This is a genomic window from Streptomyces sp. NRRL F-5650, assembly GCF_000721365.1.
Taxonomy (GTDB): domain Bacteria; phylum Actinomycetota; class Actinomycetes; order Streptomycetales; family Streptomycetaceae; genus Streptomyces; species Streptomyces ardesiacus.
Genome location: NZ_JOGV01000019.1, coordinates 1 through 55,406 on the forward strand (window position 1 = coordinate 1; position 55,406 = coordinate 55,406).

The following is a 55,406-nucleotide window of genomic DNA, read 5'->3' on the forward strand; positions in this document are numbered from 1 at the left end:
AACTCGCGGGTGTGGTCGCGTCCTGCCTGGACAAGGACCACGAGGGCCGCCCGACCGCCGCCGAACTGCTGGACGCCGCCGAGCGGCACGGCCCGTACGAGTCCCCGCTGTGGCCGGACGGCATCACCGAGCGGCTCGCCGAACGCGCCGCCTTCGCGGCACGCACCCCCGATCCCGTGGACCTGCCGCCACCGGCACCCACGACGGCACCGGGCCCGAAGCCCGGTCCCGAGCCGCTGCCCGAGCCCGAGCCCGTGGTGGCGCGGCGCCCCGAGCCCGCCGCCGGGGACAGGCCCGGCAGGCCCGGCAAACCCCGCAAGGAGCGCAAGGAGCGCCGCCGCAACCGCGTCCTGCCCGTCTTCGTCCCCGTCGTGGTCGTCGTCGCGGGCGGAACCCTCGCCTTCCAGCTCCTGCCCCACGTCACCGACGCCGACGACGCCGCAGGCCCCGGACCCTCCGCCTCCGTCACGGTCTCCGCACCCGCGACCCCCACGGGAACCGCCACGGGCTCCGCCAAGCCGTCGCCGTCCGCCGACGCGTCCTCGTCGAAGGACCCGGAGACAGAGAAGAAGGAGTCGGCGCCCGCCTCCGGGGCGGCGGACGCCGGCTCCGGCGACGGCGGGACGCGGGGGAAGGGCGACGGCGGACGGGACACCGGCACCGGCGCGGGCGGCGGCGCGGGCGAGGGCGGGGGGAGCGGTTCGCCGGACGCAACGGACACCGTGGTGAAACCACCCCCGGCGGGCGGCTTCACCCTGCGCAACGCGTCGACCGGCCAGTGCCTCAACGGCGTGGGCAGCAGCCCCTACTACGCCAACGTCGGCCTGGGCTCCTGCAGCAGTGCGAACGCCACCTGGAGCCTGCGGGGCACCCGCCTCGCCCACCGCGAACTGGGCAACTGCCTGAGCACTTACGGGGCGCTCCACTTGGAGACCTGCGGGGGAGACCGCCAGAACTGGCGCCTCGGTCCGCGGGGCGCCGTGGTCAACACGGACTCCGGGGCGTGCCTGCAGGCCGCCCGCTACGGCCCGCTCACGATGCAGACCTGCACGGGCTCGGCGGCCCAGCGCTGGACCAGGTCCTAGCCCTGGCCGGGCCCTGATCCAGCCCTAGTCCTTGTCCTTGTCCCCGTCCTTCTCGTCGTCCTTCTCCAGGGACTTCAGGAACTCGGGGTTGTCGTCCGGCGCCACCCACTGGCGCCGCCCGCCGCCGCCCTGCCAGGAGGAGGAGCCGGCGGGCTGCCGCTTCTTGCCGGCGATGATCCAGGAGATCGAGCCGACCAGCGGGAAGAGCAGCACGAGGATCGCCCACAGCGGCTTGGGCATGTGGCGGATGTCGGCGTCCTTCGTGCTGATGCAGTCGATGAACGCGTAGACGCTCAGGGCCAGTGGCACGAGGAACATCAGCACCCGGAGCATGGGGCCTCTCCAGCGGGAAGCGAGGGGTAGGGGACGCGTCACGGCCCCCAGGTACAGGGCCAGGGTAGCCGCTCGGGGATACTGGACGGCATGGCTTACGACGATCTTCGTTCCCTGCTCAGGGCACTGGAGCGCGAGGGCGACCTCAAGCGCATCAAGGCCGAGGTGGACCCGTACCTGGAGATCGGGGAGATCGTCGACCGGGTCAACAAGGCCGGCGGCCCGGCGCTGCTCTTCGAGAACGTGAAGGGCTCCGACCTGCCCCTCGCGATGAACGTCTTCGGTACCGACCGCCGCCTGCTCAAGGCCCTCGGCCTCAAGTCGTACTCCGAGATCTCGGACAAGATCGGCGGTCTGCTCCGCCCCGAGCTGCCCCAGGGCTTCGTCGGCGTGCGCGAGGCATTCGGCAAGCTCGGCTCGATGACGCACGTGCCGCCGAAGAAGGTGAAGCCGGGCAGCGCGCCCGTCCAGGAGGTCGTCCTCACCGGGGACGACGTGGACCTGGAGCGCCTGCCGGCCCTCTTCACCTGGCCGGACGACGGCGGCTCCTTCTTCAACCTGGGCCTGACCCACACCAAGGACCCCGAGACGGGCATCCGCAACCTCGGCCTCTACCGCCTCCAGCGCCACGACAAGCGCACCATCGGCATGCACTGGCAGATCCACAAGGACAGCCGCAACCACTACCAGGTCGCCGCCCGCCGCGGTGAGCGCCTGCCCGTCGCGATCGCCTTCGGCTGCCCGCCCGCCGTGACCTACGCCTCCACCGCCCCGCTCCCCGGCGACATCGACGAGTACCTGTTCGCCGGGTTCCTGCAGGGCAAGCGCATCGAGATGGTCGACTGCAAGACGGTCCCGCTCCAGGTCCCCGCGCAGGCCGAGGTGGTCGTCGAGGGCTGGCTGGAGCCGGGCGAGATGCTCCCCGAGGGCCCCTTCGGCGACCACACCGGCTTCTACACCCCGCAGGAGCCCTTCCCCGCCCTGAAGATCGACTGCGTGACGATGCGGAAGCGTCCGCTGCTCCAGTCGATCGTGGTCGGGCGGCCCCCGACGGAGGACGGTCCCCTCGGCCGGGCCACGGAGCGCTTCTTCCTCCCGCTCCTCAAGATCATCGTCCCGGACATCGTGGACTACCACCTGCCCGAGGCCGGCGGCTTCCACAACTGCGCGATCGTCTCGATCGACAAGAAGTACCCCAAGCACGCCCAGAAGGTGATGCACGCCATCTGGGGCGCGCACATGATGTCCCTGACCAAGCTGATCGTGGTCGTCGACTCCGACTGCGACGTCCACGACCTGCACGAGGTCGCCTGGCGGGCGCTCGGCAACACCGACTACGCCCGCGACCTCACCGTCGTGGAAGGGCCGGTCGACCACCTCGACCACGCCTCCTACCAGCAGTTCTGGGGCGGCAAGGCGGGCATCGACGCGACGAAGAAACTGCCCGAGGAGGGGTACACCCGCGACGGGGGCTGGCCGGACATGGTGCTGTCCGACCCGGAGACACACGATCGGGTGACGCGACGCTGGAAGGAGTACGGGCTGTGAGCAGCGAAGCCGTCCTGGGTGAGGGCAGCGCGAACCATGCTCCCCGCAAACGCGGGGGTGTTCCGGCGTTCCTGCGTCTGGTGATGATCGAACACTCGGTGTTCGCGCTGCCCTTCGCCTACATCGCCGCGCTGACCGCGATGTACCGGTGGGACGAGAACATCCACTGGGGCCGGCTGCTCCTGGTCACGATCGCCATGGTGGGCCTGCGTACCTTTGCCATGGCGGTCAACCGGATCATCGACCGCGAGATCGACGCCCGCAACCCCCGCACCGCCCACCGCGAACTGGTCACCGGCGCCATGTCGGTCAGGCACGCCTGGACCGGCGCGCTGGTCGCCCTCGTCGTCTTCCTCGGCGCCGCGGCCCTGCTCAACCCCCTCTGCCTGGCCCTCGCCCCGGTGGCCGTCGTGCCGATGGTGGTCTACCCGTACGGCAAGCGGTTCACCAACTTCCCGCAGGCCATCCTCGGTCTCGCGCAGGCCATGGGGCCCGTCGGCGGCTGGCTCGCGATCACGGGCGAGTGGTCCTGGGAGGCCGTGATCCTCGGCCTCGCGGTCGGCGTCTGGATCGGCGGCTTCGACCTGATCTACGCCTGCCAGGACGTCGAGACCGACCGGCAGGTGGGCGTGAAGTCCGTCCCGGCCCGCTTCGGCGTCCCCGCCGCGATCCGGGGCGCCCGCGCCTGCCACACCCTCACCACGGCCCTGTTCGTCTGGTACGCCCTCGCCACCGACGCCGGCGCCTTCTTCTGGCTCGGCCTGGTGATCGTCGCGGGTGCCTTCGTCTACGAGCACACCATCGTCCGCCCCACCGACCTGACCCGCCTCAACAGGGCGTTCTTCTCGGTCAACGGCTTCATCGGGATCGCGTTGTTCGTGTGCGCGCTGCTGGATCTGCTGGTCCGGGGCCTCACGGTCTGAAAACCCGGAGCCTGCGACTAGGCTCGGCATCATGAAGCCAGGACAGACGGAGCGCGTGCCTTGGATCGTGGGGGTGTCCGGGGCGTCCGGCACCCCGTACGCCGCCGCCGTGCTCCGTGCGCTGCTCGCCGCCGGCGAGAGCGTCGACCTGGTGGTCAGCCGGGCCTCGCGGCTCACCCTGCTCGACGAGACCGGCATCTCCTTCCGCGACGCCCACTGGCAGCAGGACCTGCGCGAGTGGCTGGCCCGCGGAGCCGACGGCAAGCCGGACACCTTCGTCGACGCGGACGTCCGCGGCGTACGGCACTGGAGCGCGGGCGACCTCGCGGCCGGGCCGTCCTCGGGGTCGTACCCGACGAAGGGCATGATCATCGTGCCCGCGTCGACGGCCTGCGTCGCGGGCGTCGCCCTCGGGCTGTCCAAGGACCTGCTCCAGCGCACCGCGAGCGTGACGCTCAAGGAACGCCGCAGGCTCGTCGTGGCCGTACGGGAGACCCCGCTGGACGGCCGGACGCTGCGGCACCTGGTGACCCTGGACGACGCCGGCGCGCGCGTCGTGCCCGCCTCCCCCGCCTTCTACGCGGGGGCGACGCACATCCAGGACCTGGTGGACTTCGTCGCCGGACGCGTCCTGGACGCGGCGGGCGTCGGGCACGGCCTCTACCGCCGCTGGCGCGGCGACCTCGGCGGGGCCCGCCCCACCGGCTGAGCGCCGCCCCAGCACCACTTCCCCCACATGCTCGTGACTCACCCGTTTGTTACCCACATCTTCAGAACTCTTCAGTGGAAGGCTTCGATCGCATGGACGCGGTGGACAGGCAGCTCATCCAGGCCCTCAGGGAGAACGGCCGGGCCTCCTACGCGGAGCTGGGGCGCCTGGTCGGGCTCTCGGGACCCAGCGTCACCGACCGCATCAACCGGCTGGAGGCGGCCGGTGTCATCACCGGCTACCGGGCCACCGTCGACGCCGCCTCGCTCGGCCTCGGCGTCACCGCCCTCATCGGCGTCTCGCTCTCCGACGCCGCCGACCACGAGGACGTGGCCCAGCGCCTCAAGGAGCTGCGGGAGATCGAGGACTGCTGGTTCATCGCCGGCGACGACTCCTACATGCTCAAGGTGCGTGCCGCCGACGTGGACGGGCTGGAGAGCATCATCCGGCGGCTGTCGGGCACGAAGGGCGTGTCCCGGACCCGTACCACCATCGTGCTCTCCACCAAGTGGGAGAACCGGGTGGGCGAGCTGCCCGAAGAGGTCTAGTCACGGAGGCGTACGGTTGATCCGTCTGTCTCAGAAAGAGGTATCGCATGGACGCCGGGCTCAAGCGCGAGCTGGAGCAGAAGGTCCGCTCCGGTGAGCGGCTGACCCGCGAGGACGGCATCGCGCTGTACGAGTCGGACGATCTCGCCTGGCTCGGCGGCCTCGCGCACGAGGTGCGGACGCGGAAGAACGGCGACGTCGTCCACTTCAACGTCAACCGCCACCTCAACATGACCAACGTGTGCACCGCCTCCTGCGCGTACTGCTCCTTCCAGCGCAAGCCGGGGGAGAAGGACGCGTACACGATGCGCATCGAGGAGGCGGTGAAGCTCGCCAAGGAGATGGAGGGCGAGAACCTCACCGAGCTGCACATCGTCAACGGCCTGCACCCCAACCTGCCGTGGCGCTACTACCCGCGCTCGCTGCGCGAACTGAAGGCAGCGCTGCCGGACGTCGCGCTCAAGGCCTTCACGGCCACCGAGATCCACCACTTCGAGACCATCTCCGGGATGTCCGCCTCCGACATCCTCGACGAGCTGATCGACGCCGGTCTGGAGTCGCTGACCGGCGGCGGCGCGGAGATCTTCGACTGGGAGGTGCGGCAGCACATCGTCGACCACCGCACCCACTGGGAGGACTGGTCCCGCATCCACCGCCTGGCCCACGAGAAGGGCCTGGAGACCCCCTGCACCATGCTCTACGGCCACATCGAGGAGCCGCGCCACCGCGTGGACCACGTGCTGCGCCTGCGTGAGCTGCAGGACGAGACGGGCGGCTTCCAGGTCTTCATCCCGCTGCGCTACCAGCACGACTTCGTGGACATGAAGGACGGGAAGATCCGCAACCGCCTCCAGGCGCGTACGCAGATGGCGACCGGCGCGGAGGCCCTGAAGACCTTCGCCGTCTCGCGCCTCCTGTTCGACAACGTCCCCCACGTCAAGGTCTTCTGGGTCATGCACGGCGTCCAGACCGCCCAGCTCGCCCTCCAGCACGGCGCGGACGACATGGACGGCTCGGTCGTCGAGTACAAGATCACGCACGACGCGGACGACTTCGGCACGCCGAACAAGCTGACGCGGGAGGACCTCCTGGACCTCATCCGCGACGCGGGCTTCCGGCCGGTCGAGCGCAACACGCGGTACGAGATCCTCCGGGAGTACGAGGGTCCCGACCCGGCGCGCCGGGAGGCACCGCAGCCGATGCGGGTGTGACGTCCGCGGTCGCGTGTCGAGTGCGGGTGCGTGGTGGGTTGCCCGCGCGGTTCCCGGCGCCCCTGGGCCGGGACGGTCCCGGCGCCTGTGAGCAGGCGCTGCGGGCATGCCGCTGAGGGGCGCGGGGTGCCGGGTGCGGCCGGCCTCCGGCCACCCGCACCCGGCACGGGTCCGAACCGCCCCCGGCGGGTACCCGCACCGCATGGCCGGTACCGAGGACGCCTACACCGCAGAACCCTTCGTGCCAAGGCGCGGCGGCCTGTCCGCCCTGCGCCGGGCGGCAGCCGACTGCCGCGGCTGTCCCCTGCACCGCGACGCCACCCGGACCGTCTTCGGTGCCGGCGCGGCGTCCGCCCGCGTCATGCTCGTCGGCGAGCAGCCGGGCGACCAGGAGGACCGGCAGGGCAAACCCTTCGTCGGCCCCGCAGGGCACCTCCTCGACCGGGCGCTGGCGGAAGCCGGCCTCGACCCGGCGGACGCCTACGTCACCAACGCCGTCAAGCACTTCAAGTTCACGCGGGCCGAGCCCGGCAAGCGCCGTATCCACAAGGCGCCCACCCTGCGCGAGACGGCCGCCTGCGGTCCCTGGCTGGCCGCCGAACTGGACCGGGTGGCGCCCGAGCTGATCGTGGTGCTGGGCGCCACGGCGGGCAAGGCGCTGCTCGGCTCGTCGTTCCGCGTCACACGGGTGCGCGGCACGGTGCTGGAGGAGGAGATCCACGGCCGTACGGAACGGCTCGTGCCGACCGTGCACCCGTCAGCCGTACTGCGCGCCGACGACCGGGACGGGGCCTACCGGGGGCTGGTCTCCGACCTGAAAATCGCCGCACAGGCACTCGGGTAAGGGCTACCATGTGCGTGTGTCCCTTACTTTCACTTTCGATCCGCCCGTCACCCGCGACCTCCGTGACGGCGTCCTCGACCTGTGGACCGACGTCTCCAACGCCGGTGGTTCCGTGGGCTTCGTCCCGCCGGTGACGCGGGAGGACATCCGCCCCGAGCTGGTCAAGCACCTGGTGGGCATGGCCGAGGGGCGTACCCGGCTGCTCGTCGGCCACGACGAGGAGGGGCGGGTGGCCGCCGCCGCGTTCCTCGCCCTCAACACGCACCGGCTGATGCGGCACTGGCTGTGGCTCTACACGGTCATGGTCCACCCGCGCCACCAGGGCCGCGGCTACGGCCGGGACCTGATGGCCGCCGCGGCGGACGCCGCCCGCACCTGCGAGGGCGTCGAGGCGATCCGGCTCACCTGCCGGGGCGGGTGCGGCCTGGAGCGGTTCTACGAGTCCTGCGGCTACAAGGAGGTCGGCCGCGTGCCCGGCGCGATCCGCGTCGCCCCCGGTGACGACCGGGACGACGTCTTCCTGCTGCTGCCCCTCGGGTGACCTCCGGCCCCTCCGGCCGACCCCCCTGCAAGACCGGCGGCCCGGCATGTTTCACTGGACCGTGCCTCTTTGTGCCAGAAACGGAAGAGTGGATTGAGATGCTCCGCTACACGCTGATGCGCCTCGGGATCTTCGCAGGCTGCCTCGTGGTCGTCTGGGGGCTCGTCTACGCCGGAGTGTTCCCGCGCGGCCTGGGCGACTCCAACGGCATGTGGATCCTCCTGCTCTCCCTGCTGGTCTCCGCCCCCATCAGCTACGTCGCGCTGCGCAAGGAGCGGGACCGGGCCTCGGAGCAGGTCGCGGGCCGGGTCACCCGCATGAAGGCCAACCTGGAGGCCAACCGCGGCCAGGAGGACAGCGCCGACGACGCCGTACGGGCGCAGGGCCAGACCTCGTAACGTCCGTCACGCACCACACGCCCCGGCTTCCGAATTCACCGGAAACCGGGGCGCTTTGCGTTCTGTGGGCGAGGGTGCGCCCCGGCCTCTCAAAGTATGGCTTTGAGTGTCCCAAAGCTCCGGTGTTAAAGTCGTGCGCATGAAGCAAGCAGCCGCGCCCCGCACACCGCAGCGCCTCGCGCTCGTGGCGCGCCTGCACGTGGACCTCTGTCGGAACGCGTCCGCGAACTGTCGCCCCTGACGTTCCCCCTCATCCAGTCGTCCCCACGTCAGCTCAGCGCATCCCGCACCCCGTCCCGCGTCCCGCCCCCTACGGAGCATGTCCGTGTCCTCAGAGTCCTCTGCGTCTTCCGCCGCGAAGCCCACGCAGTCCCCGCAGCCCGCAAAGTCCCCGAAGCTCCCGAAGTACCTCAAGGTCCCCTTCTGGGCCCAGATACTCGGCGGTCTCGTCCTCGGTGTCCTGTTGGGCTGGCTGGCCCGCAGCCAGGACATATCCTGGCTGGTCACCACCCTGGAGAAGGTCGGTGACACCTTCATCGGCCTGCTGAAGCTGGCCGTCGCCCCGCTGGTCTTCTTCGCGATCCTCGTCTCGATCACCAACCTGCGGAAGGTCAACAACGCGGCCCGCCTGGCGACCCGCACCCTCCTCTGGTTCATGATCACGTCGCTGATCGCGGTGGCCATCGGCCTCGTCATCGGCCTGGTCACCAACCCCGGCTCCGGCACCGGTCTCACCCCGGCCGACGGCGCCCGGCCCGAGCACACCGGTTCCTGGATCGACTTCCTGACCGGCATCGTGCCGACCGACGTCATCACGCCGTTCACCGAGCTGAACGTCCTGCAGATCGTCTTCATGGCCGCCGTCGCCGGCATCGCCGCCCTCCAGCTCGGCGAGAAGGCCCAGCCGATCCTCAACCTGAGCGAGTCCGTCCTCGAACTCCTCCAGAAGGCCCTGTGGTGGGTCATCCGCCTCGCCCCGCTCGGCACCGTCGGCCTCATCGGCAAGGCCATCGCCACCTACGGCTGGGACCTCATCGGCAAGTACGCCACCTTCACCGCCGACATCTACGTCGGCTGCGCGATCGTGCTGTTCGGGGTCTACCCGGCGCTGCTCGCCACCGTCGCCAAGGCCAGCCCGCTCCAGTTCTTCAAGGGCGCCTGGCCCGCCATCCAGCTCGCCTTCGTCTCCCGCTCCTCGGTCGGCACCATGCCGCTGACCCAGAAGGTCACCGAGCGCCTCGGCGTCCCGAAGGAGTACGCCTCCTTCGCCGTGCCGTTCGGCGCGACGACCAAGATGGACGGCTGCGCCGCGATCTACCCGGCGATCGCCGCGATCTTCGTCGCGCAGATCTTCGGCATCGACCTCGGGGTCGGCGACTACCTGCTGATCGCCTTCGTCTCGGTGGTCGGCTCCGCCGCCACGGCCGGCCTCACCGGCGCCACGGTCATGCTCACCCTGACCCTCTCCACCCTGGGCCTGCCCATGGAGGGCGTCGGCCTCCTGCTCGCCATCGACCCGATCCTGGACATGATGCGCACCGCGACGAACGTCGCCGGCCAAGTGGTCGCACCGTTGATCGTGTCGGCGCGTGAGGGCATCCTCGACCGCGACAAGTTCAACAGCGTGGCCTCGGCGCCCGTCGACGTGGACGAGCAGAAGCCGGTGGCCGTGGCCGCCTGATCGCTGACTCCCGGAACGGACGACGCCCCGCACACCTGGTGCGGGGCGTCGGTTTCTGCACGGACGTCCGCACCGCCGGGTACGGGGCGAACTTCTGTCAGCCTCCGGGCGGTTGGACGGGAATCGTCAGAATTCTCGCAGTCGTCGGAATCGTCAGGGAGTGCGAGCGTCGTAGTGGTCGCGGTGTGTGAGGACCTCGGCCATGTGTGTCTGCGCCCAGCTCCTGAGCCCGCGCGTCACGTGGTGGAGCGAGAGGCCGAGGTCGGTCAGCTCGTAGGAGACGGTGACAGGGACGGTCGGCGTCACGGTACGGGTGAGCAGGCCGTCGCGTTCCAGCGACCGTAGCGTCTGGGTCAGCATCTTCTGGCTGACCCCGGCCAAAAGGCGAGCGATCTCGGAGTAACGCATCGACCTCGGAGCCGGAGTCGGAGCCGGAGTCGGAGTGTCCGCGTGTGCCGCACCGGGCGGGCCGGGGCTGTCGTCGCTGCCCAGCGCACACAGGACCAGGACGACCCACTTGTCCGAGATCCGGTCGAGCAGTTGCCGGCTGGGGCACCCTGCCAGGAACGCGTTGTACTCCACCTTGGCCCGAGCCCTCTTCTGGGCCGCCTTCGTCGTCGCCACTGACCTCGCCTCTCGCCGATGGGTGGTTACGCACTCCAGAGTGCCTACTTCCCGACAGGAAGTTTCTCTCCAATGCTGATGGCAGGGAGGCAGCAGGCGCCACCCCCAGTGCACGACGAAAGGCACCAAGATGAGCACACCGTCCCTCTCCCTTCCCGGCGGCACCTGGACCCTGGGCGACCTGACCGTCACCCGGTTCGGCTACGGCGCCATGCAACTGGCCGGGCCGTGGGTCATGGGGCCGCCCGCCGACCGCGAGGGTGCCCTGGCCGTTCTGCGTGACGCGGTCGACCTCGGTATCACCCACATCGACACCAGCGACGCCTACGGGCCGCGGGTCACCAACGAGTTGATCCGCGAGGCGCTGCACCCCTATCCCGAGTCGCTGCACATCGTGACCAAGGTGGGCGCGATGCGCGACGAACAGGGTGGCTGGCCCACGGCCCGGCGGCCCGAAGATCTTCGCCGCCAGGTCCACGACAACCTCACGTCCCTCCGGCTCGACGTACTCGACCTGGTCAACCTCCGACTCGGCAACGCCGAAGGTCCCCAGCCCGGCTCGCTCGCCGAGGCGTTCGAGACGCTCGTCGAACTCCAGCAGCAGGGCCTGATCCGCCGCCTCGGGGTCAGCAACGCCACCGAGGAGCAGATCGCCGAGGCACAGGGCATCGCGCCGATCGTGTGCGTGCAGAACATGTACAACCTCGCCCACCGCCACGACGACAAGCTCATCGACCGGCTCGCCGCCGACGGCGTCGCCTACGTGCCCTTCTTCCCCCTCGGGGGCTTCACCCCGCTTCAGTCCTCGGCGCTCTCGGCGGTCGCCGCTCGACTGGAGGCGACGCCGATGTCCGTCGCACTGGCCTGGCTGCTGCAGCGATCACCGAACGTCCTGCTCATCCCCGGCACGTCATCGACGGCACACCTGCGCGAGAACATCGCCGGTGCAGGGCTCTCCCTCTCCCACGAGGACCTGACGGAGCTGGACGACATCGGCCGCTGAATGCCCCGGAGCTGAACGACTCACAAGCCACGGCCGAAACCACGGCCGAAGCCACGAGCCGGGGCGGGACCGGCAGGACGCGGAGGCGGTTCCGGTCGCCGCCTGACCACCCGGGTTCCGGGCGCGGTCGTCCGGGACACCGCCGCACGGACCGTACGCTGAACCGCATGGGTGCAGGGAAGACCAAGCGGATGCCGCGTGCGGTCCGTGAGCAGCAGATGCTGGACGCCGCCGTCAGCGTCTTCGGCCGGCGCGGGTACATGGCGGCGTCGATGGACGAGATCGCCGAACTGGCGGGCGTGTCCAAGCCGCTGGTGTACCTGTACCTGAACTCGAAGGACGACCTCTTCAGCGCCTGCATCGGCCGCGAGGCCCGCGCCCTCACCGAGGCGGTGCGGGCCGGCGTGCGTCCGGGACTGTCCGCCGACGGGCAACTCTGGTCGGGGCTGCGGGCGTTCTTCACCCACACCGCGCGGCATCCGGACGCCTGGCGGATGCTGCACCTGCACGCCCGTACGCACGGTGAGCGGTTCGCCGCCGAGGTGGCGGCGATGCGCGAGGAGATCGTCGCGTTCGTGACCCACCTGATCGCCGCCGCGGCGCGGGACGCGCACCGGGACCCGCATCTGGCCGAGGGCGAGGTCGCCGGGCTGGCCGAGGCCCTGGTCGGTGCCGCCGAGTCGCTCGCCGACTGGGCGGGCGCCACCGAGGGGGTCACCGCCAAGCAGGCGGCGGCCACCCTGATGAACTTCGCCTGGGCCGGTCTGGGCGACCTGATGGCGGGCCGCCCGTGGGCCGAGCCGGAGGAGCCCCAGCCGGAGGAGTCCGGGCCGGAGCCGGAGGAGGCGCCGGGCGGGGCGGTCCCGGTTCAGGCGGGGTAGGGCGCGACATCGCCGCAGACGTGCAGCCGCCCGTCGCGGGCGCCGCGCAGCTCGAACCGCCCGCCCGCGCCGTCCTCCGCGCCGTACACCACCGTCCCGGGCAGCAGCACCGGCGCCCGGAACCGGGCCCGTACCACGGCCGCGTCCGGTGCCCCGTGCTCGGCGAGGCAGCGGGCCACGGTCCACATGCCGTGCGCGATGGCCCGCGGGAAGCCGAACAGGCGGGCGGTGAGCGGGTGCAGGTGGATCGGGTTGCGGTCCCCGGAGGCGGCGCCGTAGCGGCGTCCGACGTCCCCGGCGAGCCGCCACTCGGCGCGGGCGGGGAGGGGGTCGCGGGGACCGGACGGGGCGTCGGAGGGGCGGGCGGCGGCGTCGGTGCGGTGCCGGGCGAGGTAGGTGCTGCGCGACTCCCACACGAGGTCGGCGCCGGTGCGCACCTCCGTGACCACCGTCGCCTCGGTGCCCCGCCGGTGCGGGGCGAGTCCCTCGACGTGCACGGCGAGTGAGTAAGCGGCGTGCGCGGGCATGGCGGTGCGCCGGGTGATGCCGATCGAGGTGTGGACGAGCCCGAGCAGGGGCAGCGGGAAGTCCCGGGCGCTCATCAACCGCATGGCCAGCGGGAAGCCGAGCACGTGCGGATACGTCACCGGAAGCGCGTCCGCGCCGGTCGCGAACCCGCACGCGCGTTCGTACGCCGAGAGTCGCGCGAGGTCCACGCGCAGGCCGGGCAGGACCAGCCGGGTGCGGGGGAGGTCCGCGTCCGGGCGGGGCCGCTTGAGGGGCGACAGGAGGGCACCGCGGGCGAGGAGCGGGGGGAGGGCGGGGACGCCGGTGAGGGTGCGGGTGGTCGGGGCCGCGGTGGTCATCAGGCCCCCAGCAGGCTCTGGCCGCAGACCCGTACGACCTGGCCGTTGACGGCTCCGGAGGCCGGGTGGGCGAGCCAGGCGGTGGTCCGGGCGACGTCGACGGGCAGGCCGCCCTGGGCGAGGGAGTTCATCCGGCGGCCGGCCTCGCGGATGAAGAGCGGCACCGCCGCCGTCATCTTCGTCTCGATGAACCCGGGCGCCACCGCGTTCACCGTCACCCCGTGCTCGTCGAACGCACGCGGCGCGAGCGAGCGGACCAGGCCGACGATGCCCGCCTTGCTGGCGCCGTAGTTGGTCTGCCCGGCGTTGCCCGCGAGCCCGGCGATGGAGGCCGTCGCAACGATCCGCCCGCCCCGGTTGACCGCGCCCGCGGCGAGCAGCGCGTCGGTGGTGCGCAGGACGCTCGCGAGGTTGACGTCGAGGACCGAACTCCAGCGTTCGGCGGGCATGTTGACCAGGCGCCGGTCGCGGGTGATGCCGGCGTTGTGGACGAGGACGTCGAGTCCGCCGGGCAGGGCCTCGGCGATGCGCTCGCCCGCGTCGGCGGCGGTGATGTCGAGGGCGAGGGCGGTGCCGCCCAGGCGTTCGGCGGCGCGGCGGGCCGCGTCCTCGGCCTGCGGCACGTCGAGGACGACGACCTGGGCGCCCTGCCCGGCCAGCGTCTCGGCGACGGCGGCGCCGATGCCCCGGGCGGCACCGGTGACCAGGGCGGTGCGCCCGGCCAGGGGCAGGTCCCAGTCGTCGGGCCGCTGGTCCCCGCCCAACGCTGCGACCTCGATGACCTGGCCGCTGACGTAGGCGGAGGCGGGGGAGAGGAGGAAGCGGAGGGTGGACTCGGCGGGGGCCGCCTCGGTGAGCCGTACGAGGTTGACCGTCCTGCCCCGCCCGATCTCCTTGCCCAGCGAGCGGGTGAACCCCTCCAACGCCTGCTGGGCGGCGGCCTGGTGGTGGTCGGCGACGGCGGGCGGGGCGCCGAGCACCACCACGCGGCCGCTCGCGGCGACGGAGCGCACGACGGGGTGCAGGGCGGCGTGCACGTCGGCGAGCGCGGCGACGTCGCGTACGCCGGTGGCGTCGAGGACGACGGCGGCGGGGCGGCCGTCCGCGTCGGCGGCGAGGCCGGTGCGGGCCAGGACCGGCGCGAGGTCGAGGCCGGTCTTCCCGGCCGTGAGGTGGAGCAGGCCGCCGTCGAGCGCGTCGCGCCGCAGCTCGGCGGGTTGGGGCAGACCCAGCCGGCGGGTGAGGAAACGGCCGGGTGCGGTGCCGGTGAAGCTGAGGTAGCGGTCGGCCATGTCTGTCTCCCAGGCGGCTGCGACGTGGTCCAGAGGCCGGTTGTGGTGCGGCCGGTTGTGGTGCTCCCGCGCACGCCGTGCCCACAACTGCTTACTCTGGAGTAAGGTTACCGGAGGTAAGCCTACGTCACGGGTGAGGAGCAGGTCGAGATGAGCCCTCTGGCAGCGCAGCCCGCGCGCCGCGTCGCGGTCCTCGGCGGCGCACGCGTCCCCTTCGCCCGCTCCGACGGGCCCTACGCCACCGCCTCCAACCAGGAGATGCTCACCGCGGCCCTCGACGCGCTGGTCGAACGGCACGGCCTCCAGGAGCCGGGCGCCGTCGGCGAGTTCGTGGCCGGCGCGGTCCTCAAGCACAGCCGCGACTTCAACCTCGCCCGCGAGACGGTCCTCGGTTCGGCCCTCGACCCGCGCACCCCCGCCTACGACATCCAGCAGGCCTGCGGCACCGGGCTCCAGGCCGTGATCGCCGCCGCCAACAAGATCGCCCTCGGCCAGACCGAGTCGGCGGTCGCGGGCGGCGCCGACACGGCGAGCGACGCCCCGCTCGGCGTCAACGACCGCCTGCGCCGCATCCTCCTGGAGGCCCGCCGGGCGAAGACCGCCGGCGCGCGGCTGAAGGCGCTGGCGAGGATCCGCCCGGGGCACCTGGTCCCCGACATCCCGCGCAACGCCGAGCCGCGCACCGGCCTGTCGATGGGCGAGCACGCCGCGGTCACCGCACGCGCCTGGGGCATCACCCGTCAGGAACAGGACGCGCTGGCCGCCGCGAGCCACCAGCGGCTGGCGGCCGCCTACGAACGCGGCCTCTTCCAGGACCTGGTGGTGCCCTTCCGCGGCCTGGCCCGCGACCAGAACCTGCGCCCCGGCTCGACGGTGGAGAAACTGGCCGCGCTCAAGCCGGTGTTCGGCCTCGACGCCCCGGACCCCACGATGACCGCGGGCAACTCCACGCCCCTGACCGACGGCGCCGCCACCGTGCTGCTGGCGAGCGAGGAGTGGGCGCGCGCCCGGGGGATCGAACCCCTGGCGTACCTCACGGCGTACGAGACGGCGGCCGTCGACTTCGCCGGCGGGGACGTCGCGGGCGGCGAGGACGGGCTGCTGATGGCCCCGGCGTACGCGGTCCCGCGGATGCTGGAGCGGGCCGGGCTCGGCATGGGAGACTTCGACCTCGTCGAGATCCACGAGGCGTTCGCCTCCCAGGTGCTGGCCACGCTGGCCGCCTGGGAGAAGCGGGGCCTGGAGCCGGTGGACCGGGGCCGTCTGAACGTGGCGGGCTCCTCCCTCGCCACCGGCCACCCCTTCGCCGCGACCGGCGCCCGGATCGTGGCGACCCTGGCCACCCTGCTCGCCGAGCGGGAGGGCCCGGGACGCGGCCTGATCTCCGTCTGCGCCGCGGGCGGCCAGGGCGTCACGGCCATACTGGAACGAACGTGACCTACCCTCAGGTAACCGTCAACACTGCACAGGTCCGGCCCGGGACCGTCCCCGAACCCGCACCAAGTCCCCACGCGGGCGCCGTACGATCCCGGAACTGACCGCCGGTAACCCCCGCCCCCTGTCCGCGGGACCGGCGTTGAACGCCTCGGCGCCCGAGGCACGTACGTCATGCGACAGAGCAGCGACCGCAGGAGCGGTGTCCCTGCCGCACGTCCCAGGAGCCGCCCGTGTCCACCCCGCTTCCCTCCTTCGCCCCGTCCGCCGCCTACGCCGACGCGCCCGGCCCCACCCTCGTGGCACCCGAGACGCGGAAGCTGGACGGGGTCGTACGGGAGGCGTACGTACCGCCGTTCGCGCCCCCGGTGCGCCGCGGGTCCCTCGCGGACCTGCCCTTCGACAACGCGGCGGCCGTCCCCGGGCAGGTCGTCCTCAGCCGCCGCTCGGCGGAGGGGGACTGGTCCGACGTGACGGCGGCCGAGTTCGCCGGGCAGGTGCTGGCGGTCGCCAAGGGCATGATCGCGGAGGGGCTGGCGCCGGGCGACCGCGTCGCGATCATGGCGCGGACGACGTACGAGTGGACGCTGCTGGACTTCGCCGCGTGGGCGGCGGGGCTGGTCACCGTCCCGGTCTACCCCACCTCCTCCCTCTTCCAGACCCGCTGGATCCTCCAGGACTCCGGCGCCGTCACCCTGGTCACCGAGACCACCGCGCAGGCCGCCGCCCTCGGCCCCGAGCTGGACCGCATCCCCGACCTCAAGCACCTGTGGGTCATGGACAAGGGGCACGTGGAGCGGCTCGCGGAGCTGGGCGCACGGGTGCCCGACGCGGAGGTGGAGGTGCGCCGCGGCATGCTCGGCCCGAGCACGCTGGCCACCCTGATCTACACCTCGGGCACCACCGGCCGCCCCAAGGGCTGCGCGCTCACCCACGGCAACTTCTTCGCCGAGGTCGACAACGCCATCGAGCTGCTCTACCCCGTCTTCAAGGCGGAGACCGGCGAGGAGCCCTCGATCCTGCTCTTCCTCCCGATGTCCCACGTCTTCGGCCGCATGGTCGCCGTGGCCTGCGTCCGCGCCCGGGTGCGCCTGGGCCACGCGCCGAGCCTGAAGCCCCAGGACCTGCTGCCCGACCTGGCGGCCTTCCGCCCCACCTGCCTGCTGACCATCCCGTACATGCTGGAGAAGGTTTTCAACAGCGCCCGCGCCAAGGCCGAGTCCGGCGGCCGGGCCGCGGCCTTCGACCGCGCGGTCTCGGTGGCGGTGCGCTACGGCGAGGCCAGGGAGGCCCGCCAGACCGGCACCGGCGGCGGCCCCCGCCGCGGCCTGAGGACCGCCCGCTCCCTCTACGACCCGCTGGTCTACCGGAAGATACGCAACGCCATGGGCGGCCGGGTCAAGTACGCCATCTGCGGCGGCTCCCCGCTCGGCCGCCGCCTGGCCGCCTTCTACGCCGGGGCCGGCATCGAGATCTTCGAGGGCTACGGCCTCACCGAGACCACCGCCGCGGCCACCGTCACGCCGCCGCTCAAACCGCGCCTGGGCACCGTCGGCTGGCCGCTGCCCGGCACCCGCGTGCGCATCGCCGCCGACGGCGAGGTCCTCGTCTCGGGGGAGCAGGTCCTGCACGGCTACTGGGACCCGCAGGCCGGCGGCGTCGTCCCGGCCGCACCCGACGGCTGGTTCGCCACCGGCGACATCGGCAGCCTGGACGACGAGGGCTACCTGACGATCACCGGCCGCAAGAAGGAGCTGCTGATCACCGCGGGCGGCAAGAGCGTCGCCCCCGCCCCGCTGGAGAACTGGCTGCGCTCCCACCCCCTGATCTCCCAGTGCCTCGTGCTGGGCGACCGCCGCCCCTACGTCTCCGCCCTGTTCACCCTCGACCCCGACGGCCTCACCCACTGGCGCCGCATGAACGGCAAGCACCCCGTGCCGCCCGAGCTGCTGGTGGACGACGAGGAGGTGCACGCGGTGCTCCAGCGGGCGGTCGACGAGGCCAACAAGCTGGTCTCCCGCCCGGAGTCCATCCGCCGCTTCGCGATCCTGCCCAGGGACTTCACCGAGTGGGAGGGCCACCTGACCCCCTCCATGAAACTGCGCCGCGACGTGATCATGCGGGACTTCGCGGCGGCCGTGGAGGGGCTGTACGAGGGGCAGGACGGCGCGGGGATCAGCGGCGGGCGATGAGACAGGCGGCCGGCGGGAGCGGTGCGGACGGGTCCGTCTCCTGAACGCGCACCGTCCGGGACAGCACGGTGAAACCGGCCCGCTCCAGCAGCTCCGCCATCCGGTCGGGCTGCCGCCGCTGGAAGTCCAGGGCGACCGGGTGGCCCCACGGCCGGTCGTGACGGCGGGGCTCGTCGCCGGCCTGGAAGCCGAGCAGCAGGTGCCCGCCGGGTGCCAGCACCCGCCCGACCTCGGCGAAGAGGTCCGGCAACCGCTCCCACGGCGTGTGGATCGAGGAGTACCAGGAGACGGCCCCCGCGAGGGCGCCGTCCGGCAGGTCCAGCTCCAGCATGGACCCCTGCTCGAAGCGCAGCCCCGGGTTCTCGCGGCGCGCGATCGCGAGCATCGAGGCCGACAGGTCGAGGCCGAAGACGCGCAGCCCCAGCGAGGCGAGGTGCGCGGTGACCAGCCCGGGCCCGCAGCCGAGGTCGGCCACCTCGCCCCCCGGTCCCACCAGCTCGGCGAAGGCGCCCATCAGCGCCCGGTCCAGCGGGGAGTCGTCCAGCACGGTGCGGAAGCGGGCGTGGTAGTCCTCGGCGACGGCGTCGTAGAAGGTCCTGGTGGTGGCCACGAAGGCGGGGTCGGTGGTCATGGGAGGGACCCTAGGGGCAGCCACTGACAGCCGGCCCCAAAAGCTCCGGCGGGAATTCACGGAGAATTCACGGACGGAGGGCGCCGCGAAAGGGCAGGAGCCCCGTCGCCGAAACCGGCGCGGGGCTCCTTGGGTACTGCTGTCAATCAGACAGGAGTGACATTCTCCGCCTGCGGACCCTTGGGGCCCTGCGTGACGTCGAAGGACACCTGCTGGTTCTCCTCGAGGGACCGGAAGCCGGTCGCGTTGATCGCGGAGTAGTGGACGAAGACGTCGGGGCCGCCGCCTTCCTGGGCGATGAAACCAAAGCCCTTTTCGGCGTTGAACCACTTCACGGTTCCGGTAGCCATAAGCCCTCCTTGGGCTCAAAGGGTTGCCCTGCTCCAGAACCAGCAAGTGTGAAGACTTTGAATGCCGCACAACTGCATACGTCTGAGAACGACGAGAGCCCGCGGTCACATGCTCCGCAGGCTCTGTACTGCAAGGGAAACCAAACTGCAACTTGCTGTGAGCCTAGCACGCAGGGCCCCCCGCGCAACAGAGGTCAAGATCACTTCACCCGAACGTTTGAACCCCTGCGCCGTTCGGCTGACGCCGGGGGTCGGCGACGGGCGGAACCCGGGGGAGGGCTAGCCTCGCGATGTGGACAATTCTCGCACCCGGCCGCGCGTCGGCCACATCCAGTTCCTGAACTGCCTGCCCCTCTACTGGGGGCTCGCGAGAACAGGCACGCTCCTCGACTTCGAGCTGACGAAGGACACCCCGGAGAAGCTCAGCGAGCAACTGGTGCGCGGTGATCTCGACATCGGTCCCGTCACCCTGGTCGAATTCCTCAAGAACGCTGACGACCTCGTCGCCCTTCCCGACATCGCCGTCGGCTGCGACGGCCCGGTGATGTCCTGCGTGATCGTCTCGCAGGTCCCGCTGGAGCGGCTCGACGGCGCCCGGGTCGCCCTGGGCTCGACCTCGCGCACCTCCGTACGGCTCGCCCAGCTCCTCCTGGCGGAACGGTTCGGCGTACAGCCGGACTACTACACCTGCCCGCCGGACCTGAGCCTGATGATGCAGGAGGCCGACGCGGCCGTCCTGATCGGGGACGCGGCCCTGCGCGCCAACATGATCGACGGCCCCCGCTACGGCCTCCAGGTGCACGACCTGGGCGCCCTGTGGAAGGAGTGGACGGGCCTGCCGTTCGTCTTCGCCGTCTGGGCGGTCCGGCGGGACTACGCGGAGCGCGAGCCGGTCATCGCCCGCAAGGTGCACGAGGCCTTCCTCGCCTCCCGCGACCTCTCCCTGGAAGAGGTGGACAAGGTCGCCGAGCAGGCCGCGCGCTGGGAAGCCTTCGACGAGGAGACCCTCGCCAGGTACTTCACCACGCTCGACTTCCGCTTCGGCGCCCCGCAGTTGGAGGCGGTCACCGAGTTCGCCCGCCGTGTCGGCCCCACCACCGGCTTCCCCGCGGACGTGAAGGTCGAGCTGCTCCAGCCACTGCGGCCCTGACACGACCGGCGTCCCGGCCCGGGCGGCCCACTACCCTGCTGGCAGGTACCGGCCGGCGTACGGGGGAGGGGTGGCGCCATGCGGCCGCTCGACGACGACGAACCCACCGCCGTGGGGCCCTACCGGCTGCTCGGCCGCCTGGGCTCCGGCGGCATGGGCCGGGTCTACCTGGGCCGCAGTGCCGGGGGCCGCACGGTCGCGGTGAAGGTCGTGCACCCGCACTTCGCGCTGGACGAGCAGTTCCGGGCCCGGTTCCGGCGCGAGGTGGACGCCGCCCGCCGGGTCGGCGGCGCCTGGACCGCGCCCGTCCTGGACGCGGACCCCGAGGCGCGCGTGCCGTGGGTCGCCACGGCGTACGCGGCCGGTCCCTCCCTCACGGCGGCCGTCGGGGACGGCGGCCCCCTGCCCGCCCACTCGGTCCGGGTGCTCGGCGCGGGCCTCGGCGAGGCGCTGGCGGCCGTGCACGAGCTGGGCCTCGTCCACCGCGACGTCAAGCCCTCCAACGTCCTGCTCACCCTCGACGGGCCCCTGCTGATCGACTTCGGCATCGCCCGGGCCACCGACGGGACGGCCTCCCTGACCTCGACCGGCGTGTCGATCGGCTCGCCCGGCTACATGTCGCCCGAGCAGGTTCTCGGCCAGGGCGTCACCGGGGCGGCGGACGTCTTCTCGCTGGGCGCCGTACTGGCGTACGCGGCGACCGGACGGCCGCCGTTCCCCGGGGACTCCTCGGCCGCGCTGCTCTACAAGGTCGTCCACGAGGAGCCCCGGCTCGACGGCCTGGACGGGGAGCTGCGCGAGCTGGTCGCCGCCTGCCTGGCGAAGGACCCGGCCGCCCGCCCCGCCCCCGGTGAGGCCGCCCGGCACCTGGCCCCCGAGGGCGCGGCCCGTCTGGTGAGCGGCGGCTGGCTGCCGGGGGCACTGGTGGAGCGGGTCAGCCGGAGCGCCGTGCAGCTCCTCGGGCTGGAGGCGGCCGATCCGGAACCGGAGGAGGGGGAGGGGTCCGGACCGGTCGGCTTCAGCCGCTCCTCTGTCACGGCGGACGGCGGCGCGGCGCCCGTGGCCGCCGGTGCCTTCGGGCCTCCGCCGACGATGCCCGCACCGTCGCCGGGCTCGGCCTCGCCGCCGCCCTTGCCTCCGTCGTCGGACCTGCCCTCGCCCTTGCCTCCGTCGTCGGCCTCGCTCCCGCCCTCGCCTTCCTCCTCGCCCTCGCCTTCGTCCTGGCCCGCTTCGCCTCCGTCCCCGTCGGCCTCGCCCCCGTCGGTCCCCGGTCCGAGGGGGCGGGAGCGCGGTGCGGATCCGGCGCGCCGTCCGAGCCGGTTGGCGCTCTCCGTCGCGGCCACCTCGACGCAGGCCACGGGAGGGCGGGGCCGGCGGCTGAGCTGCACGGTGGCCCTGGCGGTGGCGGGTGCGCTGGTGGCGGTGACGGTGGGGTCGGTGTTCGTCCGGGACCTGCTGCCGGGCTCGGGCAGCGACGCGAACGACGCGGGCGGCGCCGACCGCACCCCCGGTCCGCCCGCCGCCACCGCCGGTCTCCTGCCCGGCCGCTACGTCGGCACCTGGGAGGGCCAGGCCGCCGCCCTGGGCGGCAAGCTGCCGCTTGGCACCTTCCGCATCACCCTCAGGCAGGCGGACATCGGCGAGGAACTGGGCCGACTCCGCCAGACCGACGCGCTGGGCGGCGTCTGCGTCGACGTGATCACCCTCAAGAAGGTGACGGACAAGCAGATCGTCGCCGCTTCCGTCGGCGCGCAGGACAACCACGACGGCTGCAATCCCGCGCCCACCACGGTCACGTTCACACCGGTCGGCGACGACCTGGACTACGCGTCGCAGAGCGAGGAGTCGGGGCGCCCGGAGGCACGGCTGTCGAAGATCGGGTAGCTGGGGTGGTGCGGCAGGCGGCGTCGCCCGGCGAGGGTTCCTCCCGCATGCCGTAGCGCCAGATCAACGCGACCAGCACGGCGGTCACGGCGACGGCGGCCGCCAGTCCCACGCCCCACAGGTACGGGAACTGCTCGTGCACCCAGCAGGCGCCGCCCCGGCGGTCGCAGACGCCGTCCCAGTCCCGGCGGTCCTTGGGCCGCCAGGTCGCGCCGATCAGGCCCAGCACCAGCCAGCCGGCCACCAGCCCGGGCAGGGCGGCGACGGCCCAGGCGAGTGAACGGAGCCTGCCCGTACGCCACTTCATCCGGGTCAGCGGTGCCACGAGGGCGGCGAACGTCAGCGGCAGGAGCGCGCCCAGGGTCGCCCCGAAGGCGTATCCGCCGCCCGGCCACGCGGGCGCCAGGCCGCCCCACGCCCGGTGGCCCCACCGCATGTCGACGAGGACCAGCGGCAGCAGGAGAACGAGGAACGCGGCGACGACGCCGACGGCACCCAGGCAGCCGACCAGCCGGCCAGGGCCCGCACGCCGGGAGCCGTTCTCACCGGCGGAGGGCCGCCCGTCGCGCCGGTGCTCGTAGCGCAGGGCGGGACCTGCGGCCCGCCGCCGCCCGGGCCGGCTGGAACCCCGGCCACTCACCCCGGGACCACGACCGTCCGCAGTTCCCCGTCGCCGAGGTGCAGCATGCCCTTGCCCGGCGTGACCTGGCCCCCGACCATCTGGCGTGAGATGCGCAGCCCGATGAGGTCGCCGCTGGAGGACTCCTGCGGGGAGAGCAGAATGCCGCGGCGGGCCTTCTTCGCGTCGACCTGCCAGCCGGAGAAGCCGCTGCACACGTCCTCCTCGTCACCGGCGATGACGAGGGCGAGGCCGCGTTCGGCTCCCCGGGAGACGATCTTCTTCATCTGGCTCTCGGCGTCGCAGTCCTCGAGGATCTCGCCGTCGTCGACGAGGACCGCGACGGGCTCCTCCAGGCTCGCCTCGTCGATCAGCTCCTCGAACTCGTCCTCGTCGATGTCGTCACCCGTGAAGACCTTCAGCACGCCCTCCACTCCGTCCAGTTGGCGCACCGGCGACTGGCGGGGCGCCGCCACGACGAGGCGGGTGCCCTGGGCGAGGAGCGACTGGGCCACGTTCATCAGCACCGTGGAGCGACCCGACTTGGCCGGTCCCGCGATGACGAAGGACGGTACGCCGTCGGCCAGGTCGGGCCCGAAGCCGACGATCTCGTCGCCGCCGATGCCGATCAGCGCCCACAGCTTGGAGCGGGACGCCTCCGGGTCGCGCATCTCCCAGGCCTCCGGGAAGGCGATCCGGCTGGGCAGACTGTCGACGCGGAACGGGCGCCGGGCGCGCGGGACGTCGGCGTCGCGCGCCGCGGCGGCCTCGCCGATCGCCGTGATCGCCGCGGCCTGGCCCTGGCCGGTGGTGTCCTCGGAGAGCAGTGCGAACTGCGTCTCCGTACCGGCCTCGTTGCGGAAGGCGCGGCCCGGCGGGATCTCCTCGGGCACCTTGCGGGACGGGATGCCGAGCGTGGCGAAGTCGCTGCGGTCGGCCAGGCGCAGACCGTACTTGTCCTCGGTGAGGGTCGCGATGCGCCCCACGAGCAGCGTGCGGTCGCCGGTCAGGACCAGGTGGATGCCGACGCTGGCGCCCTCGCGCATCATGGTCTGCAACTCGTCGGTCAGCGAGCCGTGGTCGACCTCGCCGAGGGTGGGCACCCAGCCCTCCCACCGGTCCAGGAGCACGACGATGTGCGGCAGCCGCTCCTCCTCCGTCACCGCGGCCCGCTGCTCGCCGATGTCCGCGAATCCGGCGTCGGCCAGCAGGTCCTGACGGCGCGACAGCTCGCCCTTGAGCCGGTTGACGAGCCGTACGACCCGCTCGGTCTGGTTGCGGCCCACGACCGCACCGCAGTGCGGCAGCCGGGTCAGCGCGTTCAGGGCGCCGTTGCCGCAGTCGATGCCGTACAGGTGGACGTCGGCGGTGGAGTGGGTGCGGGCCAGTGAGCCCGCGATGGTGCGCAGCACCTGGGAACGGCCGCTGCGCGGAGCACCGCCGATCATCAGGTGCCCGAAGCTCGAGAAGTCGACGACGACCGGGCGGCGGGCCTGGTCGGCGGGCAGGTCCTCGATGCCGTACGGGGCGGGCGGCAGCTTGCCCGGGGCGGCGCCCGCGAGGGCCGGGACCTCGATCTCGTCCAGCAGCAGCGTCTCGTCCAGGGCCGGCAGCCAGGGGCTGTGCTGGGCGGGGATGCCCATCGACCGGTTGGCGTCGCGCACCGCGTCGACCAGCACCTTGAGGTCGGTGATCTCGTCGTCCTCGCGGGACTCGGTCTTGGGCTTGGCCAGCGCCGCCCGGCCCAGATCCTCCCAGTCCAGGGGGCCGACCCAGGGGGCGAGCGCGGCCGGGTCGGCCGCGCCGGGCCGACGGCCGCCGACGCGTCCCGACTGGAAGGGGACGAGGGAGGAGTGACCGAGGCGGACGTAGGCACGGCCCGGGGTGTTCTTGGAGATGTGCCCGGCCTCGGGCGAGTCGATGACGTCGGACGACTCGCCGCCGTCGGTCACCCGCAGCGCTATGCGGAGGTTGGTGTTGGCGCGGATCTCGGGGGAGACCACGCCGCTGGGCCGCTGCGTGGCGAGCAGCAGGTGGATGCCGAGGGAGCGCCCTCGCTGGGCGATGTTGACGAGCCCGGTCACGAAGTCGGGCAGGTCCCGCACCATGGAGGCGAACTCGTCGATGACGATGAGCAGTCGGGGAACCGGAGCGTGCGAGGGGTCTCTCCTCACCAGGTCCTGATAGTCCTCGATGTCCTTGGCGTCGGCGGCGGCGAGGATGTGCTCGCGCCGCTTCAGCTCGGCCCCCAGCGACTCCAGGGCGCGCTCGACCAGGTGCGCGTCGAGGTCGGTCACCATGCCGACGGTGTGCGGCAGCTTCACACAGTCCTTGAACGCGGAGCCGCCCTTGTAGTCGACGAGGACGAAGGTCATGTTCTCCGGCGTGTTCGCGACGGCGAGGGCCGCCACGATGGTCTGCAGCAGCTCGGACTTGCCGGAACCGGTCGTACCGGCGATCAGCCCGTGCGGCCCGTCCTTGCGCATGTCGATGCCGAAGGGCCCGTCGTACGACTCGCCGATGACGGCCATCGTGGACTGGCCGCCCGTCCGCCACCGCGCACTGATGGCCTCGGCCGTGGGCGGCTCGAGCTGGAGCACGTCGAGGAGCCGGCTGGCGCCGGGCAGTGCGGAGTCCTCGGTCTCGCCGCTGATGTCGCGCAGCGCGGACAGCGAACGCGCCAGCCGCAGGCACCAGGCGGGCGTGACGAAGTCGGGCCGCACGTCGGTGATCCGCTCGACCCCCGCCTCCTCGACCCGCAGCCGCAGCTTCTCGGCGCGGGCCCGCCGCTCGGGTTCGGCCGGGGCGTTGGTGTGCCACGCCTGGAAGGACGGGAAGCCTCCCGCGGCCTGCTGTGCGGGCTGCGCCTGCTCGTCCCGCTGCTTCCCGCGCTCCTCGGCCCTGGGTTCGGCGACGACGAACGCCTGGCACTCGCCCGGCAGGAAGCGCTCCTCGGCGTCGAGACAGACCGCGAACATCGACACGGCGGGGCCCTCACGCAACAGCCGTACGACGCCGGGCAACGACCGCAGCCTGCGCGAGCCGTCCCACACCACCACGATGTCCGGGTCGGTGAAACTGGTCCCCTGGGCGCTGCTGCCCTTCTGCTCGGCGGCCTTCTTGCGGGCGTCGAGGATCTGCGTCAGCTCGCCGATCCGGGCGCCGACGGTCTCGGCGTCGGTCCCGATCAGGACGTTGACGTCCTGTCCCCCGGAGGGCCGCGCATGCGGCAGCCACCGCACCCAGTCCCATTCACTGCGCGCGGAGTTCTCGCTCAGCACGTAGAACTGCACGTCCATCGGGCTGTGCAGCGCGGCGGTCTGTGCGACGGCCCAGCGCCCCAGTGAGCGTGCCGAGTCCCCGGGGCCCGCGATGCCGACGACGCCGAGGCCGCGCAGGGACAGCGCGACGGGCGCGTCCTCGATCTTCCAGGTGACCTGTCGCCGGTGGTCGTCCTGTTCGGGGTCGTCGAGCACGACCTCGGACGGGAGCCGGCCGGTCCCCACCCGCAGCAGCAGGTGGTCACGGTCGGTCCGCCGCCGCTCCCAGAGCCGGGTCCGGGGCCCGGTCCCGATGGACAGTACGACCGCCGGATCGGGAATCGCCTGCCGTCGGTCGTCCCGCTCGGCGACCAGTGCGTCCTGCGCGTCCTTCTCGATCCGCGCCTTCTGCTCCTCGTACTCCTTGACCTGCTTGGCGTGGGACTTGCGCCCGTGCTTCTTGTCGTTGAAGTAGTTGGCGAACAGCAGGATCGGGCTGAGCCCGGCCATGATCAGGTAGTACCAGCGCTGGAACACCAGCACGGCGACCACGGCGCCCACGAGCGGGGTCAGCGCCATCAGCCAGGGCAGCGGCCGCGCCTCGTACTCGCGGGGCGGCGAGGGCAGCCGGAAGCTGGTCTGCCGCTCGGGCGGACGCAGGCGGGGCGGGCGGTTGTAGTCCAGTCCAACGCCGTCCTCGGACCACTTGAGCGCGGCGTTGGGCGGCGTGTACCGAGCCAGCTCGACCAGTGAGTTGCCGACCGCGATCTGTCCCCCGAGCGGCCAGTCGTCCTCCTCCCGGTCCTTGACGGACTCCCCGTCGAGGGTGACGCCCTCCTTGTCGGAGTGCACGGCGACCTTGCAGGTGCCGTCTGCGGCGACGGAGAGGGTGAGGGCGCGGGCGTCGACTTCGGGGTCATCGATGCGGACGTACGCGGCCGGACCGCTTCCGACGTCGTACTTCCCGACGCCGAGCCGGTGCACGAACCCCGCCCCCGGGCCGCCGACGATCCGCAACTCCACGAGCCCGCCGGGCTCCCCGGGCAGACATCCGGAGGGATCCTGCAGACTGACGACGGCGCCCTCGCGCAGCGGCGACCCGATGACCGTGGCGGACGGATCGACGGCGTACCCGTCGACGTAGACCAGTGGCGCGCCACCGGACCCCGCCTGGCCCTGGTGCCCGATCGGAATGACCTGGGCCCCGGCGACCCCGACCTGCTTGGCCAGCTCCGCGGCGATGTCCCCTACGGTGGACTCGGGATCGGCGTCGAGCACGACGTCGGCGGTGCGACCGCCGTACGGATCGACGACGGTCAGGGTCAGTCGCACGCTTGTCCTCCCCGGGCGAGCCACTGCGGCCGCTTCCACACCACGGTGCACAGTCCAGGCGACGATATCCGCTGGGTGTCGCGGTCCGGCAACAGGGCGGTGACTGGTCGTTTCCGTTGGCAACGCAGGGATGTGACACCCGTGGCCTCCCCCGTAAGCTGCTGCCTCAAGAGCGGACGATCACACCGGTCGCCACGTGCGACCGGCCCGACCGGTGCGCCGGTCCGGTCCGCAAACGAGGAGCCACGGGGGTTGGCCCTGCGGCGTTGTGAGAGGAAGCGGCTTCATGGCCAAGGACCTTGACATCACATATCAGGACATGCGGGAAGCTGCCAAGCATGTCGTGAAGGAGAAGGAAAAGCTCCAGGAGAAGCTCGACGGCCTTCGCAAGTACATCGCGAACCTGGTCGAGTCGGGCTACGTCACGAAGTCCTCCTCCAAGGCGTTCGACGACAACTTCGACGAGTTCACCCGGGGCGCCAAGGACACCCTCGACGGCCTCGACGGCATGGGCGACTACCTGACCACGGCCGCCGACAAGTTCGAGCAGATCGACGAGGAGCTGGCCAAGCAGGCGCGGAGCAAGTAACGCCTCCTCGATGCCCGGCGCGCCGGCACGAGTCCGCGCGCCGGGCACCCGCCAGGACGGAACGGCGTAGGCCGGAGCGTCAGTTGTCGGCCAGGGGCTGGCGGAGCAGATAGGTGTGGAGGCTGCTGCGGGGCTCCTCCGTGTCGAGGCGCAGCCAGGAGCCGTCCCGGTAGCGGATCAGTACCATGCGTGTGTCGAACTCGCCGTTGAAGGGGTCCACCAGCTTGGCTTCGGCGGCCGGGAGACGAGCGACGACTTCCATCCGCTTCTCCCTGCCCGTGGTGACACGCTGAGGCGGAGCCGCGAGGACGATGCCGTCCTCCGTCGCGACGACCAGTCGTTGGTGGTGGGTGGAGTTCCTGTACCAACCCAGCAGGAACTGACCCGCTGCGCCGTACCAGTTCCCGTCGAAGACCTGGTCGAGCCCACGTTCGGCGGTGATGGCGTCGCGGCGTCTGTCATCGTCGTCCTTGACGCGCAGTCGCTCCTTCTCCTCCTTGGTGGCGAGTGCCCGCTTGAGCGCTTCCTCCGCATTGGACAGGAGGGTCAACAGCAGGACGAGGGGCGTGAACAACACGGCCAGGGCTGCCCCGACCATGCCCAACGGCCGTAGCCTTCCGGGCCGGAGCCGGGGGTTCTGAGCAGCCTCGAGCACGTCCGCCGGCGGTTGCGGGATCTTGTCGATCGTGCACCACTCGCAGGCCTCGGCGTGAACACCGAGGCGGTCCGCGATCACGCGCTGCTCGCTCCTGGAGTTCACGACACATCCCTTCAGCTGCAAGCGGGTCGGGCCCAGTTGTACAAGAGCGTATCCGGCGGTCGGTCACTGAAGGGCTGGAGGCTCCCGCGGTGGAGGCGGAACAGGAAGGCCACGCAGCACACTGGACCGCCATTCGATTGACTCACGGTTCCGGCGTACGCCAAGGACGGCGGCGCGGAGCACACACCCGGTGAAGGCGACGTTTGCGCCGGCCGCCGCCAAGGCCCACCCGGGGGGTGCGGCGCGCTCCAACTGGATGGCGCCTCTCCCTCGGGGTCGTGGAAGACTCGGACCCGATCCCCGGGCCGTGCGTCACGGCATCCACCGGCCGGGCCCGCGACCACGGCGCCGTCGTACCCACGCAGCTCGCAGGACGAGTTGACCCGGGTTTGCTCCGTGGACGCCACAACGGCGTCGATCCATGAGCCCCGCTGTTGCAGAGTGCGGTCCTGGGTCAGAAAGAGGCCGACGACGAAGAGCGCTGCGGCGGAGAGGAGGAAACAGAGCAGCAGGACCGGTCGCTGATCAGTGTGGACCGCGACCAGCCACAACAGTCCGAGTGCGACCGCCAGGCCCGGAAGGACAAGCCGGCGGCCGACGAGTCCGGAGAGTATGGCGCCGCCTCCTGCCGTTCCCGCTTCGCCTTCTCCTCGTGCGTCTGGTCGCCCAGCCGCTCGGCGAATCCAGGCTTCGGCGGCATGCCGTCCAGCTCACGCTGGAGGCCGGCCGCCTTGTCCTTGGAGGCCTGCGCCTCACTCTCCAGTTTCTCCGCATACGCCTGCTGCTCGCGCATGTAGCGCGCCCGGTCGTCCAGGGTACGTCCGGCGTCGGTGAACGAGTCGCGCGCGTCGTTGACCTTGGGCCGGAAGTCGTCGTGGAACTGCTCACGGAAGGCTTCGGCAGCCTTATGCGGACGTGCAGGAGGTCGACGTCGCGCTGTGTCTCGGTCAGTGGCCGCAGGCGGCTGCTCCCGGGGCGCATGCCGGGCAGAGGGCCCCCTTCCGGTGCGGTGGGGTAGTGCTGGGCGCTCCATGTCGCTCGCTGTGGTGCGTCCGGTAGCCGCACTGCTCGGCGACGTAGGCGAAGGCCGCGAACTTCCGCCACGACCGCTGCAGGCTGCGGACGTCGTGGCGTTCGGCACCCTGGGCGCCGTCCCGCAGCAGTGCTCTGAGCTGGGGCTGCAGGAACATCGGACCAACCTCCTGAGACCGGGTCGTGGCACAACGCCAGGACGCCGCTACCGTGTGATCGGCGAGAGGGTGCAACCACACGCCCCACGGGTAGCTTCCTGTCACTGGGCCGGCAAGCTCCCTGCGGTGGGAGGCGTTCGACACACAGGGACAGACAGGGACGCACAGTGACACGCAGGGGGAGAAGTGGGTTCGTCCAAGTATCCGAATCTGGGGTTCGATCCGGGAGCGTCTCACCCGGGGCCCGGCTTCCAGGTCACTGCTGTTCCTGTGGTGCGGCGTTGTGGATCCAACGCAGGGAGCCGGCCATGGCCTCGCACAGCTCACCCAAGGGGCTTCGTACACCACTCAGCGGGACGGTGAACGAGAGCAGGACGTAGCCAGCCCCGCCCGGCATCTCGACGTAATAGTCAAGTGCCGTCGTCGTGGCGACGCGTACGCAGGGTCCGGCCGGCAAGCTGGAGACGGAGACGGTCGCCCCGCCCTCTTCCCGGGCCCGCAAAGCCTGGGCGAATTCTTCCGGTGAGGCTCGCAGCACATCTCGCATGGGCAGCAGGGAGACCATCAGAGTCGCCGGGGCGCCCGTACCGGCGACGACATCCGTTCGCAGGTAGAGCTCCAGAGCTCCCTGGGACACACCGGTCTCCACAGCGTTGCGCAAGGAGGCCCAGAGTTCGCGACCGGCGTCGGTGGACAGATGCCTGCGTGTTGCCTGTTGGTCGACGAACTTCTTCAACTGAGGTCGCCATCGGTCGGCCATCAGGTCGATGCGGAACCAGTCACGAGGAACGAGGAGCCGATAGTCGTCCGGTGGCCGGCTTCGTCGGGTCGTCGTCACGTGCCGAGCCCCACGGGCGTGCCCTTGTCGTCGAAGAAGCAGAGGGACTTGAGGATACCGGCGAACATGGCGGAGAAGACATCCCACCCTTCCTGCGTCGGAGTCACCATTTCGAGCACGACGACAGTGCCGTTGGGCAGTGGGACGTGAGCTTGGATGAACGACGTCCAGAACGGTTCGTCATGCCCGGAGGGGGCGAGCGCCGCGTCGACGACGGACTGCCGGGCGCCGATCACCGACACCGCGGGACCGCAAGGAAGGTCGATTTCCGTGACTTCGCCCTGAACGAGGTCACGCAGCGCCCCGGCCGTGGCAAGGATTGGGCGCAGTCGGGCCTCGTCCGCGAGCTCCGTCATGGAGACATGGACCGTGGCCGTGCAGCGTGTGCCGTCGACCTCTGTGATGACGAATCCGGCGTACTGGATCCCGCCCTCGACGAAGGCGTCGTAGTTGCCCGCGCAGAGAGCAGCCCACTGGTACTGCATGTCCTCGGGCGCGTCCGGCATCACCTGCTGGGCCAGAGAGATCAGCTCATCAGCGAGTTCGTCGATGGATTCCACATCCATGGGCAACTCGAAGAAGCCCTCGGGCATGATCCAACGAACGTGGACCGCCTCGCCCTCGGACACCGAGGCAAGTCCGTTCTCCGAGGTGGCCGTAGTCATCGCGAGGTCGCTCCATCGGGCAGTTCCAGTTCCGCCGCGTCGGCGTGGAAGGTGGCGGCGAAGGGGTAGGCGCCGTAGTGCGGGTAGAAGGCGGGCAACTCGGCGCCGTGCTCCGCAGCGACGTGCGCGATCTTCCGGTAGGCGGCCGCTCGGGCACGCATCTTCTGCCGCGGTCGGTTTCCCCAGTGGCGGGTGAGTGAGATGACGTAGAGCAGGACGATGACGGCAAGGACCGCACCGCACGCCGCGTAGTACAGGTTCTGGGACTTCGTTGATTCCCAGTACTGGACGTAGCCGCCCCAGTAGACGAACAAGGCTGCGATGATCAGCGCGGAAGGAATACCTAGCTTCATTCCTGCGCTGTGCAGCTTCACGTCGTCCAAGTGGCGAAGGCGCAGAAGCTTGAGGACGGCTGTGTCATCAAGGAAGTCGTAGTGCAGCCGTCTTCCCTCGGAGAGTGCCAGTTCCCGCGCTTCCGGCACGCGGGACAGTACTTCGCCAGGCACCATCTTCCTGACAATGTTGCCGCGGGCCTTGTACTCGTCCGGTCCGAGCTCGTGGTCTTCTGCCGGCATCGAAGTCGTTCTCCTCGTGTGGCGGGTCGTGGGCTACCGGGCCAGGGCAGTGTGGAAGGGTGCGGGCGACGGCATGGGAGTCGGCTGGGGAGAGGGGCTTGGCTTGACCTTCGGCGGGACTCCGGGGTCTCCCGGGTCGCCGGTCGCTTTGCCGTCATGACCGGTGAAGATCTTCACCATGGCGCTGGCGAAACCGCCTGTTTTGATGGCAGCAGTGAGCTTTTCACCCGCGATGACGGGCTTCCCGGCCTTCGTGAGGATCTTGTTCACCGTGTTGACGGCGATACCGTTGAAGAACTTGAAGGTGACACCCTCCATTGCGGCGCTGCCACTGAACCGTATACCGCGCAGCTTGGACAGTCCCTTGAGTCCCTTGAGGGCGCTGAACCCCTTCAGTGCTCCCAGCCCCGGCATCACGCCCAGGGCGTCGAAGAACAGTCGTGTCGCGCTGAACTTGCCGCCGCGCACCGTCATGTCGTAGACGTGCCCTGCCAAGGCCAGGGCGCTCGTGACAACCGACAGGCCCGCGAAGATCGGAGCCAGTACCTGGAGTGGTGGTACAAAGGCGCATACAACTGCCAGTACGGACAGGATCGCTGAGACGTTGGACAGTCTGTCGGCCCAGTCGGCGAGGAAGTTCATGATGCCGCCGGGATCGCGCACGCCGTCGTGATGCACGATGTTCTTGATGTGCTTGGCAGCCGCTTTCGCTGCGTCGTCACGTATGATCTTGGCTCGTCCGATTTCGCTGTGGCACTCGCGGATGACACCCATAGCGGCGTCACGTTTCTTCTCGAGACGAGTACGTTCCGTCACGTCGTCGCGTGACGGAACGGTCCCTTCGTACTGCTTGAGGTCGCTGATGGCGGTTTTGTGATCGGACTCCGCCTCTCGGTACTTCTGCAGGGCCTGGTCGGCGACTTTTTGGGCCCGATGCAACTCGCTGGCGTACTCTTTCGATTCCTCGCCGTCGACTACCTTCGTACCCAACGCCTTGGCCGCTTCGTCATAGCGATCGAACGCTCGCTTGAGGCGACCCGAGGCGCCGTCCGCTATCTCGTGAAAGGCGCGCCCGGCGTCGCTGTCCCATCCGTCCACGGACGACAGGGCTCTGATGTTTCGAGACTGTTTGTCGATCTCGTCTGCCATCTTGCGCAGCTTCTTGCCGAGTCCGGCGACCTCATAGGGGTCTCCGGGTATGGGGTCGCCGTCGTGGAGAGGTTCCCAATCGCGTGGCCGCGAACTCACTTCTTCCCCTTCGACTTCTTGCGTGCATCCCGGAGGGCCTCGGCAAGCTTGTGATCGACTTCGTCGTACGTGTCCGCTGCGGTCTTGGTGAACTTCGCCAGGTTCTCGATGTCCTTCATGAGTTTCTTTCGAGTCTTCTTCCAGGTGTCTGAAAACTCTCCGAAAACGTCACGCAGGTCCTTGCTGCCCAGCTCGTCGCTGTATTCTTCGGCGGGGTTCCCGTGCTCCTTGAACTCGCGGTGTATTCGGAACAGTGAGTCGGAACAGTCTCGTATGATTTCGAGATCTGCTCGTGTCCTGTCGCTCATGACGCTTGTCCCCCTGATCGCCGTGGAGTCCTGCGCAGGCCAGTGCCTGCCGCTGGTCCGGATCCGTGATCCTCGTCGCCACCGGCCGTGAGTGGCGATGCTGCCGCCTCGAGCACGATGGCAGTAGGTAAGGGGTGGCGCTTCACAGTGGACTCCCCGTGGGACACAAGGGTGATCAAGGGTACTGACGGTATAGGCGTGGGGCGTGGATCGCCAGAGTCAATTGCGCCGGAAGGCAGGGCAATTCGCGGAGGATGCGCCTGTGTGGCCGTGGACACACAAGACCGTGACGAAGCGCCGGTCAGCGTGGCGGCGCTTCAGGTTGGCTCACCGAATCCGAGCGTGCGGCCGATGTGGGCCAGGCGTGCGCTGTAGGAGTCGAGCAGGAAGACGGACGGCGTGGAGATGGTGACGTAGACGCAGTAGCTGTGCGGCGCTGGGACGATCAGCTGCAGGGCTGCCATCGGAAGGGGCGGTACGGCGATCCCGGCCTCGATGTCCGGCAGTCGGAGCGTGCGCAGGGACGTCGACATCACCCCTGGGCCACACGGAAGTTTCGTGGCGAGCAGTATGTCCTGCGGGCCCTGCAAACCTTCTCCCAGCGGGAAGCTGATCTCTTCCAGACGGTCCTCGGCGACGTCGGAGAAGAACTTCTTTGCCGTCGCCTGATAGATGCCCTCGGCGGTGAACAGACGTTGGGCGGGGCTGTGCCCGCTGGGGCGGACGGTGACCGCGAGCAGGCCCATGGACAGCCGCTCGTCTCCGTCCACTTCCTCGGTGCCGATGCACATGGCGGTCAGCAGCACGTTCTCTCTGGCACTCAGCAGCGGAAGCTGGCGGCGCAGGCCCTCGCTGGCGGCGTCCCGTGCCTCCGCGTCCGCCCCCGGCAGCAGTTCCGCCATGGCCTCGCGCCAGCCGTCGGACTCGGTGGGCTCCGGTAGCCGGACGAACTCGTCCGGGACGTCGTGGTGGAAGGCGTAGTGGAACGGAGCGGCCGCGTCGCGCTCGATGTCACCGGTCGGGCCGTGGGACACCGCGCTCATGCGGCCGTACCCAACTGCGAGGGGTCGAGGTGCTTGGTGAAGGTGCCGCCCGACGAGCTGAGGGCGCTCTGCGCGTCGAAGGTGGGGGACGCCGGCCCGGGTGCCATGACCTTGCCGTCGTCGGTGGCGCCGAAATAGTCCATGAACGGTCCGACGACCGGAATGTCGCCGATCTTGAACTCGCCGTCCGTCCACCGCCCCTGGTCCCAGGTGCCGTTGTGCATGTTGGAGCCGATGCCCAGCGCGGCACCGGCCCACGTCGCAGCCTTGTCGACAGCGGTACCGGCGGCGACGAAGGACCATCCTTTGCCGGCCATGCCCAGACCTCGCGCGGAGTTGGCGACGCCACTGGGAAGCCCGCGCAGGCCGTTGAGGATGTTGCCGAACCGCACGTTGCCGAGGGCCTTCATGAAGCCGGAAGACAGCCGCAGTTCGCGCCCGGCGGTGACGAGGGCGCGGCCGGACTGAGCGAGCCGCGCTCCGGCCAGGCTGAGACCGCCGGCGAACACGCCGACGGCGTCCCAAGCGATGGTCTCCCACGTCACGTCGGCCCCGCCGGCCTTGGCGGCCAGGTGGAAGGCGAGCGCGAGCCCCGCGATGACGAAGGCGGCCACCCCCAGGCCGGAGAAGAAGATCGCGAGAACGCCGACGACCATGGCGATGTCCGCCAGTATGTCGCCGATCAGCTTCCAGAAGTTCGGGTCCGTGATGGTGTCCCAGGCGTCCGAGAGCAGATCGCCCACCGCGTCCAGAGCCTCCTCGAACCAGCCCGGCTCCGGAGGCGCGTCGTCGGCGGCGCCCTTGACCAGGCGCGTCACGTCGGCCGCCGCCTGCCCGTGCTCGCTCTGAAGCGAGTACGCGCGGCTGCGGACCGCAGACAGCTCGCCGGTCGCGGTCTCCAGGGACTGCTTCTTCTCCTTGGCCTCCTTCTCGTGCTTCTTCCCTTCCTCGTCCGACAGACCCGCGGTGGAGGAGGGCAGCGAATCCACGGCGCTCTGGGCCGAGTTGACCCTGCCAACGGCCTCCGCAGCTTCTTCTTCCAGCTTCCTCGCCCTGGACTGGAATCCGTCCAGTTGCCTTTCCCAGCTACTGAGGGCCCGGTGAGCCGCGTCCAGGGACCCCAGGGCCTTCTTCAGATACGGGGGAACGGGCGCGTAGGTGTCCTGGAACACCGTGGCGGCCTTGCCCGCCCAAATGCCGTCCGCGGTTCCCATCTTGTTCAGCTCCGTCTGGGCCGTGTCGCTGCCGCTGGTGACACGGCCCACCGCCTTCACCAGATCCCGGACGGCCTCGAGATCACCCGGTGCTGGATCGAACCCCAGATTCGGGTATTTTTCGGAACTCATCGGACTTCTCCCCGTGCTTTTGTGCTGGCTGAGCCGGTAAGTTACCAGCGGCACCCGTATGTCACGATGGGGCCGCCCCACGTACGAGCCCGAGAAGGAGACGGTCATGGACGAACGGCATCTCCTCAACGAGCTGATGAAGGCTGTCGCGGAGGAGGCGGGCGAGTTCGTGGTAAGGCCGCATGTCCCCGGCCTGAAGAAGTTCGCGGCCTTCGCGTACGTGGCGGAGAGCTACGGATATCGCTATTCCGGACACGCCCCCGGGAACGCGGCCCTGAACAATCCCTTCTTCCTGTTCGTCCGCATGCCGGACGCCCGTGAGCGGGCCGCCGCTCTCCAGGCGGCCCCGCGGGATGCTCATGGCGGGTTCCTTCTCCCCGGCATGCGGCCGGGGCTCGGTCTCACACCTGTCCCGGAAGCGCGCCCCCATGTAGAGCTTCTCTACTCACAGATGGTCGTGGAGGCGAGTGGCCGGTACAACCCGCGAGTCCTGAGCAACATCCTCATCCTGCCGGTCGTCATGGCGATCTTCCTGATCTTCCCGGGGTACTCGGTGAAGAACGTACTCATCGCGGTGGGAATCTGGGTGGCCTTCTTCGTCTTCTACCTCGTCGGCCTCGGTGTGACGCGACAGCGTAGACGCACACATCTCGGCCGCCTGGCCGCCGCGGGCGTGCAGTGGCCGCCACGGGTCGGGACGTGAGCGTTCACTTCTTGGCCTGCGCCGCCGATTTCTTGAGTTCGTCGTAGAGCGCCTGATCCATCTTGAGGAATTCTTCGGACGCCTTGTTGGCGAACTTGGAGACGCCCTTCGTGAGCTTCGACAACTGCCCGAATCCGTAGTCCCACGAATCGGCGAAGTCGTCGCAGGCTGACTGCAGGTCGGAGTGGCCGACCTGGCTGGAGTCCGCCCGCTTCATTTCCTGTGACGCCTCCTTCATGCGGCCGCCGCTGTTCTCGAGGGTTTTCGCCATCTCCTTGACCTCGTCGGAGAAGAATTTCAGGAAGGACATGCGTCTGCTCCGTGTGGTGTTCAGCGGTTGACCGACTGGATCTCCTGGACGGTGACGGCCTGCGCGTTCTCGAAGGTGCCGTCGGGCAGGTCGTCGCCCGCGCCGCCGGTTCCGGTCCAGGCGATGTCCCAGGTGATGGTGGCCTTGAGGCTGAAGGTGCCATCACCCGAGGAGCGGAGGTACTTGATGCCACAGGGCGGGGTGCGGTCGGCCTTGCCCTGGGCGTAGGGCTCGCCGACGGCACCGCCGTCGATCGTGCACTGGCCGGAAGGGGGGTAGGTCTCGGCGTCCGGGGTGCCCGGCTCCAGCCTGAGTGACACCGGCTTGGCGGTGGTCGTCGCCGACAGGTTGAGGCCGGGGGCGTCGAGGGTCGCCGTGGCCTGGACCTCGTGGAAGTCGGCCTGGTCGAGCCAGGCCCAGGTAGGCAGGTTCACCTTGGTGGCCGCGGCAGGGGCCAGGGTGACCTTGGTGCCGGGGAGTTCCATGTGCTGGTACGCGAGGGCGGCGAGTATCTCCGGGGTGATGGCTTCCTCGTACTGGGGTGGCGGGGCTTCGCCGTTGTCGACCCAGAAGGGGAGTTCGGTGCAGGAGTTCCGCTTGAGGAAGTCGGGTTCGTCGGGATTCGCGACGCCGGCCCAGAACATGCCCTCGCCGTCCTTTTCGACGTTGTAGTCCTCGTACCCGGGGTGGTCCTCCCAGCCGAACCCGTCCTCGTAGTGGGACTTGGTCTGGGCGATCGCCGCCCCTGGGGTTCCTGTCATCCCGGGGGCGCTCGCGGCCTCCTCTATCTCGGCGGACATCTTCTTCTTGAAGTCCTTGGCGCCGAGGTAAGGGGCGTACCAGCAGGGGGGCGGGGACCAGTTCACGTCCGCGGACCTCACATTGCCGGGGCCGCCGTTGGGGGCGACGGAGCCGGAGTACCGGATGCTGACGGCGGCGTAGATGCCGGAACGGTCCCGGCCTCCACCCTCTTTCGTCCCGGCGCCCTGGTCGTTCGCGGTCGGCTCTGCGGCGTGGGCCGGCGCACCGAGGACGACCGTGCCGAAGGCCAGTATCAGTGCCGCTGTGCCGACGCCCAACGTAGTACGCACTGCATCATTCACTGGCACTGCTTCGCCTTCGTCTCTACGAATACCTTGGAGGCCTGCCAGAGGCTGTCGGCGGTGGGGTATTTGACCATGATGATTTCGAAGTGGTCGAAGTCTGCGATGCTCGGCTCGCTCTTGAGAACCTTCCCGGTCTTGACCTCCTTCCCGTAGAACTTGCTGGAGTCCACGCAGAAAGCGACCTCCACCGAGTTGCCGTTGGAGGCGGATCGAGTGGCGACGTCGTAGTGACGTCGAGTACCGGTCGATGTCCATCCGCCGTCGATGCGGCTGTTGATCTGGGTCTCGGCGTAGTGCAGCCCGTCGCCGGTGGCGTAGGCGGCCACGGCGGCGTCCTTGGCCGTGCGTTTGTCGACGCCCCGATAGATCGCGCGGATGAAGTTCGCCGCATCCTCCATGGCGGCTGCTTCATTCTTGGCCTCCGGCTTCTTCCAGTCGAAGACCAGGTTCATGTCCTTCGGCAGGGACAGGTCCACGCCGTCCGGCTTGTCCTCCGCCGGTGCCGTCGAGGGGGTCGCGGATTCCTTCGGGGTCTTCGTCGCCTGGTCGGCCCCCGCGATCTTGTCGTTGTCGCTGGACTTGTCGTCCCCGCCCCCGCAGGCCGTCAGCAGCAGGGCTGCTGAGGCGACGAGCGCGGCAGCAACGGGCAAAGAGCGGCGCTTCACAGTGGACTCCCCGTGAGACAGAAGTGCGGTCGAGACCAACGACGGTATCCAGGGGGTTCCTGGTTTCGCCAGGGTGAATGGCCGAAGGAACCGTCAACAGGTCAGTCCGTGTCGACCAGCGCGCGCAGTTGCGGAGAGAGTTCCGGTACGCGTGCGCCCGCCTCCTGTGCTGCCTCCAACGCCTTCACGTACTTCAGGGCCTCCTCGCGCAGCTCGTTCTTCTCGCGGCCCTGGCGGCTGCCCGCCAGCCAGACGAAGACGGCCACGGGGACGAGGAAGACGGCGGCGAATCCGATCGGGGAGTCTTCGGAGTAGGCCCAGGCGGCGCCGATCACGCCGGCGAAAACGAGGAGCCAGCCTGTCTCGTCGTGCCAGCCGCCTACGTCTGCCATGCGTTCGTAGTCCTCGACCTTCGAGGTTTTCGGCGGTACGGGTACGGCGGGGGCGGGCGCCGACGGCTTGGCAGCGGTGTGCTTGTCCGGGCCTTCGTCATCGGGTGGGTTGATGGCCCGCTCCGGCTCTGCCTGAGCAGGTGGTGCCTGCACGGCGGCCGGTTGTACCGGCGGATACGTCGGTACCGGGGCGGCACCCTTCCCGCCTCCGGTCGACGACCGGCCCTCCAGCCATGCCGGTATGTGTGTGACGGGGATCCCGTGGGCACGGGCGACGCCCAGTGTCTCGCGATAGCCGGCGAGTACCGGGTGGGTCAACTCGCGCTTCCATCGAACGCATACGAATGTGAGGGCCGCGACGGCGACGACGAGGAGGGGACCGGCCGGAGCGGCTGCCAGGACCGGATCGTCCGCGAACGCCGGAAGTATCGGGCCGATGAACGCCCAGACGATCCCCACTGTCAGGGTCGATGCTCCCCACCAGGCCAGTGGTCCGCGCTGCGTCGCCTGCAACGCCTGCCGCCGCTCCGCCAGCATGGCCGCCACTGCCGCGTCATCGGTGTAGTCGACGCCGTGACGGGTGCCGATGGCGCGTACGGCCTCCGCCACTCTCGGATCGGCCGACAGCGCGGCCCCGTTCACCGGGAGTAGCCCCACCGTTTCCCCCACTGCTCTCCCCGCTCCGTCTGCGTAATTCACCGCGTGCCCGCCCCGTCACCGGTCCGAGCGAAGATCATGGCACGGGTGGCCGGCTCCCTCGTGAGTGAATCGTGCAGGGGTGATGGGCGCAGCGTGACGAAGGGCACGCGGACGGCGTCCGGCTCTGGTCGTCCGTGGTTCGCGCGAGCACAGTGGGGGTGGCCGCTCGGCGGGCGGTGCTCAAGGGGCCTGCCAGGGTGCGAAGTTGCAGATGAGTAATGGTGCGCGGGGGGAGGGGGCAAGGAGTGGACGTGCCTTGAGGGGCTTATGTGCGGCTGATACGGTGCCATGGCTTGACACTCGCCGTACTGCCGGATATTCGCCCGGGTCGGGCGGGTGCGTCAGGGGTTGTCCCGGGACGCCACTGGTCGAGCGGTCGCGGGCGAAGTGTCCGAAAGTGCAGATGATTCCGCTTACTTGGGCGATCGGCGCCCGAGTGGGTACGTGGCAGACGATTTTCTTGGTTGTACGGGGAGCGGTTGCGTGAAGATCCAGGAGCGTACGGGGGCGGGCGCGGGACGTTCCGCGGCTCCGGCTCAGCCGTCGGTCGGTGACCGGCTTCCCAGCCCTCCTCGCGAGCGCAAACCGGCGCTGGCCGCGCTGGCGGTGCTGCTGATCCTGCTGGGCGCGCTCGGCGCGACGGTGCTCGTGCTGCAGGTCGGTGACCGGGTCGAGGCGATCCAGGTGACCGCGGACATCAAGCCCGGCGCGTCCATCACCGAGGACAACATCAAGGTCGTCATGGTCAACGACGACTCCGGCGCCCACTTCGTGCCCTGGGACCAGCGGGCGAGCCTGATGAAGCTCCAGGCCAAGTCGACGATCTACAGCGGCACCGTCGTCGTCGGCGAGATGTTCGGCGCCAAGGCGCAGATGCCCGAGGGCAAGGCGTCCGTCGGTCTGGCGCTCAAGGACGGTCAGTACTACGCGGACATCAAGAGCGGTGACACGGTCGCCGCGTACCGGGTCGGCACGAGCGGTTCCAGTGGCTCCAGCAGCTCGGACTCGTCCGACAAGGGCTCCTCGTCCTCTTCCTCCGGCAACGGGTTCATCGCCAACGCCTCGGTGGAGAGCGTCAAGGGGGAGGGCGACGCCACCGTGAGCACCGGCGGCAAGTCCATCACCCTCCTCGTCGACGAAGGCGACGCGGCCGCCCTCGCCTCGGCCTCGTCCGCCGGCGAGGTCGCCCTCGTGCGCATCACCGCCAAGTAGAAGGCGACCGAAGAAGCCATGGCCCTCATCGCCCTCGCCGCCGACAAGGGTTCCCCCGGCGTCACCACCGCGGCCGTCGCCCTCGCGGCGGTCTGGCCGCGCCGTGTCCTGCTCGCCGAGACCGACCCGGCGGGCGGCGACCTGGTGTACCGGTCCGCCGCCGCGCACGGCGGACCGCTGAACCCCAACACCGGCATGCTGTCGATCGCCGCGACCGCCCGACGCGGTCTCGTGCCCGACCAGCTCTGGGACCACGTGCAGCCGCTCAGCGGCGGCCTGGAGGTGCTGGTCGGACTCGGCATCGCCGAGCAGGCCGCCGGGCTCGCGGGCCTGTGGCCCACGCTCGGCCGGGCCTTCGCCTCCCTCGCCGACTCCCCGAACGCGCCCGCCGACGTCATCGCCGACTGCGGACGCGTCAGCGGGGACTCCCCGGTGACCGAGCTGTTCCCGCACGCCGCCCTCGTCCTCCTGCTGTCCCGCACCGAGCCGGAGGCCATCGCCCGGGTCCGCGACCGGGCCGCCGCCCTGTCCAACAAGCTGCACGGCGGACCGCGCGGCGCGTCGAGCCTCGGCCTGCCGCTGGTCGGCGTCGTCCTCGTCGCCGACACCAACAACGCCGCCAAGCTCTCCGGCCAGGTCAACGACATGCTGGTGCACGCCCAGACCGGCGCCCGCGTGGTCGGCACGATCGCCGACGACCCGGCCGGTGCCGACCAGTTGGCCGGGCGCAGGCGCGGACGGCTGGAGAAGTCGCTGCTCATCCGGTCGGCCCGCAAGGTCACCTCGGACCTGTACCAGCAGTTCGGCGCCGCATGGTCCATGCCCACCGGTCCCGGACCCGTTCCCGGTACCGGTACCGGACCCGCGGGTCACGCCGGTCCCGGTTCGGCGGGTCCGGCCGGCATGTCCGGCCACGCGGGGGCCGGCCGATGACCGCTGTCGACCACTCGTTGGTCAAGCGGTTCCGGCAGGACGCCGGTGACCGCATCGCCGAGCAGCGCCGCCAGGACCAGGCGGCCGGCGTCCCCCCGATGTCCACCGAGGACGAACGGCACTACGCCCGCGCCGTCATCGCGCAGATACTCGAGGAGTACGCCCGCGCCGAGATCAACGCCGGGCGCACGCCGCCGGACGCGGAGACCGAGGAGGCGTACGCGGCGGCCGTGCACGCCGCGCTGTTCGGCGTAGGGCGGCTCCAGCCGCTGCTCGACGATCCCGAGGTCGAGAACATCGACATCAACGGCTGCGACCACGTCTTCGTCGGCTACTCCGACGGGCGCGAGGTGCGCGGCGAGCCGGTCGCCGAGACCGACGAGGAACTCATCGAGCTGATCCAGATCCTCGGCGCCTACTCGGGCCTGTCCTCCCGCCCCTTCGACTCCGCCAACCCGCAGCTCGACCTCCGGCTGCCGGACGGTTCGCGTCTGTCGGCGGTCATGGACGTCGCCCGGCGCCCGGCGCTGTCCATCCGCCGCGCCCGCCTGGGCAAGGTCTTCATCTCCGACCTGGTCGGCAACGGCACCCTCACCCCCGAGCTGGGCCACTTCCTGGCCTGCGCGGTCCGGGCCCGCAAGAACATCATGATCGCGGGCGCCACCAACGCCGGCAAGACGACGCTGCTGCGCGCCCTCGCCAACGAGATCCCGCCGAACGAACGCCTGATCACCGTCGAGCGCGCGCTGGAACTCGGCCTCGACACCTTCCCCGAACTCCACCCCAACGTCGTGGCGTTCGAGGAGCGGCTGCCCAACTCCGAGGGCCAGGGCGCCATCACCATGGCGGAACTGGTCCGCCGTTCCCTGCGTATGAACCCCTCCCGCGTCATCGTCGGCGAGGTGCTCGGCGACGAGATCGTCACCATGCTGAACGCGATGTCGCAGGGCAACGACGGCTCGCTCTCCACGATCCACGCCAACAGCTCGCACGAGGTCTTCAACCGCATCTCCACGTACGCCCTCCAGGCGACCGAGCGGCTGCCGATCGAGGCCAGCCAGATGCTGGTGGCCGGCGCCGTCAACTTCGTCGTCTTCGTCCAGCGGCGCAACGACTTCCACAGCGGCGGCCGCCTCCAGCGCATGGTCACCTCGGTCCGCGAGGTCAACGGCGTCGACGGCCGCGTGCTGTCCAGCGAGGTGTTCGCCGAGACCGCCGACGGCCAGGTCGTCCCGCACGCCCCCATCGCCTGCCTGGAGGAACTCATCGCCCACGGCTACCGGCCCAACGGAACGTGGGGGTGAAGGGGCAGATGGAGATGACGATCCCCGCGACCCTGACGATCCCCGCGACCCCCTCGAACACGACGCTCGCGGCACTGGACTCGCTCGGTTCCATGGGCGGGCTGTTCTCCGCCACGGTCCTGTACGCCCTCGGCTGCGGCGTCGCCGTCGGCGGCGGCCTCGCCCTGTTCCTCGTCGCCGTACGCGGACTGCCCGCCAAGCCCGAGCACGAGAAGCGGCAGGCCAGTGAGCGCGTCAACGAGCTGATCCGCTGGGCGGGCCGGCGCGGCTCCGCCGCGGTCATCGTCGGTCTCGTCGTCCTGCTGCTGACCCGCTGGGCGGTGCTCGGCATCGCGGCCGGTGTCCTCGTCTTCTTCTGGGACCGCCTCTTCGGCGGCGCCGCGGAGGAACGCGCCGCCATGAAGCGGGTCGAGGCGCTCGCCTCCTGGACGGAGTCGCTGCGCGACACCATCGCGGGCGCGGTCGGCCTGGAGCAGGCCATTCCCGCCTCGGCCCGCGCCGCCGCCCCGGTCCTCCGTCCCCACCTGGACGCCCTCGTCGACCGGCTGCGCTCGCGCACCCCGTTGCCCGACGCGCTCCAGCACCTCGCCGACGAGATCGACGACGCGTCCGCCGACATCATCGTCGCGGCGCTGATCCTCAACGCCCGGCTGCGCGGCCCCGGTCTGCGCCAGGTCCTCGGCGCGCTCGCCAAGTCGGCCCGCGAGGAGGTCGACATGCGCCAGCGCGTGATGGCCCAGCGCGCCTCGACCCGCCGCTCCGTGCAGATCGTCGTCGCGGTGTCGGTGCTCTTCGTCCTGGGCCTGTCCATCTTCAACCGGGACTTCGTCGAGCCGTACGGCTCACCCGTCGGCCAGCTCGTCCTGGCCTGCGTGTGCGGCCTGTTCGCCCTCGGCTTCTGGTGGATGCGCAAGCTGTCCACCATCGAGACGCCGGACCGCTTCCTGGTCCGTGACAGCTCCGACGTCCAGTTCGTCCGGCCCCGCACCCCGGGACAGCCGGGCACCCCGGGCCGGCCGGGGCAGCCCGTACAGCGCCTGCCGCAACCGGCACAGCCGTCGCCGGCGTCTGGGGACGAGGGGGGACGACGATGAACCTGACAATGCCGGTCCTGGTCGGTGCCGTCATCGGCCTGGGGATCTACGCCCTGGTCCGCGCCCTGGTGCCGAGCAGGCGCAGCCCGGTCCAGCAGGTCGCCCGGATCGACGCGATGCGGGCGCGCGGGGCGGCGTACGCGTCCTCGTCGTCGCGCACGGCGCAGAGCACCGGCCGTCTGGACTCGCTGCGCGCCCGGATCGGCGCCCGGGTCGCCGAGTTGTACCTGCAGCAGGGCTGGCAGCAGCGCTCGCTGCGGGCGGACCTGGCGGTCCTCGACCGGAGCTGGGAGAAGTTCCTGGCGACCAAGGTGCTGCTGGCCGTGGGCGGTCTGTTCTTCGGCCCGCTCCTGTTCGCCATCGTCTGGCAACTGGGCTTCGGCGACAGCCCGGTCATCCCGGTCTGGCTGGCCCTGCTCTGCGCCGCGCTCTTCTTCTTCCTGCCCGACCTGGAAGTACGCCGGGACGCCGCCGACAAACGCCGTGACCTGCGGCGCGTGATCGGCGCCTACCTGGACCTGGTCTCCATGAGCCTGGCCGGCGGCCGGGGCCTGCCGGAGGCCCTGATGGCGGCGGCGGAGGTGTCGGACGGCTGGGCGACCCACCGCATCCGCAACGCCCTGGCCGACGCGCGCATCACGGGCATCAGCCAGTGGCAGGCGCTGGGCCAGCTCGGCGAGGACCTGGGCGTCGAGGAGCTCAAGGACCTCTCCGCCTCGCTCGCCCTGGTGGCGGACGACGGCGCCAAGGTCCGCGAGTCCCTGGCCTCCCGGGCCGAGACCATGCGCCACCGCGAACTCGCCGAGATCGAGGGCAGCGCGGGTGAGAAGTCCCAGTCGATGCTCGTGGCCCAGCTCCTGCTGTGTGCCGGGTTCCTGGTGTTCCTGATCTACCCGGCGGCGATGCGGGTGTTTCAGGTGTGACTCAGCTCTTCCAGCTCCGAGCCGCTTCCAGAATCTGATTCGAGAGGACACATCACCATGAACGGACGGAACTTCCGCACCGGTATCCCGGCCGTGGACTTCCTGGTCACCTTCCTCCAGGGCCGCGTGCAGCGCGCCCGCTCCGGCGAACTCGACCGCGGCGCGTCCGCCGTCGAGTGGGTGATCATCTCGGCGGTCGTCGTCGCGATCGTCGGCGTCGTGGCCGCCATCATCAGCCAGGCGCTGGACAAGGGCGCCACCAAGGTCGGCGACTGCATCGAGGGCGCCGACGCGAGCGGTACCTGCTGAGGCCGAGCGGACGTACGGGGTAACGGGGATGCGGGCAAGCGTGCTCGGACGGGTGCGCCGCAGGGTGGAGGCCGCGCGTGCGGCGGCGGCCACCCGCGGCGATTCCGGCATGACCGCGATCGAGTTCGTGTTTCTCACGCCGGTCCTGTTCTTCATGATCTTCGCGACGGTGCAGTTCGGCCTGTACTTCTTCGCCGACCACGTGGCCCAGGCGGCGGCCCAGGCGGGCGCCCGCAAGGCCCGCGCCACGGCGCACGACCAGCCCGGCGGCTGGCGGGGCGGGGCGCGGGACGTGGTCGACAGCTACATCCGCCAACTGGGCCCCCAACTGGTCCTGGCCCCCGACGTGAAGACGCTCCAGCCCGAACAGGACACGGTCGGTGTGGAGATCACGGCCCGGGTCCCCACGGTGTTCCCGGGCCTGGACCTGACGGTGCACGCGCAGTCGATGGGCCCGGTGGAACGGTTCGTGCCGGAGGGAGGGAACTAGATGACCGCCCTCCGCTCCCGCACCGGGCCCGACACCCGGACGTCCGGCACCGACGACCGGGGCCTGTCCACCATCGAGGTGGTGATTCTCGCCCCGGTGATGATCCTCTTCATCCTCGTCCTGGTGGGCTTCGGCCAGCTCGTCGAGGGCCGCGGCGCCCTGGACGGTGCCGCCCGGGACGCGGCCCGCGCGGGTTCGATCCAGAAGGACCACGGCACGGCGATGGCAGAGGCGAGGAAGGCGGCCCGGGCCGACCTGGCGGACGTCTGCTCCGGCCCCGTCTCCGTCGTTCAGAAGAGCGCGGGCTTCGAACCGGACACGCTCTTCACGGTCGAGGTCAGTTGCGAGGTGCGGGGCCTGTCGATGATCGGCCTCGACATCCCCACCACCCTCTCGGCGAGCTTCAGCTCCCCGCTGGACCCGTACCGGAGGACGGCGTGAGATCCCTCGTCGGCTCCCGTGCGCGGGCGTGGTTCGCGGACCGGACGGCCCGCCTGGACGACCGAGGCTCCGGCGCCGGCGCGGTCATCATCTTCGCGCTGGTCTTCCTCGCCCTCTCGGCCTTCGTCATCGACGGCGGCATGTCCATCTCCAAGCGCGAACGCGCCGCGGACATCGCCGAACAGGCCGCCCGCTACGCCGCCCAGGACATCGACCGCGAGGCCCTCTACGACGACGTGGGCGGCCCCGCCCCCATCAACTACGAGAACTGCGACGCCCGCGTGAAGGCCTTCGCCGCCGAGATGGACATGACCGGCGCGGACATCGCCGCGACCCACTGCGTGGCCGCCGACGCCGGACGCGTGCAGGTCGAGGTCCAGCTCACGTACTCCCCGGTCTTCACGGGGGCGTTCTACGGCGGCGCGGTGGTGGTCCACGGCCGTGCGGTGGCGGAGAACGAGGTGGGCTGACCGATGCCGCTGCGACCGCGACCGCTGCCCCTTCCCACCAACGGAGGTACGACCCCCATGCGCACACACACGACGACCGCGACCGCTGCCGCCGCCCTGACGACGGCCGTGGCCCTGCTGCTGACCGCCTGCGGCGGCGGCTCGGACTCCTCCGGCGACTCGGGCAAGGACGAGATCGCGGGCGCGGACACGGGGTCCTCGGCACCGGCATCGCCTTCGGCGTCCGCGAGCGGGGGCGGGGACGGGGTGGACCGGCCCACGGTGCGACTGCCGGAGGGCGACAGCCTGGTCTTCGACCCGGAGAGCACGGGTGATGCCAAGACGGATGCCGTACTGAAGGACAACGCGGAGTACCTCCGTGCCATCGACGAGGCGATCGGCAAGCAGGACCCCAAGTCCGAGGCGGTGGGCTTCTACAGCAAGGACGCGGCCTTTCTCGGCTCCGTGGAATGGATCAGCGGCTTCGTCAAGGACGGCGTCACCGTCACGGGAACCGTCCGCTACTTCGATCGCAAGGTCACTTTCAGCGAGGACGGCTCGGCGGGGTTGGTCTACTGCGCCGACGAGTCCAAGGGCTACACCAAGGACACAAAGACCGGGAAGGTCAACGTGACCGAGGCCACCAAGCAGTCGTACGTCCTCTACAACGACCGCCTGAGGAAGAACGACAAGGGGGTCTGGCAGACGACGAAGAGCAGTTCCGAGCGTGGAAGCGAGGTATGCCAGCCATGAACCGCGTCACCAGGACCACCGCCCTCGGCGCCGCCGTCGCTGTCCTGATCACTCTGCAGGCCGCGCCGCTCGCGTGGGCGGACCGCACCACCTCGAGTGGCAACAGCAAGGACGCCGACGGCGGCCGCAGCGGCCGCAACATCTACGTGCAGACCAAGGTGCAGACGACCGTCAACGGCAGCAGCCGCACTGCGAAGAGCGTCACACTCTCGTCGGTGAACAGCAACTGGACGCCTCCCGCCTGCTGGTACGAGCCCGCCTTCTCCCCCAAGGAGATCCAGGAGACCGTCAAGTTGTGGCGAGGGCTCAGCGGGCTGCCGCTCGTCGGCGGTGTCGGAGACCTTGTCGGCGACCTGTTGGACAGCCGGTACAAGGACGGCAAGCCGTACAAGGACTACAACCTCGACAAGCAGGGCGAGGGGATGTTCTGGGCCGCCGCGGTCAACCCGAACCGCAAGGACGACCCCGAGGCCAGCGCCTGCGACAAGCCCCCGTTCTGGGTGGACAACGGCACCACCCCCGACGAACCCCTCGCCGTGTCGCCGAAGATCCTCGCCGAGTACGCCTACGACGAACTCCCGGTCCCCGGCACGGAGATCGAGATGCGCCCGGCCGGCGCGACGAAGGTGAACCTCCCCACCTGGATCTGGCTGGACAGGGCGACGTTCAAGAAGATCTCGGTCACCGCCAGCCTCCCGGGCACCGGCCTCTCCGCCACCACCACCGCTGAACCCGTCTCCCTGCACATCGACCCCGGCACGCGCGACGCCCGAACGTACCCGGCGTCCGGCGAGTGCCGGATCAACGGCGACGGCAGCATCGGGGCGCCCTACGCGGACGGCAAGGCGAACGCCACCCCGCCCTGCGGCGTCACGTACCTGCGCTCCTCCGGCTCCGGCGGCTCGTACCCCTTGCGGGCCACCGTCACCTGGAAGATCACGTGGACCAGCACCACGGGTGAGGGCGGCGGCCTTCCCGACGGCACGTTCGGCGCGACGCAGGACGTGATGGTGCAGGAGATCCAGTCGGTGAACCGCTAGGACACGGCACTCGCGTTCCACATCGCCGAGTAGGAGCCGCGGCGGACGAATACGGGGGCGGTGGCGCTACGTGCCGCCGCCCTTCCCGCCCCGCTTGTCCTCCGTCTTCACGGCGTCGTTGACCTGCTTGGTGAGGTCGTCGTCGAGCTTCTTGAACTCGCGGACCACCGCGTCCGACATGCTGGCGAGGGCGTCGAGCTGCTGGCTGATGTCCTCGCGGCCGTCCTCCCAGTTGGACTCGAAGTCGTCGAGGGCGTCGTTGACGCTGCCGTCGCCGATGTCGTCCTTGTAGGACTCGAAGAGCTTCTTCGTGTGGTTCAGCCGCGTCTTGAGCGACCGCAGCCGGCGCCCGTAGTCCTCCAGCTCGGTCAACGGCAGTGCGAGGTCGCTCTTGCCCATGGCCCGAAGTCCTCTCTGCGGTTCAGACGAAACGGAACGTGCCGGTCACAGCGTCGAAGATGTCGTGGAACGCCTCGGTGAGATCCAGCACCGGGCTGGCTCCGGAGACGAGGACGACCTGGTCGGTGGTTCCGGGGACGGGGATGTACGTCTGCGTCAGCACCATACGAAGCGTACGGCTGTCACCGGGCGCCACGGGTACGTCCTCCACGCCGTACGTCCGCGCGGCCGGGCCCACTTCGGGGATGCCGACAGTCGTCACCTTGCGCCAGGCGTCGCCTTCCCGGCGGGCGGTGATCGTGCGCAGGCTCTCGGCGATGGCGCGAGGGTCGGTGGACAGGGCGATGCCCTGCTTGTTCTTGGCACCGAGGACGGAGACGGTGACGGTCGCGGAGAGTGGGACGCCGACCCCGGGCGGCCGGAGCCGCCCGGGAATCTGGACGCGCTCACGGACGCGGAGGAGGGCCGCGGCCTCGGGCTCGTGCGGGCGTGCGCCGACCTGTGGGGGTGGCAGCCGCTGGCCAGGGCGGGAACCGGGGCAAGTACGTGTGGTGTGACCTTGTCGCGGCGTAGCGCGTTGATCACGTCGTACAGAGGGGAGAGCTGATGGTCGGCTCGTCGCACGAGGCGCTGCACCGGGTCTTCCAGAAGGACCCGGCGTTGCTGACCCGGGCGTTCCAGAAGGTGCTGCGCGTTCCTTTCCCGGAGCCGCGTGAGTTCGCGGTCCTGAACGCCGACGTCACGGAGATCGAACCCGTCGAACGGCGCGTGGACACGCTGATGCGGGTGGAGACGGACGATGGGGCTTACCTCCTCGTCGTCGAGGCGCAGGGGAAGCAGGACGAGAGGAAGCGTGGCAGTTGGCCGTATTACCTCGCGTACCTGTACGAGAAGTACCGCTGTGAGCCGGTGCTCGTCGTGATCACGCAGAACAGCACGACGGCACGCTGGGCGGCGCGGCCCATCCGGCGGGGGTTGCCCGGCTGGGAGTCGCTGACTGTGCGGCCGTTGGTGATCGGCCCGGACAACGTGCCGGTGATCGCGAGTGAGCGGGATGCCGAAAGGGATGTTCCGCTGGCCGTTCTGTCGGCCATGACACACGGACGAGGCGCACAGGCTGCCGCCATACTGGAGCCGTTGGCTTTCGCTCTGCGGACCGTCGACGGCGAAAGCGCCGCGGTGTTCGGACAGCTCGTCGAGTCATGCCTGGCCGATTACCGGGCCAAGGAGATCTGGAGGGACCTGATGTCGGAGATCCGCTACTTCTTCAACAACCCGGTGGCCGAGAAGGTGCGTGAGGAAGGACGGGAGGAGGGTCGGGAGGAGGGGCGGCTTGAGGACCGGGCCGGGATGACCCTCCGGATTCTGGAGTGGCGGGCCATCCCGGTGTCCGAGGCCGTGCGGGAGCGGGTGCTTGCCTGTTCCGACCTCGATCAGCTCGAAATCTGGGCCCGCCGTGCGGTGACCGCCGAACGGGCCGAGGATCTGTTCAGCGGTTGATCGACTGGAACTCAGATCTCCCGGGTGATCGAGGCATTCGGCTGGTACGCCTCGCCGTTCGACGCGCGGAGGTAGCGGATGCCACAGGGCGGGGTCTGGTCGGCCTTGCCCTTCGGGAACGGCGTACCGCTGGAGCCGTCGGCGTGGATCTAGCGGGCGTCTCCACCCACAGCCCGGTGACCGGCAGATCGGCCCGGACCTTGACCTTCTTGAAGGTGCCCTTGTCCAGCCAGACGCAGGTGGGGAGATTGACGGTGGACTTCGTCTGGGGCTTCAGCTCGACCTTGGTCTTGGGTACGTCGATCTGGTCGTACGCGTAGGCCGCCGACGTCTCCGGGGTGGGGGCGGGGGATCGTCCGGGGTCGTGTCGGCGTCCCGCCAGAGCGTGACGCGGCCGCGACAGGGAACGAAGCTACCAGGAGCGCGTGCGCGGCGTCTGGCAGGATTTCGGAGATTGTGTGCGGTGTGTGAAGGGGGGTCTCGGGCTCGCCGCAGGGGTGGGCAAAGGGCGTGAAACGGGCGGGTGTTGTGATGTGGGCCTCCCTCGCCCCTTCGCCGCCGCCGGTGGGAGTCCATAAGATCTCGGTAGGCTCAGCACACCCCTTTTGCCGGACGCCCCCGCGGCCTTCGCCGCCCACGACCACGACCCAGGACTCCGCCCATGCCGCGACGCCGCACATCAAGCTCCTCCAGCTCGACGGCTCCCTCGGCACCCTCCGTTCCGAGGAACCGCACGCCGCAGCCCGTGCGGGTGCGGCGGCGGACGTTCGGGGACTTCGTCAAGGCGTTCCTGGCCTTCGTCGTGCTGCTCGTGCTGGTCGCCGGGGTGCCCCTCGCGCTGGCGACCCAGATCGGGTGGCCGTTCCCCGACGGTGCGCCCGGGCTCGACTGGCTGCAGCGCGAGATCACCGTGCAGACCTTCCTGCACATCCTCACCGTCGTCGTCTGGCTCGCCTGGGCGCAGTTCACCGCCTGTGTGCTCGTCGAGGTCAAGGCCGCGGTCTCCGGTGTCGGCGTGCCGGGGCGGGTGCCGGGGTCGGGGCCCAGTCAGCTCCTCGCCCGGCAACTCGTCGCCGCCCTGCTCCTCGTCGGTGCCACCGCGGCGAGCCTCACGCCGGGGCTGTCGCAGCTCGGGCAGAGCCTGGAGGGCAACCAGAAGCCGGCCGTCGCCGCGGCCCAGCAGACGCCGGGGCTCTTCGCCCAGCAGCAGGAGCAGGCGGCCGCCACCGCGGGCGCCCTCGCCGAGCAGGCCGGGCAGGCGGGACAGGCCGCGGCCCGTGCCGACGGGGGCGCGGCCGCCGCGCACGGCGACACGAAGTACTACCGCATCCAGCCGCCCGAGGGCCGTCACCACGACTCCCTCTGGGAGGTGGCCGAACGGCACCTCGGCGACGGGCGGCGGTACAAGGAGATCTTCGAGCTGAACAAGGACCGGGTGCAGCCCGACGGGTCCCGACTGTCGGAGGCCTCCCTCATCCGTCCCGGCTGGATCATGGAGATGCCCGGCGACGCCCGCGGCGGCGAGCTGGTCGAGATGCCCGACGAGGCGCCGAACGTCTCCGAGCAGGTGCAGCAGCAGATCAGCGACTACGCGAAGACGGGCGACCACGCCCAGGGCGGCGGGAACGCCCAGGGCGGCGGGGACGCGCAGGTGTCCCTGCCGGAGCAGCGGCCGGCGCCCACCCCCGCGAACCCGGTCACCCCGGCCACCCCCGTCCCCGGCCCGGGGCAGGAGCACGCCACCCCCGCCGCCGGACAGGCCGGGGACTCCTTCGGGCTGCCCGAGGCGCTGCTCGCCGCGCCCCTCCTCGCCGCCGGTCTCCTCGGTGCCCTCGGGCGGCGGCGCCGGCAGGCGCTGTGGCAGTCGGCGCTCGGCGCGGTCGGCGGACGGCGCGGCATGGAGCCGCCGACGCCGACCGGTGACGCCCAGGACGTGCAGGACGCGCTGCTCGTCGGCGCCGACCCGGAGGGCGTACGCCTGCTCGACCGGTCGCTGCGCGGGCTGGCCGCCTCCCTCACCGCGGAGTCCCGGCCGCTGCCCGTCGTGTACGCGGCCTGGCTGAGCGGCGACGGCGACCTGCACCTCCAGCTCGCCCAGCCCGCCGGGAAGCCGCCCGCGCCCTGGCAGCAGGGGCAGGACCAGACGTTCTGGATGCTCGCCCGCGCCGACGCCGAGGGGTACGAGGACGCGGAGACCGCCGCGCCCTACCCGGGGCTCGTCAGCCTCGGCACCATGGACGACTCCCGGCTGCTGCTCAACCTGGAGGCGGTGCCCGGCATCGTCTCGCTCAGCGGCACCGAGGCCGACCGGGCCGCCGTGTTCGCGTCGGTCGCCGCCGAGCTGGCCACCAACGGCTGGTCGGACCGCATGACCATCACCCTGGTCGGGTTCGGGGACGACCTCACGCCCCTCGCACCGAACCGGATCCGTCACCTCGACGGGTTCGAGGACCTCTTCGAGACCATGTCCGCCGAGACCCGGCAGCGGCGCGGCGCGCTGGGCGCCGCCGGGCACGACTCGGTACTCACCGGCCGTACCGGCCCCGCCCAGCACACGCGTTGGGCCCCGCACCTCGTCCTGTACGCCGCCCAGCCCTCCGACGAGCAGGCCGTGCAGCTCGCCGAGCTGGCCGCCGACGCGGGGCGGCTCGGCATCGGCTACCTCGTCGGCACCGGCGGCGCCGATCTGCCCGGCGCCGCCTGGGAGATGGAGATCACCGGCGAGGGGCGGCTGCTCGCGCCACTGCTCGGGCTCGAACTGGACGCCCAGTTGCTGCCCGCCGCCCAGCGGCGTGCCGTCGTCGAGCTGTTCACGGACGCCGATCCGGACTCCGGCCCTGGTGCCGGTCCCGGCTCCGGACCCGAGGGCGGGCCCGGGCGGGCGGGCCACACCCCGCCCTTCCTCGTCGACATCAGCGAGCAGGGACGGCCCGCCGTGTACGCCCGCCTCGTCGGGTCGTACGAGATCATCGGCCTGGACGCACCCGACGGCGAGCGCAGCGCCCTGCTCCACGAGGCGCTGGCGCTGCTCCTGCTGCACCGCGAGGGCGTCCACCCGCGCGTGCTGTCCTCCGCGCTGTGGCCGCGCGGCGTCACGGCGGACGTGCGCGACGCACTGCTGGAGCGGCTGCGGGCCTGGCTCGGCACCGACCCCGACGGCACGCCGCGGCTGGCCGCCGACGCCACCGGACGGCTCACCCTCGCCAAGTCCGTCGTCTCCGACCTCGACGTACTGCGCTCCCTCTACTACGAGGCCACGCAGGGCCGGGGCGTCGACAGCCGCCAGGTGCGCGGGCGGCTGCTCACCGACGCGCTGGTGCTGGTGCGCGGGCCGCTGCTCGCCGACCGGCCCGAGGGCCGCTACCGCTGGCTCACCCACGAGATCGTCGACGCCCAGCTCCCGCTGCTCGTCGCGGACACCGGGCTGGCGCTCAGCGAGTTCCACCTGGAGAAGAACCGTGCGGAAAAGGCCATCGAGGCGCTGAACGCGGCCCTGCGCACCGCCCCGGCCGACGAGCGCCTGTGGCACGAACTGCTGCGCGCCACCCACACCACCGGCGACCCGGACCGGCTGCGCGCCCTCGCCGCCGACCTCGTCGCCCGCAGCGGGGCGCGCGGTGTGCCGCCGCGCACCGAGGCACTGCTCGACGAGTTGCTGCCGACCTGGCGCGAGGGCGTCGCCGCCGCCGGATGAGCACGGCAACCGGCCTCGACAGCGACCTCGTGGTCGTCCTCAGCGACCTCGTGGTCGTCCTCGTGGCCGCGCTCTGGGGCGCGGCCACGGGTGCCCTGCTGCCGCGTGCCGCCTACCGGTTCTCCGCCCCGTCCGGGGAGCCGTGGCGCGAGCGGTGCCCGGGCGAGCACCCCGTACGCGGCTGGCTCGGCCGGGCCCGGTGCGGGCAGTGCCCGGCCGACGAGGCGTCCTACGGCCCCCGCACCGCGCCCCTCGCCCTCGTCACCGCCCTCGTCTGCGCCGCCCTCGCCGCCGCCACCGGGACCCGGCCCGAGGTCGCCGTCTGGCTGCTGCTGGCGCCGGTCGGCGTGCTGCTGGCCGCCGTCGACCTGAAGGTACGGCGGCTGCCCGACCCGCTCACCCTCCCGCTCGCCGCCGCCGTGCTCGTCCTGCTCGGCCCGACCGCGCTCGTGCCCGAGCACGCGGGGGAGTGGACCACCGCCCTGCTCGGCGCCCTCGCCCTCGGCGCCGGCTACCTCGTGCTGTTCCTCGTCAACCCGGCCGGCATGGGCTTCGGCGACGTCAAGCTCGCCCTCACCGCCGGAGCCGCCCTCGGCTGGTACGGCTGGCCCACGCTGATGCTGGGCACCTTCGCCGGGTTCCTGCTCGGGGCGTTGTACGGCGGCGCCCTCCTCGTCGCCCGGCGCGCGGACCGCAAGACGGCCATCCCCTTCGGGCCGTTCCTGATCGCGGGCGCCTTCCTCGGCGTCCTGGCCGGGGCGTACGCGGCCTGACCACGAGCGCGCCGAAGGGCTGGCGTACGCTGGTCGCGTCCGTCCACAACCCTTACGAACCTTGCGAAAGGGACGCCGGTGACCGAGAAGGCCGACCTTCAGCCCATCCTCGACCGCGCCGCCGCCGGTGGGCGGATCACCCCCGAAGAGGCGCTCGACCTGTACCGCGACGCCCCGCTGCACGCGCTGGGCGCCGCCGCCGACGCCGTACGCCGGCGCAAGTACGCAGGTACGGAGCACATCGCGACGTACATCATCGAGCGCAACATCAACTACACGAACGTGTGCGTCACGGCGTGCAAGTTCTGCGCCTTCT

Annotated in this window: 57 protein-coding genes and 3 pseudogenes (1 of these 60 running past the window's edge); 35 read left to right on the forward strand and 25 right to left on the reverse strand. The window is 70.9% G+C overall.

What is annotated here, in order from left to right; all coding sequences use genetic code 11:
- Positions 1-1,085 (forward strand): RICIN domain-containing protein (locus tag IG88_RS0118760; protein WP_037836177.1); only part of this gene is annotated, 1,085 nt, incomplete at its 5' end.
- A 24-nt stretch (positions 1,086-1,109) separates the two neighbouring features.
- On the opposite strand, the gene IG88_RS0118765 is transcribed toward IG88_RS0118760, so the two are convergent.
- Positions 1,110-1,418, reverse strand: a complete 309-nt coding sequence (locus tag IG88_RS0118765) for a PLD nuclease N-terminal domain-containing protein (protein WP_031042190.1) — start codon at positions 1,416-1,418, stop codon at positions 1,110-1,112.
- 90 nt (positions 1,419-1,508) lie between these two features.
- On the opposite strand from IG88_RS0118765, the gene IG88_RS0118770 reads away from it, so the two are divergent.
- From IG88_RS0118770 to IG88_RS0118810, 10 genes are all read left to right on the forward strand, one after another.
- Positions 1,509-2,966 (forward strand): menaquinone biosynthesis decarboxylase, encoded by a 1,458-nt coding sequence (locus IG88_RS0118770; protein ID WP_031042193.1) that lies wholly within the window; start codon positions 1,509-1,511, stop codon positions 2,964-2,966.
- A 14-nt stretch (positions 2,967-2,980) separates the two neighbouring features.
- Entirely contained in the window at positions 2,981-3,889 is a 909-nt protein-coding gene (mqnP, locus tag IG88_RS0118775; protein WP_037836191.1) for a menaquinone biosynthesis prenyltransferase MqnP, read from the forward strand.
- 55 nt (positions 3,890-3,944) lie between these two features.
- Positions 3,945-4,598, forward strand: coding sequence for a UbiX family flavin prenyltransferase (locus tag IG88_RS0118780; protein ID WP_031042198.1), 654 nt, complete (start codon positions 3,945-3,947; stop codon positions 4,596-4,598).
- Positions 4,599-4,690: 92 nt separating this feature from the next.
- Positions 4,691-5,146, forward strand: coding sequence for an Lrp/AsnC family transcriptional regulator (locus IG88_RS0118785; protein ID WP_030401669.1), 456 nt, complete (start codon positions 4,691-4,693; stop codon positions 5,144-5,146).
- 47 nt (positions 5,147-5,193) lie between these two features.
- A complete protein-coding gene (gene mqnE / locus IG88_RS0118790) occupies positions 5,194-6,357 on the forward strand; it encodes an aminofutalosine synthase MqnE (protein ID WP_031042201.1) in 1,164 nt (387 codons plus the stop codon).
- A gap of 202 nt (positions 6,358-6,559) precedes the next feature.
- The gene (locus IG88_RS0118795) at positions 6,560-7,201 is read left to right on the forward strand and encodes a UdgX family uracil-DNA binding protein (protein ID WP_031042204.1); all 642 of its coding nucleotides are present in this window, start codon (positions 6,560-6,562) and stop codon (positions 7,199-7,201) included.
- A gap of 16 nt (positions 7,202-7,217) precedes the next feature.
- The gene (locus tag IG88_RS0118800; protein WP_031042206.1) at positions 7,218-7,742 is read left to right on the forward strand and encodes a GNAT family N-acetyltransferase; all 525 of its coding nucleotides are present in this window, start codon (positions 7,218-7,220) and stop codon (positions 7,740-7,742) included.
- 98 nt (positions 7,743-7,840) lie between these two features.
- Positions 7,841-8,140: a DUF4229 domain-containing protein gene (locus IG88_RS0118805; protein ID WP_031042209.1), complete on the forward strand. Its 300-nt coding sequence runs from the start codon at positions 7,841-7,843 to the stop codon at positions 8,138-8,140.
- A 139-nt stretch (positions 8,141-8,279) separates the two neighbouring features.
- A complete protein-coding gene (locus IG88_RS45135; RefSeq protein WP_324609006.1) occupies positions 8,280-8,381 on the forward strand; it encodes a putative leader peptide in 102 nt (33 codons plus the stop codon).
- A gap of 78 nt (positions 8,382-8,459) precedes the next feature.
- Positions 8,460-9,821 (forward strand): dicarboxylate/amino acid:cation symporter, encoded by a 1,362-nt coding sequence (locus IG88_RS0118810; protein ID WP_031042211.1) that lies wholly within the window; start codon positions 8,460-8,462, stop codon positions 9,819-9,821.
- Between the two features lie 153 nt (positions 9,822-9,974).
- On the opposite strand, the gene IG88_RS0118815 is transcribed toward IG88_RS0118810, so the two are convergent.
- Entirely contained in the window at positions 9,975-10,445 is a 471-nt protein-coding gene (locus IG88_RS0118815; RefSeq protein WP_031042213.1) for a winged helix-turn-helix transcriptional regulator, read from the reverse strand.
- Positions 10,446-10,575: 130 nt separating this feature from the next.
- Between IG88_RS0118815 and IG88_RS0118820 the strand changes: the two genes are divergently transcribed.
- A complete protein-coding gene (locus IG88_RS0118820; protein WP_031042215.1) occupies positions 10,576-11,448 on the forward strand; it encodes an aldo/keto reductase family oxidoreductase in 873 nt (290 codons plus the stop codon).
- A gap of 167 nt (positions 11,449-11,615) precedes the next feature.
- Complete coding sequence (locus IG88_RS0118825; RefSeq protein ID WP_031042217.1) at positions 11,616-12,329, forward strand: TetR/AcrR family transcriptional regulator; 714 nt, start codon at positions 11,616-11,618, stop codon at positions 12,327-12,329.
- On the opposite strand, the gene IG88_RS0118830 is transcribed toward IG88_RS0118825, so the two are convergent.
- Positions 12,317-13,195 (reverse strand): MaoC/PaaZ C-terminal domain-containing protein, encoded by an 879-nt coding sequence (locus tag IG88_RS0118830; protein WP_031042219.1) that lies wholly within the window; start codon positions 13,193-13,195, stop codon positions 12,317-12,319. The genes IG88_RS0118825 and IG88_RS0118830 overlap by 13 nt on opposite strands.
- Complete coding sequence (locus IG88_RS0118835) at positions 13,195-14,487, reverse strand: 3-oxoacyl-ACP reductase (protein ID WP_031042220.1); 1,293 nt, start codon at positions 14,485-14,487, stop codon at positions 13,195-13,197. The genes IG88_RS0118830 and IG88_RS0118835 overlap by 1 nt, the downstream gene beginning before the upstream one ends.
- 150 nt (positions 14,488-14,637) lie before the next feature.
- Here IG88_RS0118835 and IG88_RS0118840 point away from each other — a divergent pair, with 150 nt between their 5' ends.
- Complete coding sequence (locus tag IG88_RS0118840) at positions 14,638-15,924, forward strand: acetyl-CoA C-acetyltransferase (protein WP_031042223.1); 1,287 nt, start codon at positions 14,638-14,640, stop codon at positions 15,922-15,924.
- 230 nt (positions 15,925-16,154) lie between these two features.
- Positions 16,155-18,113: an AMP-dependent synthetase/ligase gene (locus IG88_RS0118845; protein ID WP_031042226.1), complete on the forward strand. Its 1,959-nt coding sequence runs from the start codon at positions 16,155-16,157 to the stop codon at positions 18,111-18,113.
- Here IG88_RS0118845 and IG88_RS0118850 read toward each other — a convergent pair.
- The gene (locus IG88_RS0118850) at positions 18,097-18,744 is read right to left on the reverse strand and encodes a class I SAM-dependent DNA methyltransferase (protein ID WP_031042237.1); all 648 of its coding nucleotides are present in this window, start codon (positions 18,742-18,744) and stop codon (positions 18,097-18,099) included. The genes IG88_RS0118845 and IG88_RS0118850 overlap by 17 nt on opposite strands.
- Positions 18,745-18,890: 146 nt before the next feature.
- Complete coding sequence (locus IG88_RS0118855) at positions 18,891-19,094, reverse strand: cold-shock protein (protein WP_004984723.1); 204 nt, start codon at positions 19,092-19,094, stop codon at positions 18,891-18,893.
- A gap of 292 nt (positions 19,095-19,386) precedes the next feature.
- Between IG88_RS0118855 and IG88_RS0118860 the strand changes: the two genes are divergently transcribed.
- Complete coding sequence (locus tag IG88_RS0118860) at positions 19,387-20,244, forward strand: menaquinone biosynthetic enzyme MqnA/MqnD family protein (protein WP_031042241.1); 858 nt, start codon at positions 19,387-19,389, stop codon at positions 20,242-20,244.
- A 78-nt stretch (positions 20,245-20,322) separates the two neighbouring features.
- Complete coding sequence (locus IG88_RS0118865) at positions 20,323-22,128, forward strand: serine/threonine-protein kinase (protein ID WP_031042244.1); 1,806 nt, start codon at positions 20,323-20,325, stop codon at positions 22,126-22,128.
- On the opposite strand, the gene IG88_RS0118870 is transcribed toward IG88_RS0118865, so the two are convergent.
- Together IG88_RS0118870 and IG88_RS0118875 are read right to left on the reverse strand one after the other, a co-directional pair.
- A complete protein-coding gene (locus tag IG88_RS0118870; protein ID WP_031042247.1) occupies positions 22,043-22,768 on the reverse strand; it encodes a hypothetical protein in 726 nt (241 codons plus the stop codon). The two genes, IG88_RS0118865 and IG88_RS0118870, sit on opposite strands and share 86 nt — an antisense overlap.
- A complete protein-coding gene (locus IG88_RS0118875) occupies positions 22,765-27,339 on the reverse strand; it encodes an FtsK/SpoIIIE domain-containing protein (RefSeq protein ID WP_031042250.1) in 4,575 nt (1,524 codons plus the stop codon). The genes IG88_RS0118870 and IG88_RS0118875 overlap by 4 nt, the downstream gene beginning before the upstream one ends.
- Positions 27,340-27,625: 286 nt before the next feature.
- On the opposite strand from IG88_RS0118875, the gene IG88_RS0118880 reads away from it, so the two are divergent.
- Positions 27,626-27,928, forward strand: coding sequence for a WXG100 family type VII secretion target (locus tag IG88_RS0118880; RefSeq protein ID WP_031042252.1), 303 nt, complete (start codon positions 27,626-27,628; stop codon positions 27,926-27,928).
- A gap of 79 nt (positions 27,929-28,007) precedes the next feature.
- Here the strand turns inward: IG88_RS0118880 and IG88_RS0118885 are convergent, their stop codons facing one another.
- From IG88_RS0118885 to IG88_RS0118925, 10 genes are all read right to left on the reverse strand, one after another.
- Entirely contained in the window at positions 28,008-28,688 is a 681-nt protein-coding gene (locus IG88_RS0118885; protein ID WP_031042256.1) for a hypothetical protein, read from the reverse strand.
- 454 nt (positions 28,689-29,142) lie between these two features.
- Positions 29,143-29,481 (reverse strand): hypothetical protein, encoded by a 339-nt coding sequence (locus IG88_RS43775; RefSeq protein ID WP_051851953.1) that lies wholly within the window; start codon positions 29,479-29,481, stop codon positions 29,143-29,145.
- A 154-nt stretch (positions 29,482-29,635) separates the two neighbouring features.
- Positions 29,636-29,878, reverse strand: a complete 243-nt coding sequence (locus tag IG88_RS38765) for a hypothetical protein (protein ID WP_051851954.1) — start codon at positions 29,876-29,878, stop codon at positions 29,636-29,638.
- 256 nt (positions 29,879-30,134) lie between these two features.
- The gene (locus tag IG88_RS0118895; protein WP_031042259.1) at positions 30,135-30,716 is read right to left on the reverse strand and encodes a hypothetical protein; all 582 of its coding nucleotides are present in this window, start codon (positions 30,714-30,716) and stop codon (positions 30,135-30,137) included.
- A complete protein-coding gene (locus tag IG88_RS0118900) occupies positions 30,713-31,381 on the reverse strand; it encodes a hypothetical protein (protein ID WP_031042261.1) in 669 nt (222 codons plus the stop codon). Before IG88_RS0118900 ends, IG88_RS0118895 begins: the two co-directional genes overlap by 4 nt.
- The gene (locus IG88_RS0118905) at positions 31,378-31,956 is read right to left on the reverse strand and encodes a hypothetical protein (protein ID WP_031042262.1); all 579 of its coding nucleotides are present in this window, start codon (positions 31,954-31,956) and stop codon (positions 31,378-31,380) included. Before IG88_RS0118905 ends, IG88_RS0118900 begins: the two co-directional genes overlap by 4 nt.
- A gap of 33 nt (positions 31,957-31,989) precedes the next feature.
- Positions 31,990-33,204: a putative T7SS-secreted protein gene (locus IG88_RS0118910; RefSeq protein ID WP_031042264.1), complete on the reverse strand. Its 1,215-nt coding sequence runs from the start codon at positions 33,202-33,204 to the stop codon at positions 31,990-31,992.
- The gene (locus IG88_RS0118915) at positions 33,201-33,512 is read right to left on the reverse strand and encodes a hypothetical protein (RefSeq protein WP_031042270.1); all 312 of its coding nucleotides are present in this window, start codon (positions 33,510-33,512) and stop codon (positions 33,201-33,203) included. The genes IG88_RS0118910 and IG88_RS0118915 overlap by 4 nt, the downstream gene beginning before the upstream one ends.
- A 317-nt stretch (positions 33,513-33,829) precedes the next feature.
- A complete protein-coding gene (locus IG88_RS0118920; protein WP_031042274.1) occupies positions 33,830-34,555 on the reverse strand; it encodes a hypothetical protein in 726 nt (241 codons plus the stop codon).
- Entirely contained in the window at positions 34,552-35,901 is a 1,350-nt protein-coding gene (locus IG88_RS0118925; protein ID WP_031042277.1) for a hypothetical protein, read from the reverse strand. The genes IG88_RS0118920 and IG88_RS0118925 overlap by 4 nt, the downstream gene beginning before the upstream one ends.
- 106 nt (positions 35,902-36,007) lie before the next feature.
- Between IG88_RS0118925 and IG88_RS0118930 the strand changes: the two genes are divergently transcribed.
- Complete coding sequence (locus IG88_RS0118930; RefSeq protein WP_031042279.1) at positions 36,008-36,604, forward strand: hypothetical protein; 597 nt, start codon at positions 36,008-36,010, stop codon at positions 36,602-36,604.
- A 4-nt stretch (positions 36,605-36,608) separates the two neighbouring features.
- On the opposite strand, the gene IG88_RS0118935 is transcribed toward IG88_RS0118930, so the two are convergent.
- The 4 genes from IG88_RS0118935 to IG88_RS0118950 all read right to left on the reverse strand — a co-directional run bounded on the left by IG88_RS0118935 (position 36,609) and on the right by IG88_RS0118950 (position 39,719).
- Complete coding sequence (locus IG88_RS0118935) at positions 36,609-36,914, reverse strand: hypothetical protein (RefSeq protein ID WP_030401696.1); 306 nt, start codon at positions 36,912-36,914, stop codon at positions 36,609-36,611.
- Between the two features lie 20 nt (positions 36,915-36,934).
- A complete protein-coding gene (locus IG88_RS0118940; protein ID WP_031042282.1) occupies positions 36,935-38,005 on the reverse strand; it encodes a hypothetical protein in 1,071 nt (356 codons plus the stop codon).
- Between the two features lie 8 nt (positions 38,006-38,013).
- A complete protein-coding gene (locus IG88_RS38770; protein WP_031042284.1) occupies positions 38,014-38,685 on the reverse strand; it encodes a hypothetical protein in 672 nt (223 codons plus the stop codon).
- Positions 38,686-38,786: 101 nt separating this feature from the next.
- Positions 38,787-39,719 carry a hypothetical protein gene (locus IG88_RS0118950; RefSeq protein ID WP_234332211.1) on the reverse strand — a complete coding sequence of 311 codons (933 nt, stop codon included), beginning with the start codon at positions 39,717-39,719 and terminating at the stop codon, positions 38,787-38,789.
- Positions 39,720-40,259: 540 nt separating this feature from the next.
- Between IG88_RS0118950 and IG88_RS0118955 the strand changes: the two genes are divergently transcribed.
- The 11 genes from IG88_RS0118955 (at position 40,260) to IG88_RS0119005 (ending at position 48,724) form a co-directional block, all read left to right on the forward strand.
- Positions 40,260-40,988, forward strand: coding sequence for a hypothetical protein (locus IG88_RS0118955; RefSeq protein WP_031042290.1), 729 nt, complete (start codon positions 40,260-40,262; stop codon positions 40,986-40,988).
- Between the two features lie 18 nt (positions 40,989-41,006).
- Positions 41,007-41,921, forward strand: coding sequence for a hypothetical protein (locus tag IG88_RS0118960; protein WP_031042293.1), 915 nt, complete (start codon positions 41,007-41,009; stop codon positions 41,919-41,921).
- Positions 41,918-43,225, forward strand: coding sequence for a CpaF family protein (locus IG88_RS0118965; RefSeq protein WP_031042296.1), 1,308 nt, complete (start codon positions 41,918-41,920; stop codon positions 43,223-43,225). The genes IG88_RS0118960 and IG88_RS0118965 overlap by 4 nt, the downstream gene beginning before the upstream one ends.
- A gap of 92 nt (positions 43,226-43,317) precedes the next feature.
- Entirely contained in the window at positions 43,318-44,319 is a 1,002-nt protein-coding gene (locus IG88_RS0118970) for a type II secretion system F family protein (RefSeq protein WP_031042299.1), read from the forward strand.
- Positions 44,316-45,242: a type II secretion system F family protein gene (locus IG88_RS0118975; RefSeq protein WP_031042302.1), complete on the forward strand. Its 927-nt coding sequence runs from the start codon at positions 44,316-44,318 to the stop codon at positions 45,240-45,242. The genes IG88_RS0118970 and IG88_RS0118975 overlap by 4 nt, the downstream gene beginning before the upstream one ends.
- 57 nt (positions 45,243-45,299) lie before the next feature.
- Positions 45,300-45,551 carry a hypothetical protein gene (locus IG88_RS0118980; protein WP_030401704.1) on the forward strand — a complete coding sequence of 84 codons (252 nt, stop codon included), beginning with the start codon at positions 45,300-45,302 and terminating at the stop codon, positions 45,549-45,551.
- 28 nt (positions 45,552-45,579) lie between these two features.
- The gene (locus IG88_RS0118985) at positions 45,580-46,041 is read left to right on the forward strand and encodes a TadE family protein (protein WP_031042305.1); all 462 of its coding nucleotides are present in this window, start codon (positions 45,580-45,582) and stop codon (positions 46,039-46,041) included.
- Positions 46,042-46,482, forward strand: coding sequence for a TadE/TadG family type IV pilus assembly protein (locus IG88_RS0118990; RefSeq protein WP_031042308.1), 441 nt, complete (start codon positions 46,042-46,044; stop codon positions 46,480-46,482). It abuts the gene before it with no gap.
- Positions 46,479-46,952: a pilus assembly protein TadG-related protein gene (locus IG88_RS0118995; protein WP_031042311.1), complete on the forward strand. Its 474-nt coding sequence runs from the start codon at positions 46,479-46,481 to the stop codon at positions 46,950-46,952. The genes IG88_RS0118990 and IG88_RS0118995 overlap by 4 nt, the downstream gene beginning before the upstream one ends.
- Before the next feature lie 57 nt (positions 46,953-47,009).
- A complete protein-coding gene (locus IG88_RS0119000; protein WP_031042313.1) occupies positions 47,010-47,684 on the forward strand; it encodes a hypothetical protein in 675 nt (224 codons plus the stop codon).
- Positions 47,672-48,724: a hypothetical protein gene (locus IG88_RS0119005; protein WP_031042316.1), complete on the forward strand. Its 1,053-nt coding sequence runs from the start codon at positions 47,672-47,674 to the stop codon at positions 48,722-48,724. The genes IG88_RS0119000 and IG88_RS0119005 overlap by 13 nt, the downstream gene beginning before the upstream one ends.
- A gap of 66 nt (positions 48,725-48,790) precedes the next feature.
- Here IG88_RS0119005 and IG88_RS0119010 read toward each other — a convergent pair whose 3' ends face one another.
- Together IG88_RS0119010 and IG88_RS0119015 are read right to left on the reverse strand one after the other, a co-directional pair.
- Positions 48,791-49,123, reverse strand: coding sequence for a hypothetical protein (locus IG88_RS0119010; RefSeq protein WP_031042319.1), 333 nt, complete (start codon positions 49,121-49,123; stop codon positions 48,791-48,793).
- Positions 49,124-49,145: 22 nt separating this feature from the next.
- Positions 49,146-49,529: pseudogene (locus IG88_RS0119015) on the reverse strand (hypothetical protein); the annotation flags it as partial.
- Here IG88_RS0119015 and IG88_RS45305 point away from each other — a divergent pair.
- Both IG88_RS45305 and IG88_RS0119020 read left to right on the forward strand, forming a co-directional pair.
- A pseudogene (locus IG88_RS45305) lies at positions 49,515-49,696 on the forward strand (ATP-binding protein); the annotation flags it as partial. The pseudogenes IG88_RS0119015 and IG88_RS45305 sit on opposite strands and share 15 nt — an antisense overlap.
- Before the next feature lie 33 nt (positions 49,697-49,729).
- Positions 49,730-50,623, forward strand: a complete 894-nt coding sequence (locus IG88_RS0119020) for a hypothetical protein (protein WP_031042324.1) — start codon at positions 49,730-49,732, stop codon at positions 50,621-50,623.
- A gap of 14 nt (positions 50,624-50,637) precedes the next feature.
- On the opposite strand, the pseudogene IG88_RS45310 reads toward IG88_RS0119020, so the two are convergent.
- Positions 50,638-51,016: pseudogene (locus IG88_RS45310) on the reverse strand (hypothetical protein); the annotation flags it as partial.
- A gap of 268 nt (positions 51,017-51,284) precedes the next feature.
- On the opposite strand from IG88_RS45310, the gene IG88_RS0119030 reads away from it, so the two are divergent.
- From IG88_RS0119030 to mqnC, 3 genes are all read left to right on the forward strand, one after another.
- The gene (locus tag IG88_RS0119030) at positions 51,285-54,317 is read left to right on the forward strand and encodes a bacterial transcriptional activator domain-containing protein (protein ID WP_031042327.1); all 3,033 of its coding nucleotides are present in this window, start codon (positions 51,285-51,287) and stop codon (positions 54,315-54,317) included.
- Positions 54,314-55,090, forward strand: a complete 777-nt coding sequence (locus IG88_RS0119035) for a prepilin peptidase (RefSeq protein WP_037836188.1) — start codon at positions 54,314-54,316, stop codon at positions 55,088-55,090. The genes IG88_RS0119030 and IG88_RS0119035 overlap by 4 nt, the downstream gene beginning before the upstream one ends.
- Positions 55,091-55,168: 78 nt before the next feature.
- A protein-coding gene (gene mqnC / locus IG88_RS0119040) for a cyclic dehypoxanthinyl futalosine synthase (RefSeq protein ID WP_031042332.1) crosses the window boundary here: on the forward strand, positions 55,169-55,406 show its 5' portion. It continues 962 nt past the right edge of the window; only the first 238 of its 1,200 coding nucleotides appear in the window; it begins with the start codon at positions 55,169-55,171; its stop codon lies off the right edge, out of view.

What these genes read in the sequence shown, in the direction of transcription:
- IG88_RS0118765 (WP_031042190.1), bottom strand. Translation starts at nt 1,418, where the DNA reads ATGCTCCGGGTGCTGATGTTCCTCGTGCCACTGGCCCTGAGCGTCTAC.
- IG88_RS0118770 (WP_031042193.1), top strand. Translation starts at nt 1,509, where the DNA reads ATGGCTTACGACGATCTTCGTTCCCTGCTCAGGGCACTGGAGCGCGAG.
- IG88_RS0118785 (WP_030401669.1), top strand. Translation starts at nt 4,691, where the DNA reads ATGGACGCGGTGGACAGGCAGCTCATCCAGGCCCTCAGGGAGAACGGC.
- mqnE (WP_031042201.1), top strand. Translation starts at nt 5,194, where the DNA reads ATGGACGCCGGGCTCAAGCGCGAGCTGGAGCAGAAGGTCCGCTCCGGT.
- IG88_RS0118795 (WP_031042204.1), top strand. Translation starts at nt 6,560, where the DNA reads ATGGCCGGTACCGAGGACGCCTACACCGCAGAACCCTTCGTGCCAAGG.
- IG88_RS0118805 (WP_031042209.1), top strand. Translation starts at nt 7,841, where the DNA reads ATGCTCCGCTACACGCTGATGCGCCTCGGGATCTTCGCAGGCTGCCTC.
- IG88_RS45135 (WP_324609006.1), top strand. Translation starts at nt 8,280, where the DNA reads ATGAAGCAAGCAGCCGCGCCCCGCACACCGCAGCGCCTCGCGCTCGTG.
- IG88_RS0118810 (WP_031042211.1), top strand. Translation starts at nt 8,460, where the DNA reads ATGTCCGTGTCCTCAGAGTCCTCTGCGTCTTCCGCCGCGAAGCCCACG.
- IG88_RS0118820 (WP_031042215.1), top strand. Translation starts at nt 10,576, where the DNA reads ATGAGCACACCGTCCCTCTCCCTTCCCGGCGGCACCTGGACCCTGGGC.
- IG88_RS0118825 (WP_031042217.1), top strand. Translation starts at nt 11,616, where the DNA reads ATGGGTGCAGGGAAGACCAAGCGGATGCCGCGTGCGGTCCGTGAGCAG.
- IG88_RS0118830 (WP_031042219.1), bottom strand. Translation starts at nt 13,195, where the DNA reads ATGACCACCGCGGCCCCGACCACCCGCACCCTCACCGGCGTCCCCGCC.
- IG88_RS0118835 (WP_031042220.1), bottom strand. Translation starts at nt 14,487, where the DNA reads ATGGCCGACCGCTACCTCAGCTTCACCGGCACCGCACCCGGCCGTTTC.
- IG88_RS0118840 (WP_031042223.1), top strand. Translation starts at nt 14,638, where the DNA reads ATGAGCCCTCTGGCAGCGCAGCCCGCGCGCCGCGTCGCGGTCCTCGGC.
- IG88_RS0118850 (WP_031042237.1), bottom strand. Translation starts at nt 18,744, where the DNA reads ATGACCACCGACCCCGCCTTCGTGGCCACCACCAGGACCTTCTACGAC.
- IG88_RS0118855 (WP_004984723.1), bottom strand. Translation starts at nt 19,094, where the DNA reads ATGGCTACCGGAACCGTGAAGTGGTTCAACGCCGAAAAGGGCTTTGGT.
- IG88_RS0118865 (WP_031042244.1), top strand. Translation starts at nt 20,323, where the DNA reads ATGCGGCCGCTCGACGACGACGAACCCACCGCCGTGGGGCCCTACCGG.
- IG88_RS0118880 (WP_031042252.1), top strand. Translation starts at nt 27,626, where the DNA reads ATGGCCAAGGACCTTGACATCACATATCAGGACATGCGGGAAGCTGCC.
- IG88_RS43775 (WP_051851953.1), bottom strand. Translation starts at nt 29,481, where the DNA reads ATGCGCGAGCAGCAGGCGTATGCGGAGAAACTGGAGAGTGAGGCGCAG.
- IG88_RS38765 (WP_051851954.1), bottom strand. Translation starts at nt 29,878, where the DNA reads ATGTTCCTGCAGCCCCAGCTCAGAGCACTGCTGCGGGACGGCGCCCAG.
- IG88_RS0118900 (WP_031042261.1), bottom strand. Translation starts at nt 31,381, where the DNA reads ATGACTACGGCCACCTCGGAGAACGGACTTGCCTCGGTGTCCGAGGGC.
- IG88_RS0118905 (WP_031042262.1), bottom strand. Translation starts at nt 31,956, where the DNA reads ATGCCGGCAGAAGACCACGAGCTCGGACCGGACGAGTACAAGGCCCGC.
- IG88_RS0118915 (WP_031042270.1), bottom strand. Translation starts at nt 33,512, where the DNA reads ATGAGCGACAGGACACGAGCAGATCTCGAAATCATACGAGACTGTTCC.
- IG88_RS0118920 (WP_031042274.1), bottom strand. Translation starts at nt 34,555, where the DNA reads ATGAGCGCGGTGTCCCACGGCCCGACCGGTGACATCGAGCGCGACGCG.
- IG88_RS0118925 (WP_031042277.1), bottom strand. Translation starts at nt 35,901, where the DNA reads ATGAGTTCCGAAAAATACCCGAATCTGGGGTTCGATCCAGCACCGGGT.
- IG88_RS0118930 (WP_031042279.1), top strand. Translation starts at nt 36,008, where the DNA reads ATGGACGAACGGCATCTCCTCAACGAGCTGATGAAGGCTGTCGCGGAG.
- IG88_RS0118935 (WP_030401696.1), bottom strand. Translation starts at nt 36,914, where the DNA reads ATGTCCTTCCTGAAATTCTTCTCCGACGAGGTCAAGGAGATGGCGAAA.
- IG88_RS0118960 (WP_031042293.1), top strand. Translation starts at nt 41,007, where the DNA reads ATGGCCCTCATCGCCCTCGCCGCCGACAAGGGTTCCCCCGGCGTCACC.
- IG88_RS0118965 (WP_031042296.1), top strand. Translation starts at nt 41,918, where the DNA reads ATGACCGCTGTCGACCACTCGTTGGTCAAGCGGTTCCGGCAGGACGCC.
- IG88_RS0118970 (WP_031042299.1), top strand. Translation starts at nt 43,318, where the DNA reads ATGGGCGGGCTGTTCTCCGCCACGGTCCTGTACGCCCTCGGCTGCGGC.
- IG88_RS0118975 (WP_031042302.1), top strand. Translation starts at nt 44,316, where the DNA reads ATGAACCTGACAATGCCGGTCCTGGTCGGTGCCGTCATCGGCCTGGGG.
- IG88_RS0118980 (WP_030401704.1), top strand. Translation starts at nt 45,300, where the DNA reads ATGAACGGACGGAACTTCCGCACCGGTATCCCGGCCGTGGACTTCCTG.
- IG88_RS0118985 (WP_031042305.1), top strand. Translation starts at nt 45,580, where the DNA reads ATGCGGGCAAGCGTGCTCGGACGGGTGCGCCGCAGGGTGGAGGCCGCG.
- IG88_RS0118990 (WP_031042308.1), top strand. Translation starts at nt 46,042, where the DNA reads ATGACCGCCCTCCGCTCCCGCACCGGGCCCGACACCCGGACGTCCGGC.
- IG88_RS0119000 (WP_031042313.1), top strand. Translation starts at nt 47,010, where the DNA reads ATGCGCACACACACGACGACCGCGACCGCTGCCGCCGCCCTGACGACG.
- IG88_RS0119005 (WP_031042316.1), top strand. Translation starts at nt 47,672, where the DNA reads ATGCCAGCCATGAACCGCGTCACCAGGACCACCGCCCTCGGCGCCGCC.
- IG88_RS0119010 (WP_031042319.1), bottom strand. Translation starts at nt 49,123, where the DNA reads ATGGGCAAGAGCGACCTCGCACTGCCGTTGACCGAGCTGGAGGACTAC.
- IG88_RS0119020 (WP_031042324.1), top strand. Translation starts at nt 49,730, where the DNA reads ATGGTCGGCTCGTCGCACGAGGCGCTGCACCGGGTCTTCCAGAAGGAC.
- IG88_RS0119030 (WP_031042327.1), top strand. Translation starts at nt 51,285, where the DNA reads ATGCCGCGACGCCGCACATCAAGCTCCTCCAGCTCGACGGCTCCCTCG.
- IG88_RS0119035 (WP_037836188.1), top strand. Translation starts at nt 54,314, where the DNA reads ATGAGCACGGCAACCGGCCTCGACAGCGACCTCGTGGTCGTCCTCAGC.